This window comes from Pseudoalteromonas sp. SG43-4 (genome assembly GCF_014164325.1).
Classification (GTDB): domain Bacteria; phylum Pseudomonadota; class Gammaproteobacteria; order Enterobacterales; family Alteromonadaceae; genus Pseudoalteromonas; species Pseudoalteromonas distincta.
This window is the reverse complement of record NZ_JACJFB010000019.1, coordinates 1-57671: the sequence shown is the minus strand read 5'-3', so window position 1 is coordinate 57671 and position 57671 is coordinate 1. Positions and strand designations below refer to the sequence as shown.

48 protein-coding genes and 1 pseudogene (1 of these 49 running past the window's edge) are annotated in these 57671 nt (G+C 38.6%); 21 read left to right on the top strand and 28 right to left on the bottom strand.

Annotated features, from left to right (window positions below; genetic code table 11):
* From phrB to H5160_RS16430, 6 genes are all read right to left on the bottom strand, one after another.
* On the bottom strand, positions 1–210 hold the beginning of the coding sequence (gene phrB / locus H5160_RS16455; RefSeq protein WP_182738034.1) for a deoxyribodipyrimidine photo-lyase. It extends 1185 nt beyond the left edge of the window; 210 of the gene's 1395 nt are visible here — the first part of the coding sequence; the start codon lies at positions 208–210; its stop codon lies off the left edge, out of view.
* Entirely contained in the window at positions 210–1163 is a 954-nt protein-coding gene (locus H5160_RS16450) for a DUF523 and DUF1722 domain-containing protein (RefSeq protein ID WP_002962461.1), read from the bottom strand. The genes phrB and H5160_RS16450 overlap by 1 nt, the downstream gene beginning before the upstream one ends.
* 8 nt (positions 1164–1171) lie before the next feature.
* Positions 1172–1852, bottom strand: coding sequence for a ChrR family anti-sigma-E factor (locus H5160_RS16445; RefSeq protein ID WP_002962459.1), 681 nt, complete (start codon positions 1850–1852; stop codon positions 1172–1174).
* A complete protein-coding gene (locus tag H5160_RS16440) occupies positions 1845–2468 on the bottom strand; it encodes a sigma-70 family RNA polymerase sigma factor (RefSeq protein ID WP_002962457.1) in 624 nt (207 codons plus the stop codon). Before H5160_RS16440 ends, H5160_RS16445 begins: the two co-directional genes overlap by 8 nt.
* 68 nt (positions 2469–2536) lie before the next feature.
* On the bottom strand, positions 2537–3115 hold the full coding sequence (locus H5160_RS16435) for an LON peptidase substrate-binding domain-containing protein (protein WP_024596915.1): 579 nt from the start codon (positions 3113–3115) through the stop codon (positions 2537–2539).
* A gap of 235 nt (positions 3116–3350) precedes the next feature.
* Positions 3351–3623, bottom strand: a complete 273-nt coding sequence (locus tag H5160_RS16430; RefSeq protein WP_182738032.1) for a hypothetical protein — start codon at positions 3621–3623, stop codon at positions 3351–3353.
* 299 nt (positions 3624–3922) lie between these two features.
* On the opposite strand from H5160_RS16430, the gene H5160_RS16425 reads away from it, so the two are divergent.
* Complete coding sequence (locus tag H5160_RS16425; RefSeq protein WP_182738031.1) at positions 3923–5614, top strand: alkaline phosphatase; 1692 nt, start codon at positions 3923–3925, stop codon at positions 5612–5614.
* 66 nt (positions 5615–5680) lie between these two features.
* Here H5160_RS16425 and H5160_RS20595 read toward each other — a convergent pair.
* Together H5160_RS20595 and H5160_RS16415 are read right to left on the bottom strand one after the other, a co-directional pair.
* Positions 5681–7158, bottom strand: a pseudogene (locus H5160_RS20595) (cellulase family glycosylhydrolase).
* A 285-nt stretch (positions 7159–7443) separates the two neighbouring features.
* A complete protein-coding gene (locus H5160_RS16415; protein ID WP_182692446.1) occupies positions 7444–7794 on the bottom strand; it encodes a hypothetical protein in 351 nt (116 codons plus the stop codon).
* 185 nt (positions 7795–7979) lie between these two features.
* Here H5160_RS16415 and H5160_RS16410 point away from each other — a divergent pair, with 185 nt between their 5' ends.
* On the top strand, positions 7980–8609 hold the full coding sequence (locus tag H5160_RS16410; protein WP_182738029.1) for a hemolysin III family protein: 630 nt from the start codon (positions 7980–7982) through the stop codon (positions 8607–8609).
* A 142-nt stretch (positions 8610–8751) separates the two neighbouring features.
* On the opposite strand, the gene H5160_RS16405 is transcribed toward H5160_RS16410, so the two are convergent.
* From H5160_RS16405 to H5160_RS16395, 3 genes are all read right to left on the bottom strand, one after another.
* Positions 8752–9324: a hypothetical protein gene (locus tag H5160_RS16405; protein ID WP_182738024.1), complete on the bottom strand. Its 573-nt coding sequence runs from the start codon at positions 9322–9324 to the stop codon at positions 8752–8754.
* A gap of 108 nt (positions 9325–9432) precedes the next feature.
* A complete protein-coding gene (locus tag H5160_RS16400; RefSeq protein WP_220491174.1) occupies positions 9433–10221 on the bottom strand; it encodes a DUF5677 domain-containing protein in 789 nt (262 codons plus the stop codon).
* A gap of 349 nt (positions 10222–10570) precedes the next feature.
* Positions 10571–11950 (bottom strand): metallophosphoesterase, encoded by a 1380-nt coding sequence (locus H5160_RS16395; protein ID WP_182738023.1) that lies wholly within the window; start codon positions 11948–11950, stop codon positions 10571–10573.
* Positions 11951–12449: 499 nt separating this feature from the next.
* Between H5160_RS16395 and H5160_RS16390 the strand changes: the two genes are divergently transcribed.
* The 3 genes from H5160_RS16390 (at position 12450) to H5160_RS16380 (ending at position 17019) form a co-directional block, all read left to right on the top strand.
* Positions 12450–14015, top strand: coding sequence for an ATP-dependent endonuclease (locus H5160_RS16390; protein ID WP_182738022.1), 1566 nt, complete (start codon positions 12450–12452; stop codon positions 14013–14015).
* Positions 14000–15022: an AAA family ATPase gene (locus H5160_RS16385; protein ID WP_182738021.1), complete on the top strand. Its 1023-nt coding sequence runs from the start codon at positions 14000–14002 to the stop codon at positions 15020–15022. Before H5160_RS16390 ends, H5160_RS16385 begins: the two co-directional genes overlap by 16 nt.
* Positions 15023–16119: 1097 nt before the next feature.
* Complete coding sequence (locus tag H5160_RS16380; RefSeq protein ID WP_182738020.1) at positions 16120–17019, top strand: SDR family oxidoreductase; 900 nt, start codon at positions 16120–16122, stop codon at positions 17017–17019.
* Positions 17020–17289: 270 nt separating this feature from the next.
* On the opposite strand, the gene H5160_RS16375 is transcribed toward H5160_RS16380, so the two are convergent.
* The 3 genes from H5160_RS16375 to H5160_RS16365 form a co-directional block, all read right to left on the bottom strand.
* Positions 17290–17841 (bottom strand): hypothetical protein, encoded by a 552-nt coding sequence (locus tag H5160_RS16375; protein WP_029753163.1) that lies wholly within the window; start codon positions 17839–17841, stop codon positions 17290–17292.
* 552 nt (positions 17842–18393) lie between these two features.
* Positions 18394–18705: an MGMT family protein gene (locus tag H5160_RS16370; RefSeq protein ID WP_182694914.1), complete on the bottom strand. Its 312-nt coding sequence runs from the start codon at positions 18703–18705 to the stop codon at positions 18394–18396.
* Positions 18695–19591, bottom strand: coding sequence for a LysR family transcriptional regulator (locus H5160_RS16365; RefSeq protein WP_182738019.1), 897 nt, complete (start codon positions 19589–19591; stop codon positions 18695–18697). The genes H5160_RS16370 and H5160_RS16365 overlap by 11 nt, the downstream gene beginning before the upstream one ends.
* A 122-nt stretch (positions 19592–19713) precedes the next feature.
* Here H5160_RS16365 and H5160_RS16360 point away from each other — a divergent pair, with 122 nt between their 5' ends.
* Both H5160_RS16360 and H5160_RS16355 read left to right on the top strand, forming a co-directional pair.
* Positions 19714–20796, top strand: coding sequence for an efflux RND transporter periplasmic adaptor subunit (locus H5160_RS16360; protein ID WP_170071433.1), 1083 nt, complete (start codon positions 19714–19716; stop codon positions 20794–20796).
* 2 nt (positions 20797–20798) lie between these two features.
* Positions 20799–23867 (top strand): efflux RND transporter permease subunit, encoded by a 3069-nt coding sequence (locus H5160_RS16355; RefSeq protein WP_182738018.1) that lies wholly within the window; start codon positions 20799–20801, stop codon positions 23865–23867.
* 109 nt (positions 23868–23976) lie between these two features.
* Here the strand turns inward: H5160_RS16355 and H5160_RS16350 are convergent, their stop codons facing one another.
* The gene (locus tag H5160_RS16350; protein WP_182694918.1) at positions 23977–24309 is read right to left on the bottom strand and encodes a PBPRA1643 family SWIM/SEC-C metal-binding motif protein; all 333 of its coding nucleotides are present in this window, start codon (positions 24307–24309) and stop codon (positions 23977–23979) included.
* A gap of 242 nt (positions 24310–24551) precedes the next feature.
* Between H5160_RS16350 and H5160_RS16345 the strand changes: the two genes are divergently transcribed.
* Positions 24552–24806 carry a MetJ regulator of methionine regulon gene (locus H5160_RS16345; protein WP_182724759.1) on the top strand — a complete coding sequence of 85 codons (255 nt, stop codon included), beginning with the start codon at positions 24552–24554 and terminating at the stop codon, positions 24804–24806.
* Between the two features lie 62 nt (positions 24807–24868).
* Positions 24869–25453: a hypothetical protein gene (locus tag H5160_RS16340; protein ID WP_182694919.1), complete on the top strand. Its 585-nt coding sequence runs from the start codon at positions 24869–24871 to the stop codon at positions 25451–25453.
* A gap of 22 nt (positions 25454–25475) precedes the next feature.
* Here H5160_RS16340 and rluF read toward each other — a convergent pair whose 3' ends face one another.
* The 10 genes from rluF to H5160_RS16290 all read right to left on the bottom strand — a co-directional run bounded on the left by rluF (position 25476) and on the right by H5160_RS16290 (position 41025).
* A complete protein-coding gene (rluF, locus tag H5160_RS16335) occupies positions 25476–26501 on the bottom strand; it encodes a 23S rRNA pseudouridine(2604) synthase RluF (RefSeq protein WP_165742605.1) in 1026 nt (341 codons plus the stop codon).
* Between the two features lie 86 nt (positions 26502–26587).
* Entirely contained in the window at positions 26588–27658 is a 1071-nt protein-coding gene (locus H5160_RS16330; RefSeq protein ID WP_182692401.1) for a DUF418 domain-containing protein, read from the bottom strand.
* Between the two features lie 30 nt (positions 27659–27688).
* A complete protein-coding gene (locus tag H5160_RS16325) occupies positions 27689–28903 on the bottom strand; it encodes an EAL and HDOD domain-containing protein (protein ID WP_149603661.1) in 1215 nt (404 codons plus the stop codon).
* An 89-nt stretch (positions 28904–28992) separates the two neighbouring features.
* Positions 28993–30528 carry a glycogen synthase gene (locus tag H5160_RS16320; protein WP_182738016.1) on the bottom strand — a complete coding sequence of 512 codons (1536 nt, stop codon included), beginning with the start codon at positions 30526–30528 and terminating at the stop codon, positions 28993–28995.
* A gap of 80 nt (positions 30529–30608) precedes the next feature.
* Positions 30609–31910, bottom strand: a complete 1302-nt coding sequence (gene glgC, locus H5160_RS16315) for a glucose-1-phosphate adenylyltransferase (RefSeq protein ID WP_182694922.1) — start codon at positions 31908–31910, stop codon at positions 30609–30611.
* 14 nt (positions 31911–31924) lie between these two features.
* Positions 31925–34462, bottom strand: a complete 2538-nt coding sequence (locus tag H5160_RS16310) for a glycogen/starch/alpha-glucan phosphorylase (RefSeq protein WP_182738014.1) — start codon at positions 34460–34462, stop codon at positions 31925–31927.
* A complete protein-coding gene (gene glgX, locus H5160_RS16305) occupies positions 34455–36518 on the bottom strand; it encodes a glycogen debranching protein GlgX (RefSeq protein WP_182738012.1) in 2064 nt (687 codons plus the stop codon). The genes H5160_RS16310 and glgX overlap by 8 nt, the downstream gene beginning before the upstream one ends.
* Entirely contained in the window at positions 36511–38718 is a 2208-nt protein-coding gene (glgB, locus tag H5160_RS16300) for a 1,4-alpha-glucan branching protein GlgB (RefSeq protein ID WP_182738010.1), read from the bottom strand. The genes glgX and glgB overlap by 8 nt, the downstream gene beginning before the upstream one ends.
* Positions 38719–40713, bottom strand: a complete 1995-nt coding sequence (gene malQ / locus H5160_RS16295; protein WP_182738008.1) for a 4-alpha-glucanotransferase — start codon at positions 40711–40713, stop codon at positions 38719–38721.
* Positions 40714–40722: 9 nt separating this feature from the next.
* Entirely contained in the window at positions 40723–41025 is a 303-nt protein-coding gene (locus H5160_RS16290; protein WP_024595450.1) for an isoamylase early set domain-containing protein, read from the bottom strand.
* Between the two features lie 386 nt (positions 41026–41411).
* Between H5160_RS16290 and H5160_RS16285 the strand changes: the two genes are divergently transcribed.
* Positions 41412–42344 carry a hypothetical protein gene (locus tag H5160_RS16285; protein ID WP_024595451.1) on the top strand — a complete coding sequence of 311 codons (933 nt, stop codon included), beginning with the start codon at positions 41412–41414 and terminating at the stop codon, positions 42342–42344.
* 59 nt (positions 42345–42403) lie between these two features.
* Here H5160_RS16285 and H5160_RS16280 read toward each other — a convergent pair whose 3' ends face one another.
* Together H5160_RS16280 and H5160_RS16275 are read right to left on the bottom strand one after the other, a co-directional pair.
* Positions 42404–43570 (bottom strand): cellulose-binding family II protein, encoded by a 1167-nt coding sequence (locus tag H5160_RS16280; RefSeq protein ID WP_182738006.1) that lies wholly within the window; start codon positions 43568–43570, stop codon positions 42404–42406.
* Between the two features lie 518 nt (positions 43571–44088).
* A complete protein-coding gene (locus H5160_RS16275; RefSeq protein WP_002958609.1) occupies positions 44089–44517 on the bottom strand; it encodes an Lrp/AsnC family transcriptional regulator in 429 nt (142 codons plus the stop codon).
* A gap of 195 nt (positions 44518–44712) precedes the next feature.
* Between H5160_RS16275 and H5160_RS16270 the strand changes: the two genes are divergently transcribed.
* The 4 genes from H5160_RS16270 to H5160_RS16255 are packed head-to-tail and all read left to right on the top strand — an operon-like array spanning position 44713 to position 49316.
* Positions 44713–45918 (top strand): aspartate aminotransferase family protein, encoded by a 1206-nt coding sequence (locus H5160_RS16270; RefSeq protein WP_182738005.1) that lies wholly within the window; start codon positions 44713–44715, stop codon positions 45916–45918.
* 50 nt (positions 45919–45968) lie between these two features.
* Positions 45969–47003 (top strand): arginine N-succinyltransferase, encoded by a 1035-nt coding sequence (gene astA, locus H5160_RS16265; protein ID WP_024595454.1) that lies wholly within the window; start codon positions 45969–45971, stop codon positions 47001–47003.
* A gap of 7 nt (positions 47004–47010) precedes the next feature.
* Entirely contained in the window at positions 47011–48477 is a 1467-nt protein-coding gene (gene astD, locus H5160_RS16260; protein WP_182738003.1) for a succinylglutamate-semialdehyde dehydrogenase, read from the top strand.
* Positions 48478–48512: 35 nt separating this feature from the next.
* Positions 48513–49316: a DUF1338 domain-containing protein gene (locus H5160_RS16255; RefSeq protein ID WP_182738001.1), complete on the top strand. Its 804-nt coding sequence runs from the start codon at positions 48513–48515 to the stop codon at positions 49314–49316.
* A gap of 80 nt (positions 49317–49396) precedes the next feature.
* Here the strand turns inward: H5160_RS16255 and H5160_RS16250 are convergent, their stop codons facing one another.
* Positions 49397–50677, bottom strand: coding sequence for a flavohemoglobin expression-modulating QEGLA motif protein (locus H5160_RS16250; RefSeq protein ID WP_002958615.1), 1281 nt, complete (start codon positions 50675–50677; stop codon positions 49397–49399).
* Between the two features lie 146 nt (positions 50678–50823).
* Here H5160_RS16250 and H5160_RS16245 point away from each other — a divergent pair, with 146 nt between their 5' ends.
* The 7 genes from H5160_RS16245 to H5160_RS16215 all read left to right on the top strand — a co-directional run bounded on the left by H5160_RS16245 (position 50824) and on the right by H5160_RS16215 (position 57602).
* Positions 50824–51081, top strand: coding sequence for a DUF3081 domain-containing protein (locus tag H5160_RS16245; protein ID WP_008169639.1), 258 nt, complete (start codon positions 50824–50826; stop codon positions 51079–51081).
* Positions 51081–51386: a hypothetical protein gene (locus H5160_RS16240; protein ID WP_002958617.1), complete on the top strand. Its 306-nt coding sequence runs from the start codon at positions 51081–51083 to the stop codon at positions 51384–51386. The genes H5160_RS16245 and H5160_RS16240 overlap by 1 nt, the downstream gene beginning before the upstream one ends.
* A gap of 409 nt (positions 51387–51795) precedes the next feature.
* Positions 51796–52371: a transcriptional regulator BetI gene (gene betI / locus H5160_RS16235; RefSeq protein ID WP_182738055.1), complete on the top strand. Its 576-nt coding sequence runs from the start codon at positions 51796–51798 to the stop codon at positions 52369–52371.
* Between the two features lies 1 nt (position 52372).
* Positions 52373–53836 (top strand): betaine-aldehyde dehydrogenase, encoded by a 1464-nt coding sequence (gene betB / locus H5160_RS16230; RefSeq protein WP_182716608.1) that lies wholly within the window; start codon positions 52373–52375, stop codon positions 53834–53836.
* A gap of 11 nt (positions 53837–53847) precedes the next feature.
* On the top strand, positions 53848–55515 hold the full coding sequence (betA, locus tag H5160_RS16225; RefSeq protein ID WP_182716609.1) for a choline dehydrogenase: 1668 nt from the start codon (positions 53848–53850) through the stop codon (positions 55513–55515).
* 158 nt (positions 55516–55673) lie between these two features.
* The gene (locus tag H5160_RS16220) at positions 55674–56891 is read left to right on the top strand and encodes a BCCT family transporter (RefSeq protein WP_182737999.1); all 1218 of its coding nucleotides are present in this window, start codon (positions 55674–55676) and stop codon (positions 56889–56891) included.
* 9 nt (positions 56892–56900) lie between these two features.
* Complete coding sequence (locus H5160_RS16215) at positions 56901–57602, top strand: TorF family putative porin (RefSeq protein ID WP_024603578.1); 702 nt, start codon at positions 56901–56903, stop codon at positions 57600–57602.
* The last annotated feature ends 69 nt before the right edge of the window (positions 57603–57671 follow it).

Genomic DNA, 57671 nt, shown 5'->3' with positions numbered 1-57671 from the left:
TAAAGTAATACCGTAATCAGCAAGTTGTGATTGAAGATAAGTAACTCGGCGCTTGAGTAAGTCAATCTGAATAGGCGCAGCTTGGTGTTGTTGCCACTGCTTTTCAGACACAAAAAAAATGGCGTGTTTAGCGCCATTATTTAGCGCTTGAATTAACGCTTCATTAGATAAAAGGCGCAAATCGCGCCTAAACCAAAATAATGTATCCATTAAATACCAAATCGTAATTTTAAATCGTGAGGGTATGGGTTAAAAAACACCTGTTTTTCAAGGTACTCATTCGGATGAACTTTCAAATGATGTTTTAACAAGGTAAGTGGTACATACAATGGCACCAATCCTTCGCGGTATTCGTCTATGGCATCACGAAGTTCTTGTTTTTCAACCTTTGATAAATCATTTTTAAAGTAGCCTTGTAAGTGCATTAGGGTATTGCAATTATTTCTTCGAGAAGCAGGCTTTTTCAGACCCGTCATCAAACCTAAAATATATTCATCAGCAACTGCATTTATGTCGTCACCTACGAACGTTCCAAGCAGATTACCTAAATCACGATAAGCTTGGTAATTATGAGCCATCAACAAGTACTTATACTGAGAATGAAATTGAGTAAGCTTGTGAACCGTTAGTGGTTCTTGTACTAACTTTTGCCAATTTTTAAATACGTAAATTCTCATTACAAAGTTTTCACGTAAATGCATGTCATTTAAGCGACCGTTTTCTTCACATGGCAATAATGGGTTGTGCTTCATTATTTGCTCAGCAAAAAAACCAATGCCTTCAGAAGTATTACCCGTGCCTGCTTCGTTGTATATTTTAATGCGCTCCATGCCGCAGCTTGGACTTTTTGCGCAAAATACAAACCCGCTCAACTCTTTAGCTTGTTCTGTTGCAACTTTTTTACCATACTCGGTAAGTTGTTGACCTACATCTCCAGTGCCATCTGGGCGACATACTTTAATAGTATCTCCCACTTTAACTTGGCGAATAGTTGGTCGAGGTATTGGTAAACCTACCGCTACCTCCGGACAAAACCGTGTATATTCAACGTGTTTACCTAACTCATCCATACAGAAATTTGACTTTTTATGACCTGTGTCAAATCTAACTTTTTCGCCTGCTAAGCAGGCGCTTATACCTATTTTTATTATATCTGTGTGCATAAATTCTCTTAGTAAATCAAATTACCTATTGGATTTAGTAACTTGCTGAAGCCCTTATTAAAATGTAGCGCACTACTGACAACTGTAAAGCACAAACAACCATCTTTTGTTAAAGGAGTATGTTGGTGGCTACCATCTTGCCATATAAAGTCACCTGGTACATATTTTCCTTCTTCATCACTAAACTCGCCATCTAGGAGTAAAGTAACTTCAAAGCCAGTGTGCGTGTGTTCTGGTATTTCACCACCAGCATCAATATGTAACAAACTAGAGCGTAACGGGCCATCATCAAGTGCAATACGCGATCTCGCAAGCTTACCCACTTGGGTAAATTTACTGTGAGAAATACGCGTTAGCGCACGTGGAAGCTGATAGTTATGCTCATTAACTTTAATAGAAACAGGCTCTACTTCATAAACTTCGTCAATAGAATCATCAGACGTGATCATATCAAGCACATTCAATTCAAATTCTTCAAGTAACTCAGGTTGCTCAGCTTGAGGTTTCTCATACTGCGCTGGCTCTTCGCTAAATAATGCGTTTGCGTTACTTGCCTCAATTTTAGCTACTTTAGCTTGGCACACAGGGCACATATCTACATGTATAGAAACGGCTAAACTCAATGATGTAGCAAGTGATGCATCGCAATACTGTGTCAGTAAAGTTTCACTCGGGTGATGTTTAATCATGCTGATCTCCCATTTCATTACGTAATTTTTGCAAGGCCAAACGTAATCGTGATTTTACCGTGCCTACTGGAATATTAAGTTGATGTGCAAGTTGCTCTTGCGACATGTCTTGAAAATAAACGCCTCTTACCACTTCGCGTTGAGCAATAGGTAATTTGTCTAAATAACGTTTAATTTGTTTATCTTCTAAATGATCACTGTATTCGTGATGTGTATCTTGTGATTCGTTTAATAACGGCCAAATATCTTCGCTTATATTTTCTTCTTTATTACTTTTCATTTTACGAAGCATATCGAATGAAGCGTTACGCATAACGGTATAAACCCAAGTAGTAGCCGCACCTTTATCACTGTGATACAAATGTGCTTTACGCCAAACAGATGTTAACGTCTCTTGCACAAGCTCCATTGCTTGAGCTTCAACACCAAATTGCTTAATTCCAAAGCGTTTAATTTTTGGCGCAAAGTATTCAAATAAATAGGAAAATGCTTTTTTATCGCGTGACTGTGCAACATCTATAAGCGCTTGCATGAGTTCTTTACTCGGCGTTTCTGGCATGGCAGTGTACTTACCTGTATTAGGTTCACAACGTGGTGATTGTTGTTGACTTACCATAATAATTTATCCCGTTATTGCTTTTGTATTAAGTAATACGGGCAATAATTAATTTAGGATCATAAAATTTAGGCAAATTCGTTATTAATCACAGTATGGAGGAAATTCAGTAAGTTATCAAAGTTCGTTTCAAACGCAAGTTGCTGTTTTTTCTCAATAGAAATAGGTAGGAGCTCAAGCCAACGGGCTGCAATCCAAGGCAGTTTGTCAAAGTGAGTTTTTTTGTACAGTAAATTAAGTTCCGGATTACTTTTAAACACGTTTAAAAGCGCATCATGCAATAAGTCATGTTCGCCAACTGAGTTGTTAGAATCCTTATACCAATATGGCGTATTACAAGAAGACACCAAACCATGTCGCAGTTCGTCCTCGTCTTGATAAACGTCATTTATTTGAACGCTTTGAGAAGCAAACACATCGATTAATAATACATCGTTGTCGTCTTGGTCAAAATCAATAATATCAACAAGGCAACCTTGCGCGCTTATATTAAATGGCGTGTCGTGCTCAAATGTACAAAGCACAAACCCTGTATTGTTTTTTAATGCGGTTTTAACCATATTTAAATAGCGAGGCTCAAATATGCGTAATCGCGTATAGCCTTCAGGTAACATAAAAATGGGTAATGGAAAAATCGCACGTTTCATAAAGTCTACTTCTTTCAAACACTCTGCCTTTATTTACGTGCGCTTTTGCTAAGTCGATCAGCTTTGTATGAATCGAATTAATTACCAGCTATATAATTGGCTAAAGATTAAACCAACCTCCCATAGCTTTAAACACTTGAACCGAGTAATAAGCGCTAATCATACTGACTACGGGTGCTAACATTAATGCAAATAATCCAAGTTCACTGCTCATCGTTTTAATCCTTTAAATAATTTATTTTACGTTTTTTATACTAGTGTCAGTATTTTTAAGCGTTGTGCTATGTGTTAAAACGGGCTCATCTAATAAACCCTCTAAAACAGTTTTAGCATCAAAATAAAGCGTTTCCTTTAGTGATTTTTCAAGCTCGATTGTGGTTTGCTTTACGTAGCTTGCTACACTTTGAGTTAATATATCAGTTACATCTAGGTCCACTTCTGTTGCATGTACTTGCGCAGAACATAATACTAATAAACTTGCCATAGCGATTTTAATTGAATGTTTCATAATGGTATTCCTTGTTTGTGTATTGTTTAGACGTAGTTACATACTCAAGGGTTGTGCCAACATAAAAATAAATCGTAAGCAACTGTAATTAAACAATTTTACATGCATCTCTTTAATTTAAAAAATTCATACCTTGTTAATTTAACCATTTAATTTAATTTTTTTGACTACTTTTTAGTTAATAAATAAAAGGGTTTAAATGTATTAATACCGTCACACTAAATACATTTAGCGTTTATAAAAACGTCATATCTACCCGCTAAAGTGCACACCACTATAAATAATTCAAAAAGTGCAGTATGACCCTTTCATCACGTCGAAATTTCTTAAAAACCTCAGCAGCAAGCATATTTACCGTCGCAGTATCGAGTGCCATTACAGGTTGTGCTCAAACATTAACAAACAAACCACTATCGGCTATTGAATTTAAACACGGTGTAGCCAGTGGCGATCCGCTCAGTAATGCTTTAATAATTTGGACACGTGCAACTACTTCTCAATCAAATTTTGAAGTTACTGCTGCTTGGGAACTGGCAAGTGACTCTCAATTTAAAAACATCATCCGCAGCGGGCGCGAACAAACAGATAAAAGCAGAGACTTTACAATAAAAATAGATGTGCAAGAACTTGCTCCAAACACAGAGTACTTTTATCGGTTTATGGGTTTAAATACACAAAGCCCAATTGGCCGTGCTAAAACACTACCAATAAATAACATTGAACAAGTAAAAATGGCTGTTGTGTCGTGCTCAAACTATCCTGCTGGGTACTTTAATGCCTACACCGATGCCGCTAAACAAAAAGATTTAGATGTGGTACTGCATTTAGGAGATTACATTTACGAATACCCAATGGGCGGATACGCTACCGAAAATGCTGAAAAAATTGGCCGCCAATTAGCAGCCGATAACAGTGGTGAAATTATTACCCTTAGCGACTATCGTAAGCGCTATGCTATTTACAGAACAGACCAAGGCCTTCAAGCTCTTCACGCTGCAGCGCCTTTTATTGCAATATGGGATGATCACGAAGTTACCAACGATACCTATAAAAGTGGTGCTGAAAATCATACCCCTGATGAAGGTGACTTTTTTAAGCGCCGTGCAGCAGCTATTCAAGCCTATTACGAATGGCTGCCAATTAGACCGCCTATGGGCGAACAAAGCCCGCAAATATACCGCACCTTCGATTTTGGTAATTTAATAAGCTTGCACATGCTAGATACGCGCGTAATAGCACGCGATAAACAACTCGCTTACAGCGACTATAAAAACCTAGAGACCAAACAAATGGATGTTGCGCGCTTTGCCAGTGATTTAAATAATCCAAGTAGGCAGTTACTAGGTAACACACAACTAAACTGGCTCACGAGTGCAATAACTAAATCAAATGCAAAATGGCAAGTATTGGGCCAGCAAGTATTGATGACTAAAATGTGGCTACCTACTGAAATATTCTCGCAATCCGATCGCACTAAAATACCTCAGGTGTTAAAAGAGCTTGTTGCCATTAAAAAAGCCGTGTTAGCTAATAAAGCGGTAACACCTGAGCAACTCGCACGCGTAAATACTTTAAAGCCTTACAATTTAGATGCGTGGGATGGTTACCCAAGCGAGCGCGAAGCATTATACAAAAGCGTTACCGCATTAAATAAAAAGTTAGTCGTGGTTGCAGGTGATACGCACAATGCGTGGCATGGCACATTAAAAAATGCAAAAGGCGAAAGCATAGGAGTAGAATTTGCAACGCCTGGTGTTACATCCCCGGGTATGGAGCATTATTTAGCGCTTAATACAGCACAAGCAAAGCAAATGGCTGACTCGCTTTCATTGTTAATAAACGACTTAAACTATTGTGACTTATCACACCGTGGATATATGTTAGTGACTATTACTAAAGAGCAAATCACAACCGATTGGCGCTATATAGATAACATAAACTCCCCTAGCTACAACATCATTAATCAACACCAAAGTGTTTATAAAGGCTAATACTTTTAAAAAGAAGGTAAATGTATTTGTATTATTTACCTTCTTCGCATATTTTATTTAACGCGTTTAACTACAGCTATAGATAAGCGTCCACGAAGCATCACTTCCTGGAATGCTGTTTGTATACCAATTTGCGCTGTATGCATTACCTTGATATTGCATTTTATCGTCTGTGTTATTGTGAGTAAACGCACCGGCCGAATAATCTTCTTTTACCCAATTAGGATATGTATTAATACCATTACAATCTGTTGAACTTACAACACTGCATCCGTTTGTATCAACACTTGTACCAGCGGGTGTATCTGGGCACTGATCAATATCATCATTCACACCATCGTTATCCGCATCGCTGTGTGGTTCAACTACTTCAACAACGCAACCTACATTATTAACAGTTTCACCTACAGGTGTATTAGGGCATTGATCAACACTATCGCTAATACCATCGCCATCGCTGTCAGTTACTTCACAACCAATACTGTCAACCGTTGTACCTGCGGGAGTGTTATCGCACTGATCGTTACTATCACTTATACCATCGCCATCAGAGTCTAAAGCAACCGTACTACCACCCCAACCTTGAATGATCTCTTTAACTTTAGTGCCTGACGCGATTAATGAATTCCAACTACCACCTGGCGTAAATAACGATGCACCTTCGTTTTTATCGTTTAAAGCCCAGTTAGCGTGGCTAATATTGTTTGTTTTAAAAATGCCATCCATGCATCGGTTTCATTAATATTAACACCACCATTGCCATCAGCATTAACTGTTCCCCACTCTGTGGCGAATAGTGCAATACCGTTATCGAGTGCAGTTTGTGCTTTATTTCGATACGATTGGCCATGCGTGCCAGCATAAAAATGCAGAGTGTAAGCAATATTGGCGCGATCTATCGGGTTTTGTGATGCCACATCCACATCTTGTGACCACGTAGGCGTACCAACCACAATTAAGTTATCAGGGTCGATTGCTCTAATTTTATCAATAACTGTTTCTGCGTAAGGCTTAATATCGTTAACCCACGAGATTTGTAACGGCTCATTATAAATTTCATAAATAACATTGTCGTACTGCCCATATTTGGTAGCTACGTCTTCAAAAAAGCGAATTGCAGTTGCTTGATAGGTATGTGCTTCATGGCTATGAAAATCAATAATAACGTACATATCTTCGCTAATAGCTGCGTTTACAACAGTATCAAGACGGCTCATATTGCCCTCCCAATCAAAGTTCAAACTACCACCGGTACTCGTACCATGGCCAATAGCTGCACGAATTAATGTTGCATTAAATTCAGTTTTTGCCTTTGCTACTGTTTCTGCTGTGTAAAATTTTTCAGCGCCCCACCCCGTATTACTCCAAAATAGGCTAGGTCCTGCAAAGCTTGTGTTTTCTCCACCTGCAAGAATTTGATTCCCACTCACCGTTAACTTCTCAACAGCGGCATTGGCCATGGTTGAGCACCCTAATAATAAAGCTAACGATAAGCTCGCCACTTTAAAATCCTTTCTTTTATGATTATTTGAACTGTTATTCATCGTATTTCCTTAAATTGAAATTATCAGTCGTCATTGCTTGATGTAATAAATTGACACAAAACCAATACTTAACAGTTAAACAAAGTTAATTTGGCGAGGTTTGAGGATTTTACTGGGTATATACAGGTATTTACACGATGTTTACATGGTGCAGGCAAAAATCTCGGTTACAAAAAATATGTATAAAAATGGAAAAAGCGGTAATAATTATTACCGCCATCAATAATAGCTAAATATCAGAGTAAATATTAATAAGCCAACCAAACCGAGTTCTGATTAACTGGCTTATTTTTTAGTAGGCAGCGCTTTTCTGCCCAAACGATATGCATCCAGCATACTCAGCACCCAAATTATAATCATTAAAGGTACATACTTATATTCAGCGAGTTGAGCGCAGGCGTCAGAAGGTTGTTGCGCGGCTTTTAAAATGGCCGTAACCGACATGGGTATTTTTCCGTTTACAATTTCATTTGCAGTACACTGTGCAATCGCAAATATATCTTGAAAGGTTAAAATTAAAAGAACAGAGAATACACCCGCAAAAATAGCGCCTATAAGGTGTTTTTTTAAAGAAAAATGCCCCGCTCCAGGATAAACAATGGCGGTAAGTAAAGCAGCTTTTAGATCTTGTTTCATGGTTATTTCAGCTCGTAATATGTATTACACTAGACACCAACATAGTGAATTAATTCTCTTTAAAATCAAGTAAAAGCTAAAGTAGCGTATCAAATAAAGTTATTTAGAATTACTCACAGCTAAGATTGAAACTTTCAGCGTACAGTTGTACACTGAAATTAATTCCAATAGTGGTAGGAACAGTTATGTCGTTAGAAGCGCCTTATTCCCGTAAAGAAGAGAAATTAAACGTAATCAGCCATGCACTCGGTATTATATTTGCCGCGTGTGTTATGTGGGATTTATTTAGCCAAGCCACCAGCACTAAAGCGTATGTTAGTACTGCAATTTATGGCAGCAGCTTATTTGTGCTGTTTTTGTCATCCACTTTGTACCACGCGAGTATTCAACCGCGCTTAAGAGCCTTTTATAAAAAGTGCGATCACTGCGCCATATACTTATTAATTGCTGGCACCTACACTCCCTTTTTATTAATCTCATTAACCGGTGCTTGGTCATGGGCAACACTTACATTTATTTGGAGTGTTGCACTGGCGGGCGTTGCGTACAAAGTATTTGTAAAAAACGGTAATAAAAAAATATCACTCGCCACCTACTTACTCATGGGCTGGTTTGCACTGGCTATTGTATATCCGCTTTATTCAAGTGTTGATGTAAAAGCACTTTACTGGCTACTTGCCGGCGGCATTTTTTATAGTTTAGGTACATTATTTTACAGCGCTAAAAGCACCCAATTTAGCCACGCTATTTGGCACTTATTTGTTATTGCTGGGTGTGTTTGCCATTATATTTCAATTAGCCATTACGTTTATTGAGCTTGTATAGCCAATTAGAATGGTCTGGTTTGAGCGATAAGCGGACTGTCGGGTCAACTCGTTTTTGGACAAAAATGAGTTAAAGCCGCAGGACGGCTCTGTGCCATAAGCGGACGGTCGTAACCTTGGTTTCTTGTTAGTTTTAAATAAAATGCCAAACTATATATCCGCCTAAAATGAAGGCACCAAAAAATATACTTAACGCAAAACGCTTCGCCCATACAAAAGCAGGTTCTCCCTTTTTAACCCTATCCCATTGTTGTTTTAATAACTTCTGCGAGTCTTCGCGAACTAAATCTACTTTTTCATTAATATCACCCCATTTTGCACTTAGAGTGTATGATTTTATTTCATCTAAATGCTTAACTAATGCAATGATATTTATATTTTTATCATCAGGATTCAACTTTAAAAATATCTTAGTTAAAGAAGAGGATACTGCTGCTTGGCAATCTTTAATTTCACTAGCAGTAAATACTAAATTAGCATTGGCAACCCTAGCTGAATGATCTCTCTGCTTCATGTCAACCAAGACAACGATGTTTCCAAGAAAATCAGAAATATCATCTCTTAATGATTCAATCCATTTTTGACGAAACTCAGAAACTTTTTGCTCTTTAGACAAAATAAGAGATATAAACGAAAAAACTCCAGCTATTGCGGAAGCAATTATTACTCCTGCCGGAATTAAAGTATTCACGGGGATTTCAGGCATAATCATCCTTAAAACTAACGCCCATATTAACGGACAAAAATTAGTTTGCTAAAATGGTGATAACAGTGAACAAAAGCAGACTGTTTTTTGTCCCTATTAAATTGTTTATTAGACATTTTCGGCACACAAAGTTGATTGTTCACCAAATTTATTAGCTATTTTAATAAAAGTAACACCATAATTTTTATTACCATCATTGAGACAAAACCTTAGTTGCTCGATAAAATCCCACATGATATTCCTCCACTTGGGAGAGCTATAATTTAGTACATTTTGAATGATTAATGTTACTACCAAAATACTATCATGTAATAAAGTTATTTGATCAGGGAACTCTTCATTTGTAGGTATCCCTGTTATAGAGTGGAAATCTTGTGCCCCATCGTTAGACATAGGATGCGTGTGCATTGTTGCCATATCAAAACCATATTTATATAAGAAGTCCATTTCCATGCTTTTGGCTACATCTTCTGCTTTCGGACGTTTCCATGTGGGTTTGTTTTTTAATAGTTCTTTTACTCTAGCCTTCATTTTAGCGTTTAGTGGTGGACTAGAGTTTTGAAACCTAGTGTCACTTTTAACCAAATTCTGCTTTATAGCTTGTTGATAGATAGACCAATCATCAAATTCTTGAAATTGATTGTTCTGAGCTATGTGTTCTATATGAAAAAGCCTATCGAGTAAATTTCTGTACATAGCCCACCCATCTTGATAGTTTTTGATATCCCATTGAGCAAATATTCCCTTTAAACTCATTGATGCTTTTGCAATTGAGTTTCTCAAAATAATATCTTTAATTTCACATTCTTCTTTTGCAAATGACAGCAGGATAATTCCACAAAAACCATTTATAGATTCGTGCATCAATTTATATTCGTCATATTTTCGATATTGCAATGAAACCTCCTGAATGCCCAACAACTTTATCAGAGGACACTTTCCCTATCTTAGTGCGAAAACATCCTTATTTTGTGAACTTATATTAATAGCAAACACTATAAGTTATTGCCAACTATAAATATTACTCTTACTGCAACTTATATAAACATGTAAAAAAAGAAAGTTTCCTCTTATTCAGACTAAGTTAATGACAACTTGCCTGAGTGGCGGCTTTTCGCTCTCAGCTGAACTTCGCAAAAGTGCCATTTTGAGCCGTTCTGCTACTAGCTTATAAGTACAAAAACAGCCATTCGGTAACTTTGTCTCTAGCAGCAATTTGTTCGGCTAGTAGCTTGAGAAGCTGGAACTATTTGTATTCATTTTCTGCTGCAATATTGATCAAACATTTAACCCAGTATTCGCGTTGTTCTTCTTTTTTAGCTAGGTATGCATCAATATTTTTTCTGCTTTCTTTGGTATCGTATCCTTTTTTTCGATAGGCTTTTGTTAACCCTAATATCCTTTCTACTACTTCGGGAGCTTGATTGAAATTAACGTAGAGCTTATTTTTACATGCTGATAGTTCTTCAATTGTCATAGATTCAACTTTATCCATTAAAACGCTATCTGCACTAATATTAACGATTGCTGCATGAGGCTTATAATCAGTGGTGGAACCAACGTTTAAGTGCTGAACAGTCTTATAGCCCTCAGACGATGAACCGTAATTTATAGCTTCACCTCCTGAGTTGATAAGTGGTGTATGCGTATGTGCAGAAAGCCATAGGTTATAGCCACTTTTAGTCATTAAATCTCCCGGTCTACTTACATAAAGCCCTGTCCACCCCAAATTCGTAACAGGATAATGAGAAGAAATTATTCTTATTGAGTCTGAATTATTGAATTGCTTTTCGAACCAATAAGTTTGACCTTGGTTCCAAGATACTGATCCTCGAAGACCAAAGAATGCAAAGTACTCCGATAGTTCAGGCAAAACTTTGACGTCTGAGTAATCTGAGGAATCAACAAGCAAAAATTGTACATTTGATTCATTCGATGAAAGCACAACCAGACCTGCGTAGTAGCATCCATTTACTTGCTGTTCCTCTTCGCTAACGGATTCGCAGCTTTCTAAAACTCCTGAATCCTTGTCCGTCAACACATCAACAAATGACGATATTCTAAATTTACTTTTATTATTAATAATTTTACTAGACTCTAAATTGTAGTCGGAGAACAATTTTGCCAGAGTGCTTTTAGTAAAATATGGCTGATCTCCACATGCTTGGTTTCTAGCTGTAACGTCAGATTGATTGCCTGTAGCTAGATAGTCATGATTACCAACTGTCAGAAATACTGGAATCTTGTTCTGTTTCCTGAATGAGCTCATCACATTCATAAAACTAAGTATTTCGTCCTCACAACCACTATTAGCTGCATCCCCAAGATACAAAATAATATCAGGCGAATTTTTCGCTAATGATTTCAGCATATATTCAAGGTGTTCAGCCGCCAAATGCTCCTGAGCACTCGTCCTAATAGCTACATTTACTAAAGCGTCAGTACGCATATTTCTGAATAAATAACCATTTGATCTATTTTTCGTAGTTATTTGTGTGTCTGCAATTATTCCCACATGTAAGTTTATCTCCTGACCCGGCATGGGCATAGGTATCTGTGTACGGCTCACACAACCAGAAAAAAACAATACTGACAAAATGCTATATAAATATTTAAATCTGCCCATTTTACTTCCTTATATCTTGAACTATTTTATACCCTAATAATTTAATAGTGCTCAAATCGAGCATACTTCTGATTTGCACATCAGTTTAAAGCTTAGTAACTTATTTCTAGATAGGAAAATATTTATTGATTTTCGCAGTGGTCTCTGCGGGACATATATCCGTAAATTGCTCACTTTCCTTAATCTAAGGGAAGGATTGTGCTTTTTGTTAAAAACAAACTGAATACAAAAAAATTTTAATAACCGCGCCTCGGTCAAAGCCGACCTTAGAGTTTTTTAAGTTAAATCACTTTGAGGCAAAGGCGAGTTATGTTCATAACCCGTCGAAGGACAAAAACGTTTCAGAGCCGACAAGTAGCTCCGTGCTAAAAAATAAACATTATGATGTAATTCGTTTTTAGCTCTTCGTGCAATAGGTAATTCAGCGGAAGATCACTTATAACTTTGAGTAATGTATAGTATTCTGGTTAAAAAATATTCATGGCAGGTGATTATTACAATGACGTATATTTTGAAAACAAAAATAAAAAACTTTAAAAAATTCAGGGAGTATGAGGTTCAATTTGACCCCAAAAGAAATATTCTAATTGGGGATAATGAAGCAGGAAAGAGCACTATATTGACGGCTATTGAACTTGTATTGAGTGGCAGCAGAAGTAAGGTAGATAGCTTGGGTATCGAAGCTTTGCTTAATGTTAGTGTTGTTTCTGAATTTCTAGCGGGTGAGAAGAGTATAGACCGCCTTCCGAGTCTTCATATTGAATTATTTCTAAATGAAACAGATAGCCCAGATCTCAACGGTAGAAACAACAGTGATGGAATTTATGCTGACGGGCTTCAATTGATCTGTGAACCGAACGAAGAGTTAAGCGCGGAGATACGGCAAGTTTTGGATACTGAAGGTGATAACTTTCCTTTCGAATTTTACGTTGCCAAGTTTATTACGTTCAATGGGGATGCATACTCCAGTTATCGGAAGTTTTTGCGCTTTTTGTCTATTGATAGCACTCAAATTAACAACGAGTACGCAAACAGTCAGTATGTAAAAGCCATGTATGAAGCGACCGTAGAGCAACCTGTCCGTTATAGTCTAATGAATGAATATAGACAGCAAAAAAGTGCCTTCAGGGATACCCAGCTAAATGTGATTAATGATGACTTAGAAGGCTACGATTTTGCTATCCGCTCTGGCTCAAAGTTCAATTTGGAAACTGATCTAACACTAACAGAGGAAGGCATTCCTATTGAAAATCGTGGTAAAGGAAAGCAGTGCTTTATAAAAACAGCGTTTGCATTGAGAGAGCGTGATGAAGGCAAGAGAATCGATGTCTTGTTACTAGAAGAGCCTGAGAACCACCTTAGCCACACCAGCATGTATAAGCTAATTAGTCAGGTAGAGAAGGCTCATGATAATCAGGTGATAATTGCAACCCATAGTAGCTTAATTAGCTCTAGATTAGATTTAAGAAAGTCGATCTTACTGAATAGTGCAGCAATCAGACCTGCTTCCTTGACAGACCTCACGAGGGATACCGCTAAGTTTTTTGCGAAAGCCCCTAACCATAACATCTTAGAGCATGTCCTTTCTGAAAAAGTAATTCTTGTTGAGGGTGATGCGGAATATATTCTGATGGAGTGCTTATACGAGCGAACAAAAGGTCATGCACCAAGCGAGGATGGTGTTCATATAATCTCCGTTGGTGGTACTAGCTTTAAACGATATATGGAAGTTTCTAAGTTGTTGAATATTAGGACGGCGGTGATCCGTGATAATGACAGTGACTATCAAAAAAACTGTATAGATAATTATCATGATTATCAAGCAGATTGTATAACAGTATGCGCTGACCCAGATAACACAAGAACAACTTTTGAAATATGCATGTATCAGGATAATAAAGATATATGCGACGGCTTATTTTCAGGCGGAAGAATCCAATTAACACCTCAACAGTATATGTTGAATAACAAAACTACCGCAGCATTTAGGTTACTTGACGAGAAGGCGAATGAAATCACTGTACCTCCATACATTAGAGAGGCCATTGAATGGATAAGCGAGTAGTACTAGCAGTTGCAGGATCGGGGAAAACACAACATATAATTGATAAATTAGGTATAAATAGTCGTGCGCTGATTGTTACTTACACTGTAAATAATACTACTAATCTAAAAAAGCGTATTTTAAAAAAATTTGGAGTAATGCCTAAAGGTGTGCGTGTTTACACCTATTTTTCATTCCTAATGTCGTTCTGCGTGCGACCAATCGTTGGTAACGACGTTAAGATAAAGGGGATTAGCTATAGTGAACCGCCTAAATTTGCGAAACGCAACACTCACAGACATTACTTCAGCCAAGGATCCCGACTTTACCATAGCCGTATTGCGAAGATGATGATGGATTGTGATGGTGTGTCTGATATCTCTGAGCGTATAGAAAAGTATTTTGATTTCTTTTGCGTAGATGAAGTTCAAGATTTCGCAGCTAATGATTTCAATTTGCTTTGTCAGTTGTCGAAAATGGATGTGGAGGTATTATTCGTTGGTGACTTTTTCCAACATACTTTTGATACTAGCCGAGATGGTAATATTCAAAAAAACCTACATAACAACTATGAAGCATATCTTACCAAGCTCAAAGATTCAGGATACATAATCGACTTAGATACACTCGCTCACAGCTATAGATGTAGCCCTACAGTTTGCAGGTTTGTTACCGAGCAAATTGGCATCACAATAAACTCCCATCGACAAGATGAAGTCAATATTGCCATAATTGACGATACTGAACAAATTAAAAGATTATTCTCTGACGATTCCATCGTTAAATTGTTTTTTAAAGAAAGCTACAAGTACGTTGGAAGGTCTGACAATTGGGGAAATACAAAAGGCTTGGATGATTTTTCTGACATCTGCATAGTTCTAAATCCGACCACATTCACAGCCTATACAAAAGGACAATTGGCTACTTTGGCACCATCGACGTTGAACAAGCTATACGTAGCTTGTACAAGAGCTAAAGGTAATGTGTATTTTGTCTCACAACGATTACTAGACGGGCACAAGAAATAAGTTAGATTTTATGCCCGCTTTTAACTCAAAGCAGACCTTTAGAGCATTTACGTTAACTCCTTTTAGGACTGAAACGAGTTGATCATGAATGACTGTTCATGGCACTCTCCAGCCACTCGACACCATAAAATATTGATAATAATTGATAAGGTATTTTACTGTTTCGGATGGCGCTTCGCTTATCCGACCTACACTGGCACTGAGCCGAACTTTGGCACAGAGCCATGAGTAGCCACTCAAAACTGTAATGTAAGAAATCAAGATTCTTCCTTTTTTAATTGATTTATCTTCAACCTAGCGTCTGCGGTGTTCGTAAAACTTACCTGTAAAGTGCCCATCGCCTCATAAAAAAAGCACGCAGCACGCACAGTGATAAAAAGTAATAATATTTTGTATTAAACAAACTTACTTGACGTTTTATTGCAATTACCATGAAAACCCAGCTTATTTTTACACTAAAGAAAAGCTAACGTCGAAAAGTACAAAATTGAGTTCGAGTGCCACGCATACTTGCGATAGGTGAAAATTCTATATTTGGCTTCTATAATTTTTCGGGGGGATTAGCATATCACTTAACGACACACTTTAACGTGCTGCTATTTTCTGGCTTAATTATAAGCCCATCAGTGCAGCCATAAACGCACCTTCCCAACTTGATTGGCTTAATGAACGGTGTGTAATATTTTCGGTACTAATATCCACTTTTTACCCGTCATCCGCTCTTATATTTTCTCCAGTTTAAATATAAACACTTTAAAATAAGTAACATAGCTTAATATTTAAAAAGCACCTCTGTGGCATATCTATTGCTTTTTATAAAGAAGGCGGTGTACGTAAACGGCTAAAAATGTCAATTTTAAAGGAGAGACAGAGTGGGAGCATTACAAGCTAACTATAATATTGCTATTCGTGCTAAATCAGTTAGTCGCTCTTTAGCTTCGACATTTTACAAGCACACACGCCTCTTATATTTTTTACATCACCCAATTCACGCTAAGCAAAGAGAAGTAACAGCATTGCTGTGCTGTCTGAGATTACGCTCTTTGTAATTACATGCAATTAATCGAACTTAAACTTTACGTTGAGGAGACTTTGATATGCCAACTAATCAATTTACTATGCAAGATCCTAGAAGCCAATATCAGATGGGACTTACCGAAAAAGACAGTAATCAACCGGACCCAGGGCTAGATGAAATTTTAAAACCTAAAGCAGATCATGGCGAAGATTCCTATGAGGGCCACGAAAGGTTAAAAGGCCGTAAAGCTTTGATCACAGGCGGCGACTCTGGGATTGGAAAAGCCGTAGCCATCGCATTTGCAAGAGAAGGTGCGGAAGTTGTTATTAATTACTTACCCAGCGAAGAAACCGATGCGAAAGAAACACTCGATATACTAAAAGCCAGTGGTAACAAGGCTTGGGGTATTGCAGGTGACATATCTGATGAAGATTTCTGTAACAGCCTTGTCGCTCAAAGCGTTGAATACTTGGGGTCAATTGACATACTAGTTAATAATGCTGGTAAGCAACAATTTGTCGCCGAGTTAGAAGATTTATCTACCGAGCAATTTTGCCAAACATATGCAACAAACGTATTTGCTATGTTTTGGATAACAAAGGCCGCAGTAAAGCATATGCCACCCGGGGCAAGTATTATTAACACAACCTCTATCCAATGTTACCAGCCTTCTGCTGGACTTCTTGATTACGCATCAACTAAAGGCGCAATTACTAGCTTTACTAAAAGTTTAGCAAAAATGGTAATAGATAAAGGCATTCGGGTTAATGGTGTTGCTCCAGGGCCAATTTGGACTCCGCTACAACAAAGTGGCGGCCAACCGGCGAAAAAACTTCCCGAATTTGGTGATAACGTGCCACTAGGTAGACCAGGCCAACCTGCCGAGCTAGCCCCAACATATGTATACTTAGCTTCGCAAGAGTCAAGTTACATTACCGCTGAAATAATGGGCGTGACAGGTGGGCAACATCTACCTTAATCATCAACAGATGATTGTTAAACAACATAATAGCGGCGAGTATACGCCGCTGTTATTACCTACTCTTTTTGCATCACATCTAAACAAAATCCACTAAGTATTCGTGAAACCGTGGTTATAAACACCCTAAAAGCCTGAGTTACCCACTGCACTATTTGACTTAGTACGAGGTTGAGTGAGCCTATTTAAGCACGCATAAACAAACTGCTTAAACAACTAGAGCTGCTTAAGCAGTCAACTTAGGCTTTATGCCTATCTATCAAACTGGTTTTATGCGTTGTCTTTTTTAGCACGTATACCGCGAATGAACTCTTCTAAATAAGGCATAAACTCTAGCACGAGTGATATGAATAGCACTGTTATCAAGTAAGTTATTGGTATAGGTGACTCTTTTAATTGGAGCGTAAATTCAGGAGGAAAGCCCCCTGGAGTAAATAATGCTGTAAATTGTTCCCAGTGCCGCGCAATAATTAATACTAAAGCCAACAGCGGTATCATTTCTAAAAAGCTATGTATATGCTGCTCTATTGGCCCCACTCTACGTTTACTTACCGCGTAAGTTACATCCCACATTGCTGTAAGTTCATGAATAAAAAACAACAAGATACTAATAGCAATAATCAAACTATTAACTTCAAAAATTAAAACAAGAATTAACGGTATACCCACTTCGGCAAACATTAATAGATGAATAAACGACTCTTTTGCACCACTTGTTGTAGAAATATTACTACGTCGATGACAAAACCAATCCGCAATGCCAGCTACAAGCCAAATAGGGATCACAAAGTACATTAAAATAACTAAAGTAGGGTCAGTCATATTTGGTTAGTCCTTAAAATCAAGTTTTTAAAAATTGTCACACTCAAAACTAAATATATACGCTTGGTCATTTCGATAATTAATAACGTACCGATGAGCATAAATCGTGTTCTTCAAACACGTTCTTAGCCACCTTTATTATAGCTTTAAGAATTTTTACTTAGCTGTATATGAGATACCTATTAAAGCGAACTCTTGAACCACCACGGGTATGCTCATTATTTTCTACGACAGATTGTTACTTCAAGTGGTATGCCAAACTTTTATTTTTAGTGGATTGCATGAAAACGCAGGTATAAGTAGGTGTGGAAGAGTTTTAGACTCACCTCTTTGTATTTTTGATGGCTAGAAAGTAGAAAATATGCCCCTTTTTTGTAACTTTTTCATTTATCGATAATCTAGGTTAGTAAGGAGCTTGTATTGAAGATAAAACTAAATGCTCAAATATCAGGTTATTTATATGTATTGCTAAACTTCATAAATAAAAAAGTGGTCAACATGCTTGGTTTGGTAACAGTGCTTAAATACTATTATTAAGCCATTCCTTGTCTTCTACTGCCATCGGCACTCGCGCATATTCACTTTGTCGTTTTTAAACAATACGCCTTCTGATAATAGCTTTTCACGCTGTTCTTGGTATTTTTCGCTACCTTCAGGGAATGATATTTTACCTTGGCTATTCACCACCCTGTGCCAAGGTATAACTGAGTCGTTTGGCATCACTTTTAATAAGCGCCCCACCAAGCGTGAGTTTTGCGGATAGCCTGCAAGAGCAGCAACTTGCCCATAGCTTGCTACTTTTCCTATTGGTATGCCTGCGATAACAGTATAAATAAGTGTTTCTTTATCAATATCAGCGTTCATTTAAATACGCCTCACTAAGTACTTTAAATTGCTCCCAAATAGTACGCGCTACAGGGCCGTGGTGCATTGCATGCTGCCTAAAGGCTCTAATTTGCGCGCTAAACTTATGCTCTCGGTCAGTTATGTGTATTTCTTGAAGTAAGCCTGCTTTTATTTCAGTGTAGCAGTGCTCTAGGCTCATCATTGCCCAACCAGCACCTGAGAGTAAAAACGATTTTAAGGTCGATACATCATCAATTTTCATCATGGCGGAGCCTTTTGAGTACGATAGCCTGTCGCTGTCGATACTCAAGTCACTTTCAAACATGGCTAAACACGGATACGTTTGCAGTTCGTTATAGGTGAGCCTTTGAGGGAGTACGCCTTTAGCGCTCACAATGCCAATAGCAAGCTTGCCAATTGGTACGCTTTCTAAATCGCCTGTTGCATGAAATAAGTCAAACCACGGGCCAATGCCTAATTCGGCTTGCCCACTGTTTACTTGCTCTAATGAGATAAAGCGTTTTCCGCTTGTTAAGCTAAATTCGGTGCTAGTAAACAACCTAAAAGTATTACTTATGATCTCGTTGTAACTTTGCATATGGCACAGTTGTTCGTAACAAATTCTAAATTGAGGCTCATTGCCTAATGCTAATTCTTCAGCAAGTTGTGCCAGCTCGTCGTTGGCATGCAGGAGTTGCTTCGCTTCGCGGTGAAAAATTCGCCCTTTTTCAGTAAGCTGTAATCGGTACTTACTTCTGTCTAGTAACTCAAATCCTATTTTGGCTTCTAAGTTTTTAATGGCGAGTGTAAGCGCTGGCTGCGTTTTATGTAGCTTTAGTGCTGCCCCGCTTAAGCTTGCGCTTTGCACTATGGCATCTAAAATTATTAATTGATTCAGCTTCATATAGCACTCTGCAACATTATAAGTAAAACTTATTGAGTTTCTAAAATTTAATGATTTTTATTTTATATGTTTGCAGCGTATGCTGCACTTAATTATTTTGCCATCATTGCAACGGAGAAGACATGAAACTCTTTCGTCTATGTTTATTAACAACGACCTTACTTAGCTTAATAGCCTGTTCTGAGCCAGAACAACAAGTTAAAGAAGAGCCTATTCGCCCTGTTAAATTATTCAACATAGGTCATGATACGCAAACTAACATTCGCAGCTTTCCTGCTGAGGTTGTTGCAAACCAAGGCTCTTACCTAGCTTTTAGGGTAAACGGCGAACTTGTTAAGTTCCCTGTGCTTGCTGGTGAACACGTTGAAAAAGGTGATTTATTAGCAAAACTAGACCCAGAAGATTTTCAGTTACAGTTTGACGAACGTAAAGCACGCTTTGAGCTGGCAAAGTCACAACTTGGCCGTATTGAGCAATTGTTTGAGAAAAAAATCACCAGCCAATCAGAATTAGATGAAGCCACTGCTAATATGCAAATTGCCGAATCTGCATTTAAAATTGCACAAACAAACCTTGAGTACAGCGAGCTGCGCGCGCCATTTTCAGGCACGGTCGCAAAAGTATTTGTTAAAAACTTTGAAAATATTCAAGCAAAACAAAATATATTACGCTTAGAAACACGCGATTTAATGGACGTAGAAATTCAGGTTCCTGAAAAAATAGTCGCTCGCTTTAAAAAAGGCACTGATTACCACCCTACTGTAAAGTTTGATGGCTTTGACGATAAAGAGTACATACTTGATATTAAAGAGTGGGATACCCAAGCAGATCCTGCAACACTTACTTATAAGGTTGTATTTTCGCTACCAGTACCTGAGGACTTTAATTTACTCGCAGGTATGACAGGTAGCGTGCTTATTGATTTAAGTAAAGTAACGCGCTCGCAAGTTGCTTACACAATACTACCTATCGAGTCGGTGTTTTCTGAGCCGCAAGAATCAATTGAAGATAACGCCTACGTATGGCTTTTTGATTCAAAAACTAGCCAAGTGCATAAACAAGCTGTAAAGGTTGGCCAGTTGCACCGCGATGGTATTGAAGTATTAAGCGGTATTAAAGAAGGCCAAATTGTAGTTTCGGCCGGTGTGCATTCACTAAAAGAAGGCATGAAAGTAAGAGCATGGAATAAAGAGCGAGGCTTATAATTATGAGCTTTGCACAACTCTCCATAGAGAAAAAAGTAATCAGTTGGATGTTTACGCTGCTTCTATTAATTGGCGGTAGTGTATCGTATTTTGATTTAGGGCAACTAGAAGACCCTGAGTTTACGCTTAAAAAAGCCATGGTTATTACCATGTACCCTGGCGCTTCGCCGCAGCAAGTTGAAGAAGAAGTTACTTTTCCGATTGAAAACGCGATTCAGCAATTACCTTATGTTGATTACGTTACTTCTATTTCATCTAACGGCAAGTCGCAAATTTCGGTAGAGATGAAAAGCACTTATCGAAAAGAGCAACTTCGCCAAATTTGGGATGAAATGCGTCGTAAAATTAACGACCTCTCCCCTTCGCTTCCCAGCGGCGTTTACCCAAGTACTATTTTAGATGACTTTGCCGATGTTTACGGTGTTATGTATTCGGTAACCGGTGATGGCTACTCATATGACGAGCTTAAAGACTACGTAGACTTTTTAAAACGTGAGCTAGTCTTGGTTAAAGGCGTAAGTAAAGTAACCGTTGCGGGGCAACAACAAGCGCAAGTAATGGTTGAAGTTTCTACGCGTAAACTTGCTCAATTAGGTATTGCGCCAAGCCATATATTCCAGTTATTGCAATCGCAAAACACGGTATCTAACGCGGGTAAAATTCGTGTGGGCGATGAGTCAATTCGCTTGCACCCTACTGGCGAATTTAAAGATGTAAAAGAGCTCGAAACCTTATTAATTTCAAAATCAGGTGCCAATGAGCTTATTTACTTAGGCGATGTAGCAAAGGTTTACAGAGAGTACGCAGAAGTACCAAATAACATTATTCGTTATAACTCTCAGCAAGCTTTACTTATTGGCGTATCGTTTATGTCGGGTGTTAACGTGGTTGATGTGGGTAAAAACATAGACGAGCATTTGGCATCACTTGAATACCAACGCCCTCATGGTATTCACATAAATTCTGTATACAACCAACCACAAGAGGTTCAAAAATCGGTTGATGGTTTTATTATCAGCTTACTTGAAGCCATTGCGATTGTTATTGTTGTACTGCTGTTATTTATGGGTCTAAAAAGCGGCATTTTAATTGGTGGTATTTTGCTGCTTACCGTGCTGGGTACGTTTATATTTATGAAGTTGTTTGCTATCGACTTGCAACGTATATCGCTTGGAGCACTTATTATTGCTCTTGGTATGCTAGTTGATAACGCAATAGTCGTCACCGAAGGCATATTGATAAATCTTAAACGTGGCCAAACAAAACTAAAAGCGGCTGTTAATATTGTTGAACAAACAAAATGGCCATTACTTGGAGCTACAGTAATTGCAGTAACTGCGTTTGCGCCAATTGGTTTAAGCTCTGATGCCAGCGGTGAATTTGCCGGTAGCTTGTTTTGGGTGTTGTTTATTTCGCTTTTATTAAGCTGGATAACGGCCATAACATTAACGCCATTTTTTGCCAATTTAATGTTTAAAGAAAACGAATTTAAAAACGAAGAAGGCCAAGAAGATGAAGACCCGTATAAAGGTTTTATTTTTAATGGTTATAAAGCGACTTTAGATTTAGCGCTGCACTTTAGAAAAACCACGCTTATATTAATGGTTGTTTTGCTGTGTACTGCGGTTGTTGGTTTTGGCTCTGTAAAACAGTCGTTTTTTCCTGCCTCTAATACACCTATGTTTTATGTAGATTATTGGCAAGAGCAAGGCTCTGATATTCGCTCAACCCTTGAGGGCGTTAAAAAGCTTGAAGAGTTTTTGCAAAAAGAAGACCTTGTTGAAGAAGTAACAAGTACTACAGGCCAAGGTGCACCGCGCTTTATGCTTACCTACGCGCCTGAAAAATCATATCCCGCGTACGGGCAATTAATTATTCGTGTTGCCGACAGAGAAGCTGTAGCAACTGTAATGCAAACAGTCCGTGATTACTCAAGCAATCATGCACTCTCTGCACAGCTTAAAATTAAACCGATGGAAATTGGCCCTTCTACTGATGCAAAAATAGAAGCGCGTTTTTCGGGCCCTGATCCTGTTGTTTTAAGACAACTAGCCGCTAAAGCCGAAGAGCTGATTGGTGAAGACGAAGGTGCATATAATATTCGTGATGACTGGCGCGCACGTACCAAAATGATTCGCCCGCAGTTTAACGAGCAAAAAGCACGTCGATTAGGTATTAGTAAATCAGACTTAGATAATGTGTTGCTAACGAGCTTATCGGGTAAACAAGTGGGCGTATATCGCGATGGCACGCAGTTGCTGCCTATTATTGCTCGCTCTCCTGCTAACGAGCGCTTAAACGTAGAAAGCGTACACGACCTTCAAATATACAGCCCAGTCCTTGGTGTATTTATACCAGTGACTCAAGTTGTAGACGAATTTGATGTGCAGTGGGAAGACAGCCTAATAATGCGCCGCGATCGCAAACGAACTATTACAGTAATGGCCGATCACAATGTATTAGGGGACGAAACACCCGCTAAATTATTTGCACGTATTCGCGGCCCAATAGAGAACATGGAACTACCACGTGGTTACCAACTAGAATGGGGCGGTGAGTTTGAGTCATCAAGCAAAGCGCAAAAAGCAATATTTGGCTCATTACCACTGGGCTATTTAGCTATGTTTGCAGTAACCGTACTACTTTTCAACTCGCTCAAACAGCCACTTGTTATTTGGGCAACTGTGCCTTTGGCTATTATTGGTGTAAGTGCGGGATTGTTAGCGATGAATGCTCCGTTTAGCTTTATGGGGCTACTTGGTTTGTTAAGCTTAAGCGGTATGCTAATTAAAAACGGTATTGTATTAGTTGATCAAATAAACCTTGAATTAAGGGAAGGTAAATCGCCCTATGAAGCCGTGTTTGACTCTGGTGTGAGCCGTGTACGACCAGTTGCAATGGCAGCTATAACTACTATTTTGGGTATGATCCCGCTGTTATTTGACGTGTTTTTTCAATCAATGGCGGTAACAATTATGTTTGGTTTGGGCTTTGCTACAATTTTGACTCTAATTGTAGTGCCGGTACTGTACACCGTGATATTTAGAATTGATTACGAGCCACGTAAGTAGTTAAACATATAATTGGTTAACATTAAAAAATGCCACAGGCTCAAAATCCTGTGGCATTTTTATTTAATACCGATAAAAAAGAAAGGCTACATATTTAGTTGTTAAGAAACTAACCGCAACACTTTTTATATTTTTTGCCACTACCACATACACAAGGTGCGTTACGCTCTGGTACTTTATCAAATACTTGTGGTGTTGATTTACTAAGCGCAAAGTCTAGTTCGCGAATATCTTCTGGTACGTCTGCTTTAACTTCAATTGAAGCAAACAGCGAATGCTCTTCTAATATGGCTTCTATTTCTGATTGTCGTTCAGCTGAGTTTACAATTAGCGTTAACGGGTGTAACTCTGTGCCTGGCTTTGCGGTACGATTTGGCGCAAATCCATTACTGTTATTTTTACCCATTATGTCGGGCTTACCCATAAAGAAAAATTTTGACATGTTACTTCTATAACCTTTCTACATTATTAAGACGGCGCATCTTAACAGCTTACCCAACATATAACTAAGGTGTACTTGCTAATGCACAATATAAATCAAGCTTTAGCGTATATACGCCTAATATAGCGACATAATGAGGACATTTAATGGATTTAGGCAAAATTTGAATTCGAAATATAGTAAAATTATACTAGCTAGACTCAGTGGCGTTTTAATATCTAACTCAATATTATGGAAAAGCCTTGGAAAACTTTAAAATTGCAGTACTAATAGCGGGCAGCCTTTTTATACTTTTTGGTTATCTACGCTTTATAACTGACGATAATGGTAACGTGAACTTAAACAACTACCGTTTTACAGGGGGCATACTACTGGTTATTTCCGGTATGTTTGATGGCACACGCGACCTTGTTAAGCGCCTGCGCTCTAAAAACTCGTTATCGGCGATTGCTGTTTATTTAGGTATACTCTTATTTTATATTGGCTTTAGCATTTAATAGCGAAATATTAAGCGCTAATTTGGGCTTTATACAAGCAACATTTTATAAGTGAATACCCTTTGACCTTTAAGCAACTCTTCAACAGCGCCATATTACTCTTAGTAACAGCACCTCCGCTGGTTTTACTTGCATGGGATGAACAAGCCGACCCCGCTTTTATCCCCAACAGTATATATAACACCTTAACATTTACGTTATTTCCAATAACGGCGATAGTGTTGTCGGTTGTTTTATTAAGGCATCTATATAAAAAATACAATAATAACTTTGAATTTAAACATACAGTTAAAAATTATATTGCTGAGCATGGGAAGTTCCGCAGCGCATTTATACCACTGTTTTTGCCTATTTTAATTTACTTATGGTTATGGACGTCAGTTTGTATTTCTGTGAAATTATGGGCCAATAAATACAGCAATAATATATGGCAGCAAGAGCATCAATTACTCGAGGTAGGTAGTTGCCCAAATGATTATGAGTACAGTTGTGCAACGCTAACTGTGCTTAGTTTACAGAACTACAGAAAATACACTTTTAGATGGTATTTAGATAAGAATAAATTGGTGACTTTACAAAATAACAATATAAATTTAGTGGGCGTTACAAGCCCACTTGGTAATATAGTACAAGAAATACAGTGGTAGTAGAATACCACTTAGGTGCAGATTATTTTTTTAAGCTAAGGGTACGCCCCGAGCTAGGTTTTGACTGTGACGACTTGTTCTCTTTAATACTTTTTGGCTTACCAACATACGTGGTAGAACGCTTTTGATAAGGTGCTTTACTGCGCTCATTTTTGCGCTCGCCATTAGCATTACTGCGATCAGAGTTGCGACTTGAATTTCGCTCAGTACTACGCTCGCCACTTTGTTCGCCTTTATTAAAACGGCGAGGATTTTCACCCTGAAAATCACGCTTTTTAGGAGCCGACAGCATATTATTTTCTGATTGTTTATTAGCATCAAGCGAATGTTCTTGAGTTTTACCTGAGTCAGAAATCGAGTCGTTTATTTGCGCCATTTCAGTATCAGATAAATGACGCCACTGCCCTACCTTTAAACCTTTTAGTGTTACGTTCATTATACGAGTGCGCTTTAACGTCACCACTTCGTAACCTAAATATTCACACATACGGCGTATTTGGCGGTTTAAACCTTGTGTAAGTACTATTTTAAATTCTTTAGGGGCAGTTTGTGTCACTTTACACTTTTTAGTCACGGTATCTAAAATAGGCACGCCATTGGCCATTTTTGTAACAAACTGACGATTAAGCGGTTTATCAACCGTAACAACATATTCTTTTTCGTGGTTATTACCCGCACGCAAAATTTTATTAACGATATCGCCTTCGTTAGTTAAAAATATAAGCCCTTCAGAAGGTCTATCTAAACGCCCTATTGGAAATATACGTGTTGGATAGTTAACTGCGCGAATAATATTACTTTGAATTTTACTTTCGGTAGTACACGTAATACCAACGGGTTTATTGTAAGCGATATAAACGCGCTTTGGTGTGGCTTTAAGTGGCTTGCCATCAACTAATACAACATCGGTAGCAGCTACTTTTACGCCCATTTCAGGCGAGTAGCCATTAACGCTGACACGACCTTGCTCAATATATTTATCGGCTTCGCGGCGTGAACAAAACCCTGTTTCACTAATAAATTTATTTAAACGTTTTAATTCGGTCATGGCACTTATAGCGTAGTAATTTTTAAGGCGAGTAGTGTAAACCACCCACACTATTTTTTCGCCCCTAATTTAAAATTTATAGGTGTTTAAGCATTAATTTTTGCTTTCGTTAATTTACGCCATACAAATTCAAGCGGGCCTTGGTTAAAATAGCGGCTGTATATAAAGGTAAATATGAGCTGCAGTGCAACTAATGCCGTTGCAACTAACCAGTAGTCAATACGATCAAAATTGAGCACCCAGTGCGTAAATAGCACTTTATATAACAACAGTTGTATGAGTGTTTGGCTAATATATAAAGTAAATGCTAAGCGCCCCGCTTGTTGAATAAGCGTGCCAACGTGTGCGCTGTTATTGCAAAATTTAACAATTAAATGAATATACAGCGTAGCCATACCTAGCGCCGCAAAAATATTTACAAATTCTTGCACCCCATATCCTAAGCTGCCATTAAGCTGTGATGCATAAAGCCTGATTCCACAAAAAACAAGGGTCATTGCACCGCAAACTATTAATTGCTGAGTCGTTAAGCCTTTACTAAAAACGTCTTGTTTATATAAATAAATGCCAATGAGCATAAGGCCCACGCACATCCACATTGTCATTATTGGCACCATAACAAGCATTAACGTGTTCATAGCAAGGTTACTAATAAAGTAATCAATATAGTGTGGGTTATATAATTCAATAAACTGTGCTGTATCGCGGTAAATTATTTCATCGGGTACGCTAGATATAACAAGTAAGGTAATCACAGCCGACAACAAGGTAAATGCAAACCCTCTTTTTAAAAGTACGTTGCTATCACTTTCTAAATATTTAATAACAAACCAGCCAGATACACCGTAAACAAATAAAATATCACCGGCCCAAAGTAAAAAACCATGCGCTAAACCAAAGAGGATTAACCAATAGAGCCTGCTTTTTATCTGCACTTCAGACTTGTAACGTTGCCACTGAATATAAAGCCCAGCACCAAAAAGCAAACTAAACAGCGTTCTAAAACGCCCGTCTACAAACACGCTGCTAAGGGTGTGAATAATTGAGTCGCTAACAGGAGGATTAGTTAAGGAGGAATACCCATATTCAAAAATGCCGAAGGCGTAAGCATTCATGTAAACGAGGCCAAGCACGGCAACGCCGCGAATAAAGTCCATATTATAATTGCGCATTAAAGCTATTATCCGTTAAATATTATTCTTATAACTGTCAGCCCAATCGACTGACTGCTGGTAAAGTGGAGGTAGTATAGCACTGTCAATATTCAACAAAAGTACAGCTTGTTCAAGTGCCCACCAGCTTCCTGTTTCATATGCTTTAACAACGTTTAAAATATAATAAAGTGTGTTTTTGTCCCCTAATAATGCCGTTTTTATTTCATCAGGGAAAGGTAGCTTTTCAACAAGCAAGCTCATTGGTTGATCAAGGATTGCATCTAGCAGTGAAAATAATCCTGTTAAAAATGCTTCGCCTGACTGACTTTTATTAACCTTTTTTGCCACAAGCTCACAAAAACGAGCACGTACAACACACACTTGCATTAGCTCTGCAGGTTTTTTACCCGCTGTATGAGCAGTAACAATAAGGCTCACAAACTTTTTAAGGCGTTCGTGTCCTAAATACACGAGCGCTTGCTTTAATGACGATATTTGGCTTTGTATAGGAAACACACCGCTGTTTATTAATCTTAGTAACTTATATGCGAGTGCAGCATCTAGCTCAAACAGGCTTGCGATTGTTTTAATGTCAGGGCTTTGCTTCATTATTTCTGCGTAAATAGCGACGACTAAACCATAATTATAATCAATGTCGTTTTGCTTGATCATGGTAGGCTTTGCAAAAAAATAGCCTTGAAAATAATCAAACCCCATATCAAAGGCAAGCTCATAGTCTTCTTGTGTTTCTATTTTTTCGGCTAGTATTTTTATTTGTTTATGCGCTTGTAACTTAGTAACTATGGGCTGTATTTCGCTAAGAGGTGTAATTGCAATATCAAATTTAATGAGCTTCACAAGCTTTAGAAAACGATCCCATTGTGGTTTATATACAAAATCATCGAGCGCGAGTTTGTAGTTACTATGAAATAAACCTCGGCATAGCTCATAGTTGTCGTCGGTAGGTTCTATGGTTTCGAGCAACTCAATCACAACGTCTTGGCATGGTAAGAAAGCACATAAATCGAGTTTTAATGATTCAGGTCCTATATTTATAAGCGCTTTTTTGCCTGATGTAATATGGCGTGTACCTAAATTTAATTGATTTTCCATAATAAGCCTTGCTGTTGCTTGGCCTTCTGCAATATCTGGAAAATAATTTTTTGGACTATCACGAAAAAGTAGCTCATAGGCTACTACTTTTTTACTTCGATTGAATATTGCTTGCCTTGCAACAAATACAGACACATTACCTACTTCTTAGCTTTTATATAATACTAAGTAATTAAACCCTAAGCAGGTAGATTTGTCACTAAACTTTAAAGTACAGAAACGATTTACCGGTATAAGGTTGTTATATAATCAGTTGCCACTTGTGGCCACGAAAAACGCATTTGCTCTGCGCTGTGCTTAATTTTATGCCACTTTTTAGGATTTTGCTTTTTAATTAAGAGAGTTTCGTCTAAACAGCTAATTAAATTACGCGTTTGCGTTGCCAACGTGTCTCCATTAAAGCTAAAACCATTTTCGTGGTGTTTAACTGTATCTTTTAATCCGCCAACACTGTGTACTAAACACGGTTGCCCCGCTCGCATTGCTAGCATTTGGCTAATACCACACGGTTCAAACGAGCTTGGCATTAAAAATAAGTCACCTACTTGATACATTAAATCGCCAACACCTTGCCCATAGCCCTTTAAAAATAAAAGATTGGAATTACGCGCCATTGCTTTGGTAAATATGCTTTCGAGCTCTTTGTCACCCGAGCCGAGAATAATAAGTCTGCCGCTATGTTCACTAATTAATTGGCACACTTTATCAATAGCTAAAATCCCATTAACCTGCTGGCACAATAACAACACTTTTTGCTCAGTAAGACGGCCAACGCTTGTAACTAATGGACCGTTATTAACCGTTGCTTTAAATTGCTGTAGTCGTTGGTGGGCAATATAGTAGCCACTTTGTAACTGCTCGTAATTGGCCACCCAACCAAACAAAGTACTCTCAGCTTGGCTATAAAAGTCTGCGAGAGTTGCTCCTTCAAGTGCATTGCTTGGATATTCACAGCCATTTAAAATACCAACAAGCTTGCCTTGGCTTGCTGCATTTTGCAGATCTTGCTCAAGCCCTTCGCCACCAAAAAAACCATGTTCGTAATTGCTAGGTTCAAGAACCTCTTGGCTGTAGGTTGGTGATACAACATGTATTTTATCGCACAGATTTATTGCACTGCGCATAGGATTAAAACAATGAGGGTAACGCGGGTCGCATAATTGCTGGCCATTATAACTAAGTGATGGAAACCACGCCTCTAAGCTTGAATCATCATGTTTGAAAGGCCTTATCCCTTGCAGTGCAATATTATGCACTGTGAAGGCAATAGGTAAGGTATTAAGTGAGCTATAACGTGGCTCAAACTTAAGTAAAACTGCAACGCAGGCACTGTGCCAATCATGTAAATGCAGCGCTGTAGGGCGCTTTAATACACCTTGTAATAACGCTTCGCAGACGGCTGCGTTAAATAGAGCAAATTTAGTCGCATCAGTTGCAAAAGGCCTCCCCGGTGCATCATTACAATATACACTGCCTGATTCACTAAATAACGGGTGGCTAATAACAATTTGGCTTACATTATTTTCGGCTTGTTGTACTTTAAAAATGGTTAATACATGGGGTTGAGCATTAAATGCAACAGTTACTTCACCTATATAAATACGCTCAAGCGGCTCAAACCCGTAGTCAGGAATAACAATATCAACCGTTATACCTTGCTTTGCGAGAGCCTTAGGTGCATCGCGTACTACATCTGCCACACCGCCTACTTTTGCGCTTGGTAACGCGTCATTTTCTGCTGCAACCATTAATACATGCATTAATTTATTATTTCCTTTAAACCTGTGTGAGCTTGCTCACAAATGAGCAAGCTATGTTGTCGTGCTTATCTAACTTGTTGTTACGCTAGCTTTTTATTTTCTCGCGCTTGGCGTTCTAACTTTTTTGCAAGCTCAGTGAGCATATCACGTGTAACAAGAACGATACCTTTTTTAGATACCCTAAAGCCGTTTTCTTCATCTGTTTTTTTGTCAAAACCGATTTCAAGACCTGCAGGTATTTCACAGCTTCTATCTATTATTGCGCGTTTAATTTTACAACCTCGGTTTATAACTGCACCGGGTAAAATTACCGACTGCTCAATGGTACAAAATGAGCGAACGTGGACATTAGAAAACAATAGGGATTTTCTAACCGCAGAGCCCGAAATAATACACCCACCCGAGACTGTTGAGTCTAAAGCCATACCACGTCTATCTTCATCATCAAAAATAAACTTAGCAGGTGGTAGTTGCTCTTGATAAGTCCATATTGGCCACGTTGGATCGTATAAATCAAGTTGTGGTTCTGGCATTACCAGTTCCATATTAGCTTCCCAGAACGAATCAAGCGTACCTACATCTCGCCAATAAGGTTGCCCTTCTTGGTTTGGATCTCTAAATGGGAAGGCAAACACATTATGCTCTTCTATAATCGCTGGAATAATATCGTGACCAAAATCGCGTCCAGAGCCTTCATTTTCAGAATCTTTTTTAAGTTGCTCAAACAAAAATTCAGTATTAAAAATGTAGTTCCCCATTGATGCTAAACATGTACCTGGCTTGCCGGGTACGGAGCTCGGCATTGCTGGTTTTTCATCAAAACGACACACTCTACTTTCTTCATCAACGGTCATTACACCAAACGTGTCTGCGGCTTCCTCTACTGGGACTTCAATACAACACACAGTCATATCTGCGCCTTTTTGCACATGTTCAGCCAATAAAGCACCATAGTCCATACGGTACACATGATCTCCAGACAAAATCATCACATATTTAGGAAGCTCGTGACGAATAATATCTATGTTTTGAAAAACAGCATCTGCGGTTCCACAATACCAATCATCACCTTGGCGCTGAGATGCAGGTAGTATTTCAACCGACTCTCCTAGCTCTTTTTTAAAGTGCCCCCATGCGCGGTTTACATGGCGTATTAATGAATGTGATTTATATTGTGTAGCAATACCAACACGTCTCACACCCGAGTTAATGCAGTTTGATAGTGGAAAATCGATAATTCGATGTTTACCACCAAAGTAAACTGCTGGCTTTGCTCGCCAATCGGTTAACTCATGCAGGCGAGAACCGCGACCGCCTGCCAGTATTAACGCGTAAGTTTCTCTGGTTAGGCTACTTATGTAGCGATTTGCATAATTAGGCATAATACTCTCTCCATTTAGTCTAGGCTGTTAGTGGCATGGCTTTTAGTTGTCGTTAAGTCTGTTTCACTAATATTGAGGGGTTCTAAATGCCAAATATCTTCACTGTATTGGCTTATGGTTCTGTCACTTGAAAACATACCACTGGCTGCTGTATTTAAAATACTCATTTGTGTCCAGTAGGTCTGATCTGCGTAAGCTTTATCAACTTCTTTTTGAGCTACTACATAACTTTCAAAATCGTGAGCAACAAGCCATGGATCGTGCGGGCTCTTAATTGCATTTGTTATGTCGTCAAATAAGCATGGTTCAAATAAATTAAAATGCCCGCTCTCGAGTAATTGCATCACATTCTTTAAATCGCCATTTTGCGATATTAAATGCTCTGGATTATAACGTGATTTAATATCGTCAATTTCGTGCGCTTGTGCGCCAAACAAAAAGAAGTTATCAGCACCAACAGCATCTCTAATTTCAATGTTTGCGCCATCCAGCGTGCCTATTGTCAATGCACCATTCATCATAAATTTCATGTTGCCAGTACCAGACGCTTCTTTGCCTGCGGTAGATACTTGCTCTGAGAGATCAGTTGCAGGACAAATAACTTCCATTGCAGTTACGTTGTAATTAGGCAAAAAGGCGACGCGTAAATATGGCGCAGCTTGAGGGTCTTTATTTATAACCTCTGCCACGTTATTAATAAGCTTAATAATTTTTTTAGCCATGTAATAACCCGGCGCTGCTTTACCACCTAATAGAACACAACGAGGAACAAGCCCTTGGGTATCCCCACGGCGAATACGGTCATATAAATGAATCACATGAAGTATGTTTAATAGCTGACGTTTGTATTCGTGGATACGTTTTACTTGTACGTCAAACATCATTGATACATCAAAATCGATATCGCAGCGCGCCTTAACTAAATCAACTAAACGTTGTTTGTTTTCACGTTTAGCATTTTGCCACTGCTCATGAAATGCCTTGTCGTCATAAAAACGACGTAGGTCACTAATTTTTGAAAAGTTTTTAACCCAATCATGGCCAATTTTTTCACCAATTAATTCACTTAATACTGGATTACAATGCGCAAGCCATCGACGAGGCGTTACACCATTTGTTTTGTTATTAAACTTATCTGGCCACAGTGCATAAAATTCTTTAAATAATCCCGCTTTTAACAGTTCAGTATGAAGTGCTGCTACGCCATTTACAGAGTAACTACCTACAATAGCTAAATAAGCCATACGAATTTGCGGCTCATCACCCTCTTCAATCAGTGACAATGCACGTTGCTTTTCAACATCTCCCGGCCATTGCTGTGCAACTTGTGCTAAAAAGCGTGCATTTATCTCGTAAACTATTTCTAAAATGCGTGGCAATAATTTTGAAAACAACGAAACAGACCATTTTTCAAGCGCTTCAGGAAGTAGCGTATGATTTGTATAAGCCATTGTTTTAGTTGTTATTTTCCAAGCGTCGTTCCAATTTAATTCGTAATCATCAATTAAAATACGCATTAGCTCTGCAACAGCAATACTTGGATGCGTGTCATTTAACTGAAAAACATGAAAATCAGCAAAGTCACTAAAGCTCTCGCCATGTTGGGAAACCCATTGGTCTACTACGTCTTGAATACTCGCCGATGATAAAAAGTATTGTTGGCGTAACCTAAGTTCCTTACCATTTTCGCTGCTGTCATTTGGATACAGCACCATGGTGATCTGTTCGGCTAGATTTTTTTGTGCGACGGCTTCTGAATAACTGCCCGCATTAAATTCGGTTAAATTAAATTCATCTGTTGCCTCTGATTTCCACAGACGTAGTGTATTTACGATATTGTTTTTATACCCAGGAACAGGAACATCGTACGGTACAGCTAATACATCTTGTGAGCCCATCCATTGACGGTGCTCTCTGCCAAATTTATCTGTGTAACTTTGCACATAGCCACCAAACTTCACACGTTTTGCATGCTCTGGTGCGCTTAGCTCCCATGGATGTCCTTCACGTAGCCAGTTATCTGGTTGCTCAATTTGGTTACCATCTTTAATCGATTGATTAAACATGCCGTATTCGTATCGTAGGCCATAGCCAATAACAGGCAACGCTAAACTAGCACAGCTATCTAAAAAGCAGGCTGCAAGGCGTCCTAGCCCGCCATTTCCTAAGCCAGCGTCGTGCTCGGCGTCTTCAATTGTTTCTATTGTTGTGCAGTACTCTTGTAGTGCTGAGCTTACTTGTTCATCTAAATCTAGATTTAAAACAGCATTACCTAGCGCACGCCCCATCAAAAACTCAAGAGAAAGGTAAGCCGTTTTGCGGCGTTTCTCTTGCTTAATTTGTTGATTCGTTTCTCTGCAGCGGGCCACAAGTCTGTCGCGAATAGTAAGCGCTAATGCGTGATACAAATAATGCTGCGATTCACCCACCTTATCTCGGCCGAGGGTATAATAAAAATGCCGTGTTAAGTCATCTTTAAGCGTACTTTCATCAATAACGGGCCCTTCTTGCCAGCTCTTTACTACACACACTTGATCACTTTGTTTAACCATGACTAACATCCTCTAAATTGGCACTAAAAACCCAACTACTTTGTGCTAAAATTTCAACCATCGCATCTTCATTATTGCTCACAGATGCATTATGTACACTTGATAGAATCATTTGCCACGGCGCATTAATTGGCGATGGGGGCATTTGACAAAAAATTGTTTTTTCACTGGCATTAAATACAATCAGCAATGCATGATTGTTTTGCTTATCAAGTAAGCTATACATTAAAAACTGTCTGGTATCTTCATGCCAGTGAGCATCAGTCATGGTTTTACCTTGTTCGGTAAACCACTTAACGGTAAAACGCTCGTCTATATCATCTAAAAATACACTGTGTTTAAACGCACTGTGCGCACGTCTAATTTTTAATGCATCATCAATAAATCGTGTTAACGAATGATTAAGTTGAGAATCTTTCCAGGCAAGCCAACTAGTGCGATTATTTTGGCAATAAGCATTGTTATTCCCCCCTTGCGAGTGCGCCATTTCGCTACCAGCAGCAATCATGGGAACACCTTTTGAGAGAATTAAAGTAAGTAAAAAGTTCTTTTGTTGCTGTAAGCGCAGTGCGTTTATTTTAGAGTCGCTGGTAAAACCTTCTACCCCACAGTTAAACGAATGATTTGCACTGTGCCCATCTCGATTTTGCTCGCCATTAGCTTCGTTATGTTTATGCTCATAACTCACTAAATCAGCAAGGGTAAAACCATCATGACTCGTTATAAAATTAATACTATTGAGCGGCCCACGTTGGCTGTGCTCAAAAATATCAAACGATCCATGCAAACGTTTTGCAACGCTTGCAATAATACCCTTTTCACTTTGCCAAAAACGTCTAATTACATCGCGGTATTGATCGTTCCATTCTCGCCATGGCGGCGGGAATGCACCAAGCTGATAACCACCTGGGCCTATATCCCAAGGCTCACTTATTAACTTAACTTTGTTAAGCACAGGGTCTTGGGCAACTACTTGTAAAAAAGTATGTGCGGAGCTAAAGCCTGCTTTTGAGCGGCCTAAAATGGTCGCTAAATCAAACCTAAAACCATCAACTCCCATTACTTCAACCCAATAACGAAGGCTATCAAGTACAAGTTGCAGTGTTTTAGGGTGGTCAATATTTATGGTATTACCACAGCCGGTATCGTTTATATATACGTCAGGCTGCCCCTCTACTGTGCGGTAATAGGCTAAGTTATCAAAGCCTCTAAGCGATAGTATAGGGCCATCCGCCCCTGCTTCAGCTGTATGGTTGTAAACAACATCTAATATGACTTCTATGTCTGCAGCATGGAACTCTTGCACCATTTGCTTAAACTCGTTTATATCGTCGTTTACCAAATAGTCTTTATGGGGCGTAAAAAAGTTAAGCGTGTTGTAACCCCAGTAGTTTTGCAAACCTTTCCCTGTTAAAAATTGCTCACTAATAAAAGAATGAACAGGCAAAAGCTCAACGGCTGTAACACCAAAGCTTTGTAAGTGTTCAATAAAGCTTGGGTGGCTTAACCCTAAAAACTTCCCTTGTAGAGGTTTAGGTATTTTAGGATGACGACACGTTGTACCTTTCACATGGCACTCATAAATAACCGTGTTTGACCAACGGTGGTTAGGCTTTTTATGCGTATACAACGTAGGAGCCGCTACTTTTGATTTAGGTATATCAATCGCATTATTTACAGTGCTTTTAGTACCGATTGGCATTTGCCCGTAATGGCGTTCACTCCAAGTAAACTCACCAAACAAGTCTTTTGCATATGGGTCTATCAGCAGCTTATTTTCGTTAAACAGTTGACCATTTTTAGGGTTATATTCACCCTCAACTCTAAAACCATAAAGCGCACCGGCGTTTAATGGCGAAATATGAATACTCCAAATACCCCCTTCGTTGATATTCATCGCCATTTTTAGTATTTCTGAATGGCCACTTTTATCAAACAGGCATACATAAGCTTGGCTCGCCCCAGGCGCATAAAGCGCGAAGTTGACCCCATTATCAATAACACTAGAGCCAAGTGGTTCTACATTACCGGGTGCTACATCAAATCGGTTACTCATCATCAACCTTTTGTAAATAAATAGTAGTTAAGCCACCAATGGCAATTGAAATACTGTGTTTAAAACCATGATTTGATTCGTTTATTGCCTGAACTATCAGCGAAGAATCTTTAGTTACCTCAACGCCAGAGCCAAAAAACTGAGTATCGTCTGTATTTACAATGACCTTGTAACGCCCTTTACTCGGTACGCCAATAACGTAGTTTTCATAGGACGCGGGGGTAAAATTAGCAATAACAACCACAAAGTTTTTTGCGTTTTTAGCATAGCGAACAAAGCTTAAAATGCTCTGCTGATTATTATTGTTATCTATCCAGGTAAAACCAGCCGCGCTCGAATCTAGCTCATACAACGCAGGTTGGTTTTTATAAACGGTATTGAGCGCTTTTACGGTGTGCTTTATACCGCTGTGGCTTTGGTGCTCAAGTAAATGCCAATCGATAGAATGATCGTGCCCCCACTCTTTTCGCTGTGCAATTTCACCGCCCATAAATAAGAGTTTTTTACCCGGGTGTGCCCACATAAATGCGTAATAAGCGCGTAAATTTGCAAATTTTTGCCAATCATCGCCTGGCATTTTTTCAATTAACGAGCCTTTACCATGTACTACCTCATCGTGGCTTAATGGCAATATATAGTTTTCGCTAAACGCGTATACCATCGAAAAAGTCATTTCATGATGATGATGCTGACGATATAAAGGGTCGTGCTGCATGTAATGCAAACTATCGTTCATCCAACCCATGTTCCACTTATAACCAAAGCCTAAACCGTTGTGCTCAACACTTTGGGTGACACCCGGCCATGCTGTCGACTCCTCAGCCACCATCATAATGCCTGGGTTGTTTTTATAGCTGCGCATATTGACTTGCTTTAGGCACTCAATTGCACCTAAGTTTTCACGCCCGCCGTAACAATTAGCAACCCACTCGCCTTCTTTTCGGCTGTAATCTAAATACAACATAGAAGCTACGGCATCTACACGCAGGCCATCTAAACCAAATTGATGTAGCCAATACATAGCATTTGATATTAAAAAGCTGTTAACTTCAGGACGGTCGTAGTTATAAATGTAGGTATTCCAATCAGGATGAAACCCTTGGCGCTTATCAGCATGCTCATATAAATGGGTGCCATCAAATCGATGTAAGCCATGCGGATCGCTTGGAAAATGCCCTGGTACCCAATCAAGCAAAATACCTAAATTAGCTTTGTGGCACTGCTCTACAAAGTATTTAAAGCTGTTGTAGTCGCCAAAGCGGCTGGTAGGTGCAAATAATCCAACAGGCTGATACCCCCACGAACCATCAAACGGGTATTCACTTATTGGCATAAGTTGCAGGTGAGTAAAATTCATTTCAAGGGCATAGCTAACGAGTTTGTCGGCAAGCTCTGTGTAACTTAAATAGCGGTTGTTTTCAGCCCGTTGCCATGAGCCTAAATGCACTTCATAAATACTAATTGGTGCATCTATATGGTTACGCTTTTGTCTGTTTTGAAGAGCCTGCTCGCCAAGCTTTATAGGTTCTGGTTTATACTGCAGTACACTTGCAGTGCCAGGTGCTTGTTGCATTTTAAATGCATAAGGGTCGGCTTTTTCGAGCACCTCTCCACTTTGCGCGGTAATTGCAAATTTGTAGCACATGTCAGCTTTAAGGCCTGGTACAAATAACTCCCATACACCACTTGCAGGATGAAAGCGCATAAAGTGGCGATTCGCTTGCCAAAAGTTAAACTCACCAATAATAGAGACACTTGCCGCATTAGGCGCCCATACACAAAAACGTACACCGTCTACGTTTTGTTGAGTACTAAAATGTGCACCAAAATGCGAGTAAGCATGTTCAAGACTGCCTTCGTTAAATAAATACATTGCCTCTGCATCAAGTGTGCTTTGGAAACTGTATTCATCATAAAAGGTAACGCTGCTATCTGTGTACTGAGCAATGCATTCATATGGCGCAGTGGGCAAAGCATCAACTTTGGCTATAAATAAATCACTTTTCTGGTAGCGTTTCGCCTTAATACTTTTATTATTTAATGTAACACTTACGCTTATTGCACAAGGTAGATAAAAACGAACTTCAACCTCAGCATCCGTTTTATGTGCCCCTAAGAAGCTAAATGGGTCTTTAAATCGCCCTGTATTTAATGCGTGTACTTGTGCATCGTAACTATTTTCATTAGTTGTACTGCTCATTTAACCTTTCCTTATTGAATCGATAGCAGCTAAAAGTGAGGCATTTTTGGTAAAAATTTCTTCACTGGTATGCGTTAATACACGTCGCCAATTAGGATATTCTTTATCTGTCCCGGGGATATTAACCGGATACTTTTGCTCATCTAAGTCATCTATTTGTATTGCAAATAAACGCGATTGAGAGCCTGCTAAACACAATGCAAGTGCGCTATAAACAGTCACAGCTTCACTATGTAATAAAAGCTCAGTTGTATTGCCATGGTGATTAATAAAACGTAGTAACCTTTGTTGCTCTTCTATTCGCTGTTGCTTTAGTTGCTCGTATTCATTGCAAGTTATAAGCTTATATTGTTGCTTAATATCTAAATCATCATGTTGCCACCAGCCTGTAAATGGAGGAACATCGTGATTGGCTATCATTAACAAACAATGTGTTGCTAGCTCATCTACCGATAAAAACTCTCCACTGTGTTGTTTCTCAAAATAAAATAAGCTGTTGGAAAAAATACCGCTAGATGCCAAAGCTTCCCTAACCTCTGGCGGTACGATGCCTAAATCTTCACCAATAACAATACTCTGATTAATATGCGATTCAATTTTTAAAATGGCAAGTAAATGCTCAAACGGATAATAAACATAACAGCCGTCTTGTTCGCCATTGCTTTCAAAGCACCACCATAGGCGCCTAATAGCCATTACGTGGTCAATTCGAAGTCCACCTACGTTTTGCATGTTTGCGCGAATGAGCGAGCGGTAAAATTGGTAGTGATTATTACTAAGGCTTTGGGGATTGAGGGCTGGGAGGCCCCAATTTTGACCTGCTTCAGCCCATGGATCGGGTGGAGCGCCTACACTTGCACCTTGGCTAAACAACGATTGCTGATTTTTAAATTCAGCCCCATCGCCAGCACAACCAACAGCTAAGTCGTTTATTAAGCCAATAGCCATGCCTCTCTCTGCGCAACTGTTTTGACACAGTGCCAGTTGCACATGCGCTTGCCATTGTAGGTAATAAGCAAATGTTAGGTTATCTGATTCGAGGGTATTTAACGTAGTAGAGTGAGCATTACAAAAATCAGTAAACGCTTGGCGACGCTCATCACTTGCCGTTAATTCAAACTGATTATAAAGCGCTTCAAATAACGTATACTTTATACGGCTTACATTTTCATAATCTATAAACTGATCATTACTTTTAATAAGTGCAGCGACATCATCTTGCTGCATAATGGCGTCAAGGTTTTCGTTATTTATTGCGTCTTCGCTTAGTACGATAGAAATATAAAGAGGATTTAATAAAGCGCGACTATTAGGGCTATAAGGACTGGCTCGCTCTGGCATATCAGCAAATAACAAATGCAGTGGATTAAGTAATATATAATCCATGTTTTGGGAGCTGCATAGTTTTGTAAGCGCTAATAAATCGTCAAAGTCGCCAATACCAAAATTCGCTCTATTTTTTAATGTGTAAAGCTGAATAGATAATCCAGTGCGCTTTGTGTCTCCCACTTGATAGACTTGCTCAGGCACGCACCAAATTTGTGTAATAGCGTGTTGCTCACCTACCTGAACATTAGCGTCATGATAGCCAATTGGCATATTACCAATGGGTAGTGCCAGCTCAATATAGCGAACGCCATGCAAGTAATATTCACCAGTGACAGCCAAGTTATAAAGGTTATCAAATGCTAAATGCATTCCAAGTGAAGGGACATCGATATTAGCGGCTAAATATTGCTGACGTTCATCTATACGAAGCTTTAACAAACATGTACTTTGCTCAACTAAACTCACACTAGGTACTAAAGCAAGCCAAAGCGATGCATCTAAATCATAAGTTAGTTGAGCTATTCCTGCTTCATTATTTGTATCAACACCACAACATTGCAAAGCACGTTTACGCGTTTCTTCGCTAAAAAATACCTGTTCACCTGTATACTTAGTGAATTCAAAGCCAATACCATGCAGGTAAAACAACTGCGAAAGAGCATCCATTGAATCGCCTTAATTAGTGCGTTGAGTATTTACTATGCTGTTTTCTGTGCCAAATGTATTGCCGATATAACCGTCAGCTTGATGGTCATTATCCCAAATGTCTCCATTAATCAGATAACGAAAGTGAAATTGTTGATCGATAGGTAAGCGTTGCTTAAATTTAAACACACCTTGTTTTTTATAAAGCTTCATTGGCACTGGTTTCCAATCATTAAATTCACCTAATAAGCAAACTTCTTCTGCCTCTGGATGAGAAAATTCAAAAGTAACTTCAGCTTCATCTTTTGTTTTAAAAAAACGTTTATTCAACATAGCAGGCTCCAACTAAACCAAAAAGGGTACTTAATCTTTGCCACAGGCCATACAACTAAACAAAAAGGCGATGTGGTAACCATCTAAAAATCATTAAACGTGTTATTAGTTAAACAAAACTTTATTTACGCTTTATTACAGTGCAAATAATATTTCAATTGCACCAAAAAGGTGCATTTACCTTATATACAATACGCTTTAAATGATACTTAACATACAGAGCAATATTCAAACCAACAAACTATTAAAAACCTCATTAGTTCAATATATAAATATTTATAGCTGCAAATATCCGAAGAAAATTTAAAATCCTAAATTACTTTTTTTATATTACTTCATCATGGATAATACACATCATTCTAATACTCTGAAATATCATTAATTTCATGTTGAAAAAAACCATTTTAATAACTACCACCATCATTTTTTTAGTTGTAGCTGCATTTATTGGTACCTCAATTTATACCCTATACAGTAAAAAAGAAATTTCAGTTGACCCTAAATTAAAAGAAATATCAGGAATAGAATTTGATAAACAGCAACGTTTATGGGCTATTAACGACGGAGGCAATGAACCAAAGCTATACAGACTCAATAAAGACGGTTCTATTGCTAAAGAAATTTTAGTTGAAAACGCTAAAAACATTGATTGGGAAGACATGACCCAAAACAAATTTGGGCACTTCTTTTTAGGCGATTTTGGTAACAACAAAAACGATCGTAGATGGCTCACTATTTATAAAATAGAAAACCCGATAGATATAAAAACAGATACGACTCAAGCAGAAATAATTAAGTTTACCTACCCCGAAATGGATGGCAGTCCTATAAAGCCCAATAACCGTAATTTTGATTTAGAGGCATTTGTAGCTCTAGGACGTCACTTATATTTATTTACTAAAAACCGCACAGAGCCATTTGATGGTATTACTAAGGTTTATAAAGTGGGCGATCATGCTGCTAATTTTAAAGCCGAGTTAATAGATTCATTTAAAACATGTACCACTTTAGAAAAGCTATGCTGGATAACATCGGCTGCTTTAAGCCCTGATCGTAAAAAGCTGATATTACTTGATTCAACCAGTATTTGGTTATTCGAAAATTTTGAGGGTGATAAGTTTTTTTCTGGCGATGTATCAAAAATTGACTTAGGAATAGTAACTCAAAAAGAAGCTGTCACTTTTTTTGATGACAATACTATTGTATTTACAGATGAAGAGTTTAAAGGTATTGGCGGTAATGCTTATTTTATAAAGCTTGATGAAGCCAAAAAAGAAATTATAAGAAAAAAGCCGACCTCAGAAAAAATACATCCATAATATAATGTTAGCTAAGCAAAAGTTCCAAAGCTTAGCTAACTTATGTAAAAGGTATCGAGTTAGTTACTCTTTTCGTTTGACGAATGGAGTGCTTTTTCTACATCAACACCTAAAATCAACACTCCAATATGGCTATTATTATCTAAAACAGGAAAACTTAGCTGTACTTGAAAATGATGTGTTGATGCATCATATGTAACGCTATCAAAGTTATAGTCCTTTGACTGTTTAAATATTTTAGTAAACTTATTCTCATCTCCTTGCCAGTAATCACTGGTTAACTTACTTATTGCTATATTTTTTCCTTGGCTATCAGTCAATATAAGCTCAGTAACAACACCTTTAAACTGCGATTGCCATTTTTTAAATACCTTAGATAACGGTAAATCAAGCATAGTTAACGCATCAGCATGCCCAACGTGTTTACTTTCTTTTATCCATAGCTGGTCTCGTTTCATAATTTCAGGCTCACTCAAAGGAGACTCATTACTTATTTGAACTTCTTCGACTAAACTAGGTAAGTTTAATAAGGTTTTAGCGCTACTGTAGAGCCTATCAAGTATTTGCGTTTCTTCACTTTTTGATAGTAAAAATGGAGCTTGCGCACAAGTATTTATATTTTCATCGAACTGCTGCATAAATTCAGGAAGGCGTTTGATAAGTGAATGCGAAGCAAATAATCCCAAAGGTACATATCTAAAAAATTCTTTTTGGTACTCGTCTTTATTGATCCCTAGCTTAGAGGCTGCTAATTCAAAATCGTCTAAATCAAGTAGGATTCTATCAATCCGTTTATGGTGCATTACATTTACTATTTCTTCTAATGAATTTACTTCTACCTCAGCAATAATATTTTGAGTTTTAAACCAATTTGCTTGATAACTTCCTCTTACTGCACCATAAAGCATTTTATTTTTTGGTTTATTAATGCTCTCTGGGTGAGTAAACCAGTACCAGCTTTCTAAAAAAATGGGGGATGATATACGTCCATAAGCTTTCATTTCAGGCATTAAATGGGTTGTGAAATATCCATCTAAGCGCTCTAACTTTACTTCTCGACGTGCACGTAACCATGGCAAGGTTTGTAGCTGAAAAGGCGCTCCCATTTCAAATAAAATACACTCGACTTGGTTGACTGCATTATTAGGAGCTGTGGTGGGTAAGTTTGTCCCAAACTGGAGAGGCCCAGTTAAACCTAACAAAAGAGTGAAAAGATATGCGGGCATAATCCATTGCTAAATAATGTACAAATTAAAACAAGTATAGTCATGCATATAAAAAAGTATTAATTTTCTTTACAAAATTTTGTACCTTATCAATAGCTTCAATATTTAAATCTATGATTTATTGCTATTAACTTATAAAAAGCACGCTTAAATATTTAAATTAATGCATTTATATCTAGGGTCTGTTTATCTTTGTGGATAAAAATTTGTTCAAACTAGGTGCTATTTAATTGCGGCGCAAGATTTATAAGCTAGTGTGCTCGATAACTGCTCCTGCGTTATTCTAATTGCTTACATCCATGTAAGAATAAATAAAAACCGAGCAAAGCTTCCGCGCCCTGCTCACGCCCCCTACCCTGCATCTATGTAGGCAACCAAGAGAAAATAGCGCCTAGGAAGAATCTTTTGGGGGCTGTTAATTTAACCTTGAAGGTTCAACAGACCCTAGCCTTTTTATTATTGACCTAAAGTATACCGAGTGTTCACTTAACGACTAAAAACAAAGGAACTCCCCAACCCTAGCGCTTAAATTTAGTTTCTAAAATTACAGAAGATGTTGTTCGCTCCACCCCATCAAGATTTCCTATATCGTCCAACAAATGACTAAGCTGTTCTAAATTTTGAGCTTGGACCACCGCAATTAAATCAAACTCACCACTTATGGCATAGAGCTGTGAAATAGCATCAATTTGCTTAAGCTCAATGTTTGTTTTAGTTGTTAATTTTTGTCTTACTTTTATAGACACATGAGCTGATACCATTTTACTGAGGTAGTCGTCACCGTAATCAACGCTATAGCCTTTAATTACACCGGTTTCTTCTAATTTGAGCATTCGGCTCTGTACTGTTGAACGAGACAAGTCAAGCATTCGCGCAAGATCAGAAATACTCGCTCTTGCATTTGTTTTTAGTACAGATAGTAGCTTTTCATCTTGTGGAGTTATCATAATGGTTATTTATTTCGTTATTTTGACTTTTATTTTAATCATTTTTCACAAAATAGCACTGCAATTTTAACAGCTAACCTTCGATAATGACGCCCTACAAGAAATAATAACGTGTTTGCTGAAGAATAAAGGCTATATTCTTCTTTGATTTAGCAACTAATCTTTTATCTAAGCCCTTCAATTTAGGTGTACAAAATGCAAGTAACAAGAGACTTATTTAACGACGTAATGGTACCAAACTATAACCCTTCTGCTGTTATCCCAGTTCGCGGTGAAGGCTCACGCGTGTGGGATCAAGACAATAATGAGTTTATTGATTTTGCCGGTGGTATTGCCGTTAACTGTTTGGGTCACTGTCATCCTGCATTAGTTAAAGCATTAAAAGAGCAAGGCGAAAAAATTTGGCATTTATCAAATGTTATGACCAATGAGCCAGCACTTCGTTTAGCTCAAAAAATGGTTGAAGCAACATTTGCTGATAAAGTTTACTTTGCAAACTCAGGCGCAGAAGCAAACGAAGCCGCTCTTAAATTAGCTCGTCGTTATGCATTGGACGTATATGGCGCTGAAAAAACGCAAATAATTGCATTTAATAAAGGTTTCCACGGTCGTACTTTTTTCACCGTAACCGTTGGCGGGCAAGCTGCATATTCTGACGGCTTTGGTCCAAAACCTGCTGACATAGTACATTGTGATTTTAACGATATAACGGCATTTGAAGCACTGATCAGCGATAAAACATGTGCAGTTATGATGGAACCATTACAAGGTGAAGGCGGTATTATTTCACCAACAGATGAATTTGCTAAAAAAGTACGCGAACTTTGTACTAAACATAACGCGTTACTTATTTTTGATGAAGTACAAACGGGTGTTGGTCGCACAGGCGATTTATACGCCTATGAAGGTTTAGGGGTTGTTCCTGACATTTTAACAACGGCAAAAGCATTGGGTGGTGGTTTTCCTATTGGCGCTATGATCACTCGTACACCTATTGCTGAGCATTTAAAAATTGGTACTCACGGTTCTACTTATGGCGGAAACGCACTTGCTTGTGCTGTGGCCGAAGCGGCATTTGATACAGTAAATACACCAGACGTACTAAACGGTGTTAAAGAGCGCGAGCAATTATTCCGTGACGGATTAAACGCAATTAACGAAAAATACAACGTATTTAGCGAAGTACGTGGTAAAGGCTTATTAATTGGCGCAGTACTAAATGACAAATTTGAAGGCCGCGCACGCGACTTTTTAGTAGCCAGTGCTAATAATGGTTTGATGAATCTTGTAGCGGGTATGAATGTAATTCGTTTTACACCGTCTTTAATTATTCCGTTTGAAGATATTAAAGAAGGCTTAGCGCGCTTTGAAAAAGCCGTTAGCGACGTAGTAAACGGTTAATATAGTTTAAATTAGCACGCCTACAGGCGTGCTATTGGAGCAAGCAATAAATGCAAGTATTACGTCCTATTACTGCCAATGATTTTGACGCGCTTAAACAAATAGCGATTGAATCCGGTCATGGGTTTACCTCTTTACCTGTGGACGATACACAGCTTAAAGAAAAAATTGAACGTGCTGAAAAAAGCTTTGCCAAAAACATTAACCAGCCACTTGATGAAAGCTATTTATTTGTTTTAGAAGACAGTGAAACAGGTGACGTTATTGGCACAACCGCTATAGAAGCCGCGGTAGGTTTATCGGTGCCTTTATATCATTATCATTTGGGTAAAACAGTACACCACTCGCCTACTTTAAATGTATATAACACCGTTGATATTTTAAGCATGTGTAACGACTACACTGGTTGCTCAGAAATATGTACATTATTTTTGCGCGAAAATAGCCGTAAAGGTTTAACAGGTCGATTTTTATCTCGTTCACGCTTTTTGTTTATGGCTCAGCACAGCGAGCGTTTTGCCGATACTGTTATCGCAGAAATGCGCGGTGTTAGCGACGAAGACGGTCATTCTCCTTTTTGGCAATGGCTACAAGAGCACTTTTTTAGTATCGAATTTCCACAAGCGGATCACTTAGTTGGCTTAGGCGATAAGGTGTTTATTAGCGAGTTAATGCCTAAGTACCCTATTTATGTGAACTTGCTTAGTAAAAAAGCCCAAGCAGTGATTGGGCATGTGCATGAAAAAACAAAACCTGCGCTAAAACTATTAGAAAAGGAAGGTTTTGAGCACAGAGGCTACGTTGACTTATTTGATGCAGGCCCAACAGTTGAAGCAAAGCTTGGAAATATTCGCAGCATTCGCGACTCTCAAGTTTGCCCTGTTACGATTGGCGAGCTTGATCACATATCACAAAATAGCTCTGATACGCTGGCCGTATGTAATCAAGGCGTAAGTGGCTTTAGAGCGACATTTACCAAAGACGCACACTACAATCATGCAAAACATACCCTCGTCATTAGCCAAGATGTGGCTAAGGCGCTTAATTTAAGCCAAGGAGATGCAGCGCGATTTTTCCGCCTGTAAATAATTTATGAATACACACCTAATTAATAATCAGTGGCATGTGGGACTTGGTCCAGCATTTGAGTCAATCAATCCAAGTAATGGCGATGTGGTATGGCAAGGTAATGGCGCAAACACTGATCAAGTAAATTCAGCTATAAAAGCAGCTAGAGCCGCGCAATTACAATGGGCAGACAAACCACTTAAAGAGCGTATCTCCATTTTAGAAAACTTCGCAGCACAATTAAAAGAACACAGCGAAGAATTTGCTACTATTATTGCACGCGAAACGGGTAAGCCATTATGGGAAACCCGCACCGAAGTGGGCGCAATGACAGGTAAAGTAGCTATATCTGTAAAAGCGTACCATGAGCGTACAGGTACAACCGAAAACCCAATGCCCGGTGCTAAAGCGTTTATTAGACACAAACCGCATGGCGTTGTGGCTATTTTTGGCCCATATAACTTTCCGGGGCATTTACCAAACGGGCATATTGTTCCTGCAATTTTAGCCGGTAATACTGTTGTATTTAAGCCATCAGAATTGACTCCACACGTTGCAGAATTTACCCTCTCACTTTGGTTAAAAGCAGGTTTGCCAGCGGGTGTTATTAACCTTGTGCAAGGTGAAATTGAAACTGGTAAAGCGCTTGCTTCTCATAAAGATATAGATGGCTTGTTTTTTACCGGTAGCTCAAACACAGGTCACTTATTACATAAACAGTTTGCAGGACACCCTGGCAAAATTTTAGCACTTGAAATGGGCGGCAATAATCCTCTTATTGTAAAAGATGTGAGCGATATAAGCGCCGCTGTACACGATATTATTCAATCAGGCTTTATTACCTCAGGTCAGCGCTGTACGTGTGCACGTCGCTTATTTATTGAAAAGTCGCTCAATGGCGATGCTATTTTAGAAAAGCTAATAAGCGCAACTAAAAACATAGTTGTAGACGACAGCTTTGCTACAGAGCAGCCTTTTATGGGTGCAATGATAAGCGAAAAAGCAGCACTGGGTATGGTCGCCGCGCAAAGTGAATTAGTCTCAAAAGGTGCACAAATCCTTGTTGAACTTAAGCAATTAAAACCAGGCACAGGTTTTGTAAGCCCGGGCATTATTGATGTAACAAGCATTACCGATATGCCAGATGAAGAGCATTTTGGACCGCTAATTAAAGTGTATCGTTATACCGACTTTGACAGCGCAATTATTGAAGCCAACAACACAAGCTTTGGTTTATCTGCAGGTTTACTTAGCGACAGTGAAGATGATTACACTCACTTCTTAAAGCGCATTCGTGCCGGTATTGTTAACTGGAACCGCCCCATTACAGGTGCCTCTAGTGCAGCTCCATTTGGCGGTATTGGCGCCAGTGGTAATCACAGAGCAAGTGCATACTATGCCGCCGATTATTGCGCATACCCTGTCGCATCTGTGGAGTCAGACAAAGTGAGCTTACCGCAAACCCTAGCGCCGGGCTTAGTAATTGAATAAGCAATAAAACCAAATTTTAGATTTAAGGACTTAACATGCATACTGATGTAAACACATTATTTGAGAACCTTTGGGAAAACTATTTAAACGTAACTCCATCGGCAGATAAAATTCATGACCTTTTAGGGTCAACGCAAAAAGATGACATCATTAACGATCATATTGCGCTGCGTACATTTAATATAGAAAAAGTGGGTCTTGAAAAGCTCGCCGCTCACTTTTTAGCAATTGGTTACAAAGAATGTGGTGAGTACCACTTTGAAGCTAAAAAACTTTACGCAAAACACTATGAGCATAGCGATCCTAATCAGCCAAAAGTATTTATCTCTGAACTATTAGTAGAAAAATGCTCGCCAGAGTTACAAGCCATCGTGACAGATATGGTAAGTCAAATTGACGAAAGTGCAGTTACAGCAGACAACTTTTTATATTCAGGCACGCATTGGCAAGTAAGCACCGATACTTACAAACAACTGCTAGCTGAAAGCGAATATGCAGCGTGGATGTCGGCGTGGGGTTACCGTGCCAATCACTTTACCGTAAATATTAATACGCTTGCTAAGTTTGATAACATTCATGATGTTAACCAAGCTCTAAAAAATGCAGGTTTTTCACTTAATACGTCAGGCGGTGAAGTTAAAGGCTCACCAGAGGTGTTACTAGAGCAATCGTCAACACTTGCTGATGAATACTCTGTTACCTTTAGTGACGGTGATATGAGCATTCCTAGCTGCTTTTATGAGTTTGCTATTCGTTACCCTAAAGCAGACGGCGAGCTTTATACTGGTTTTGTTGCAGCCTCAGCTGACAAAATATTTGAAAGCACGAACGCTCGATAGCAAAACCTAAAGTACCTTATTTTAAAAAGCCCGTTATGGGCTTTTTTTATGTCGATGTGTCGATAAGTTATATTGATTAATTATAAAAATAGCGGTTTATAATCGTTTTCTAACTTTTCAAACGACAAGTCGCCAATAAAACGACCGAAGCTCAACCAAGTTGCCAAACCGCGTAAATCTTTAAAGTGTGGTGGTACAAATTGTGGACTCTCTATTACACCTAAATCATGAAGCTGCGATATTAATCTAAAATCATCTATCGATATTTTACCTACCAGTAATAAAGGAAGTCTATCTATTCGACCAAGCTGTATTGCAACGCGTATTAAGTTATAAACCAGTACAAAGCCTTTAATGTAAGCAATATCTTTTGTAAAAGGCAAACCTGTTGGCGTACTGCCTCTAAATACACGCTGCGCAAGTGTGTAGCTGTCATCTTTTGATAAACCTTGCGCTACGTAATCACGGTAAATGTCTACAAACTCGGCGCCATCTATTACCTTTGTAACGGCTTGAATACGATTCACTAATTTAGATAAACGCCTTGGAGTTGATTTTAAAGTAATAATTTCGGTAAGGACCGCTAAGCCTTCTTGGGTAATAGTGGAGCTTGGCGTGCCTTTACTCAAACACGTTAAATAAGGCTGAGCTAAACCATTTTGAGTGGTACCGACGTGTATCCACCCTTCGTGAACTTCTAAAATATCAAGTTCGCGCTGAGAAAACTTAACATCTTGATTAAGCTTTATATTATTAGCACCTGCGGCTGCATCACTAACAATACCATCGCTAAGCATTACCTCAACGTTTATGCCTGCCATACTAGCAGTTACTTGCTCAGACAGAATACGCACTGCATCAACAGCATCAATATTTTTAGGGTCGTCAGGCAGTATGTCGGCTATAAGTAAATTTTGCAGCGGTTTATCTAGCATATTAGCTAGCTCAGAAAGTGAGGGCTCACCGGCATGAAATAAATCTTTAGGGTGACCAAATAACTCCACCGATAAGTCATGAAACTCTGGTGTGCCACGATACTCAAGCATACTTAATACTGTTTTATACTCTGTGCACATTTTTCCCATGTATTGAGCTATGGGATTTAACTGCCCCAATTGGTTAATAATGTTACGGTGCAAAGTAGAAAACGCTTGGCGTAACTCGCTAGGTACAAAACCAAGATCGCGCTGTTGATAGTATGCACGATCGATCAGTGGATTTTTTTGACATTTTTGTCTAAAAAACTCCTCTTTAGTTTGTTTATCCCAATTAATAGCATCGAGTATCCTAATAGGCGTTTGCAATGCAATTAATTGATCCGATAACTCACGAGTTTTTAGTAGTAACGCCTTGTCTATCATGGTGTAAGCTCAACAATAAATGAATTTTGAGCATAATTTAAAAAGGCCAAATTACAAAGCAATATCACATTTTTTTAGCTATTGTTTTTAAGATGATCGACCCTCATATCTATATCGTATTAGCTTTTTAATAAAAGGTATAAAACATGAAAAACGAACTCGACAATAAACAGATTTTAGCAGTATATGAACGCATAATTCAAAAAGGTGAAATGACTGATGAAGGCAAACATTATCAGGGAGTTACTGCATATTCAGACGTAGACGGTTACACCGTATATCTACAAGGTAGCGGCGTAGAACTGCGCTTTGGTTTTCATAATACTTACCACCTTGACTACGAGCATGAAAAGCATAAAGACGACTTTTTGAAAAAATTATATAACATTGCAAACGAGAGCTAATGCACCCACGAAAACTAAGACACCGCCCGACCAGTAAGCTCAATACTACTTTTATTAATCAAGTAGTAGAAGAGCTTAAAGCTAATCCAAGTAAAGTCTCTATTATTCAAGACAACCTAGAACAGTACCGTTCTCAAACTCATTTAAAGCGTGGTTTTTTACTGGCTATAGAGCGCTTTGATTGGGTATTTGAAGCAAGCAAAGATATTGATTTCATTTGCCAGCAAATTTTAGCTGATGACTACATTGGCAATAGACTAAGACGTTACCCCCTACTTTTTAAAGGCGTTATTAATAATGCCTAACCTTTCAATACCAAGCGCTTTAAAGCGATAAAACCACAAAGTTTACTCTCCATATAAATTTATTAGAGCACTAAGCAATTGCAGGTTTAGTGTTCTTTTGTATCAAAATAATACTATTAGTACTCTAACTATTATTGTTCTAATGGTTTTTTGACATTTTATTCATTTATTGCTGTAAACAAATCATTACTATTATTAAATTTAAAAATTAGATTCTCAAGCTACTGTTTTAAATGAAATTAAACAAATAAAAACCACATCTTCTTTGTCCTATTAATTGCTCTTTTATTAATGATTAATCTACATTTTGGCATCTAGGTATTTACTTCAGCCTTGAATTGTTAGAGCTATTACCTTAAGCTTATGTTTATTGAACGTTCAATTAATAAAAATTATGCCTAAAGTTGGAATGGAACCTGTCAGGCGTCAGCAGCTAATTGACGCAACTATAGAGTCAGTTGCTACTAAGGGACTACAAGGCACAACTATAAACAGCATTAGTAAAAATGCAGGTTTATCGTCGGGTATTATTAGTCATTATTTTGGTGGTAAGCAGGGGTTAATTGAAGCCACGGTTAGATACTTACTAACAAGCTTAAAACAAGACTTGATAGGCAAAGTAAATCATCAAACAAATGCGACTGAACGTTTAATGTTTATTATCGAAGCCAACTTTGCGCTTGTACAACAGCGTAATGATACAACCCGAACGTGGTTAAGTTTTTGGGCGCAATCGATGCATGATGAAGAATTACACCGACTACAAAATGTAAACAGTAAACGCTTGCAAAGTAATTTAGCATTTTCTTTTAAGCAATTAATGCCTATTGAGCAAGCAAATCAAGCTGCAGAACTTAGCGCCGCAATGATCGATGGCCTATGGTTAAGAGCAGTACTGAGTAAATCAGACAATAATCAGTTTAAACACAGTGAAAAGTTAGCAAAGAGCTATGTACTTTCACTTATCAAGCAATATGGAGCCTAGCGTGACTACACCTGTCTATCAAAATTTTATTAACGGCCATTTTCTTGCAAACCAGAGCGGCAAAACATTTGATGTAACAAACCCAGCAACGGGTGAGGTTATTTACGCAGTAGAAATTGCCGACGAATTTATTCAAAACGCAGCCATTGCCAGTGCAAAGCAAGGTTTTGCACAGTGGTCAGCAATGACACCTATTGAACGTAGTCGTATTTTATTAAAAGCAGTGGCTATTTTACGCGAGCGCAATGATGAGCTAGCACTTGTAGAAGTACTCGACACCGGCAAACCAATGCAAGAAGCTAATTGTGTTGATATTGAAACCGGCGCTGATGTAATTGAATACTTTGCAGGCCTTGCGCCAGCACAAGTAGGCCAACAACAAATAGTTGGTGATGACTTTTACTACACACGTAAAGAGCCATTAGGTATCTGTGCGGGTATAGGTGCATGGAACTACCCACTACAAATTGCATGTTGGAAGTCGGGCCCTGCCCTTGCTGCTGGTAATGCATTTATATTTAAACCATCTGAAGAAACACCACTTGGCGCTATTAAACTTGCAGAAGTGTTTGTTGAAGCTGGTGTACCTGCAGGTGTGTTTAATGTTGTTCAAGGCGCAGGCGATGTAGGCCAGTGGCTAACGCAGCATAGCGATATTGATAAAGTATCGTTTACGGGTGAAGTAGGCACAGGTAAAAAAGTAGTAGCGAGTGCTGCCGGTACGTTAAAAGATGTCACGATGGAACTTGGTGGTAAATCTCCACTATTAGTATTTGATGATGCCAACATAGAGCAAGCGGTTAGCGCTGCTATGTTAGGTAACTTTTATACGCAAGGCGAAATTTGTACTAACTGTACACGTATTTACGTTCATAAAAATGTATATCAGCAGTTTATTGATGAACTTAAAGCGCGCACTGAGAAAAACATTATTGCTGGCGACCCACAAGATTTAAATACAAACTTTGGCGCACTTATCTCTAAAAAGCACCAAGAACTAGTAATGAGCTACGTTAATAAAGGCATCGAAGAAGGTGCAACGCTATTAACTGGTGGTACAACGCTTTCACCTGAATCTGCACCTAATGGCTATTTTGTAGCACCAACTGTGTTCATTGATTGCAACGACGATATGACAATCGTTAAAGAAGAAATATTTGGCCCTGTAATGAGCGTGCTTGTTTTTGACGACGAAGACGATGTTATTGCACGCGCTAACGCAACCCACCTAGGCTTGGCCGCAGGCGTATTTACTAGCGATATTAAACGTGCGCACCGCGTTATCCATAAGTTACAAGCCGGTATTTGTTGGATTAATGCATACGGTAACTCACCTGCTGAAATGCCTGTTGGCGGTTATAAGCAATCGGGTATTGGCCGTGAAAATGGTATACAAACTCTTGATCAATACACGCAAACTAAGTCTATTTATGTTGGTATGGCCGACATAGAAAGCCCATTTTAAGGCGCCCTACTATGAGTAATCATTACGACTATATTATTGTTGGCGCGGGTTCGGCGGGTTGTGTTTTAGCAAACCGTTTATCTGAAGATTCAAGTAACCGCGTGTTACTACTTGAAACTGGCGGTAGTGATAAAAGTATTTTTATAAAAATGCCAACCGCGTTATCTATTCCTATGAATAGTGACAAATATGCATGGCAGTTTCATACGCAGCCTGAGCCTCATTTAGATAACCGTGAGATGCATTGTCCTCGAGGCAAAGTATTAGGCGGCTCGTCATCTATCAACGGCATGGTATACGTACGTGGCCATGCAAAAGATTTTGACGAATGGCAGCAACACGGTGCAAACGGCTGGGATTACCAATCGTGTTTACCGTATTTTCAAAAAGCAGAAAGCTTTTATCTTGGTGAAAATACTTACCGTGGTGGCAAAGGCCCGCTTGGCGTTAATAACGGCAACGAAATGAAAAACCCGCTTTACCGCACCTTTATCAAAGCAGGTGTACAAGCCGGTTACGCGTCTACAGATGATTATAATGCATCGCAGCAAGAGGGTTTTGGCCCAATGCACATGACTGTAAAAGACGGCGTGCGCAGCTCTGCTTCGCGTGAGTATTTAGACCCTGTTAAATCGCGTAGTAATTTAACAATTATTACAGGTGCACTAGCACAGCGCGTGATTTTAGATGGTAAAAAAGCCACAGGCATTGAATACAAAGTAAATGGCGACGTTAAAACAGCACATGCTGCAAAAGACGTAATATTAAGTGCAGGCCCAATCGGCTCTCCACATATTTTACAACTCTCTGGTATTGGTGATACTCAATCGCTTGAAAAAGCAGGCGTTGAAGTACAGCATCATCTACCAGGTGTAGGTCAAAACTTACAAGATCATCTTGAGTTTTACTTTCAATACAAGTGTAAGCAACCTATCACGCTTAACGGCAAACTAGGCATTGTTTCAAAAGGGTTGATTGGTGCGCGCTGGTTATTAACGCGTTCGGGTTTAGGTGCAACGAATCATTTTGAATCGTGTGCGTTTATTCGCTCAAAACCAGGTGTTGAATGGCCAGATATTCAATATCACTTTTTACCAGCGGCTATGCGTTACGATGGTAGAAGTGCATTTGCAGGTCATGGTTTTCAGGTACATGTGGGTCATAACAAACCAAAAAGTCGCGGTAGTGTCACTATTGCTTCTGCGAACCCTGAGCAACCACCAACCATTTTATTTAATTACCTTGAACACCAAGACGATATTGAAGGCTTTAGAGCGTGCGTTCGCTTAACACGCGACATAATCGAACAAAGTGCCTTTGATGAATACCGCGATGAAGAAATTCAACCAGGTAAACATATTCAAACAGATGAAGAAATAGATGCCTTTGTACGCCAAGCCGTAGAAAGTGCCTACCACCCTTCTTGCTCATGCAAAATGGGTGAAGATGATATGGCCGTTGTTAATTCAAATACGCAAGTACATGGTATTGAAGGACTACGTGTTGTTGACTCATCTATATTCCCAACAGTTCCTAACGGAAACTTGAATGCGCCTACTATTATGGTTGCCGAAAAAGCAGCTGACATAATTTTAGGTAAAGAACCATTACAGAAATCGGATGTGAATGTTGCCATAACAACAAACTGGCAAGAAACACAACGTAGTACGGAGATCTAACTTTAGCCACATGCTTAGGTTTAGTCTCGTCGGGCTAAACCAATGCGTGCCTTGCAGTGGCACACGATGTAAATAGGTTACGTTGTGTTAATGCGAGAATAAAACAATAAAATACGGAGTGCTTATGAATTATTTTTATTCATTACTGGAGGGTAACAATGACTATTTGGCTTAATGCAGGCATCATTTTTACCTTACTTGCTATTATCACTATTTTAATTAAATGGGGTAATGTTCGCGTAGTAGGTGTAACACCAGTTCGAACCTTTACCTTTATAGCAATACTATTTACTTCTGGCCTAGATGTTGGCCTTATTATGTTTCCTTTAACTGAGTTTGCAGGTTATGCAGACATAAAAGCAAGCCCAGAATACGCGTTTGCAAATCCACTGGCTATTGAGTTTGGCTACTGGGGATTTTTGATCTGGGGATTTTACTTTCTTACGTGCTTTTATTTCTGTGTAATAGAACCTAAAGTGAAATTTTTCGAAATTCCTTGGGTTAAATTTATCAATAACGTTGTAATTATTGGTACATGTGCATTTACCGCTTATTTACTGCTTTCAAACCTACCATGGTATTTACCCGAATTAGGCGATGGAACAAGTATAGTTTCTGAGTTTTACTTAATTGTGTTTGCTGCTATCTGTTTTGCTGTGTACTCAAGTACTGATATTAAATATGTACGTATTTTAAGTATTTCTACTACGTGGTTATTCTTAGCTTTAATCGCCTTTATGTGGACTGGCGCATTTGTGATAGGTGATGGTCAAATGTCAGCATTTACAGATAACTTAGGTTCTATTGGTACTTACTTTGCAAACATTAATGAATTTGTTTTACCGCTTAATGATTACCATGAGTTTTACTTATTCTGGTGGTTTGCGTGGAGCATAATGATTGGTCAATTTACATCACGCTTTGTTGGTGGACTTAAAACATATCAAGTATTAGCTGCAATGTTGATTTTCCCTTCTATTCCTATTGCGATTTGGTTTAGCGTACTTTATCACTACCATGAAGCGGGCATCCCAACTCAAGGTATTAAAAACTTCGCTATGGTATTTGTAGGTATTGTATTTGTAATTAACTCACTTGATTCGTTAGTGCGTTTATATACAGATAACCTAAACTTTACCGTAAAGCGTTTTGGCAAAATGAAATACATAATCGGAAATGTTGTTGCTCTATCATTACTTACACTATTGTTTAAATTAGAATTTTTACAAATTCAGTGGGTAGGCGCATTAGTTATCGGCTTGTTCTTTATCTGTGCAGCCTTTATTGGTTACAGTAAATTTAAAACAGTAACGAATATAGATAGCTCACCAAAAGCAAACGCAATTGATTACACAAAAATAGACACAGTACACTAGGGATTAATAATGAATAACAAACTAAAACAACTTGTAGTAGCACTACCATTTGCACTTTTATCAACAACTGCAGCAGCTGATTGGTCAACAACAATCACTGCAGCGTCTGACTACACTTTTAATGGTGTAACACAGACCGATAGCGACCCTGCAATTCAAGGCAGCTTAGATTATGCCTTTGATAGTGGTGTTTACGCTGGTGTTTGGGCCTCAAACGTAGATTTTGGTGACGACACTGATTTTGAGCTTGATGCTTACTTAGGTAAATATGTACAACTTGATGAGCAATTTAGCGTTGATTACGGTATCGCTTATTACACTTATCAAGGTAATAACAGTGACGGTAACTACGCTGAAGCTTACACTAAGTTTGGTTATGCAAGTGAATACGGCCAAACTGAGCTTAACTTTTGGTATAGCTGGGATTACTTTGGAACAGGTGCGGGTCATGTAATTTCAATGGTTGCTCACACTTATGAACTAGCTCCAAATCACGCACTACGTGCAAGTTTTGATATTTCAAACTCACTTGATGGTGAAAAGTGGGCTTGGGATACAAACCAGAAAAAATCGTACAAGCACTACCGCCTAGCTTATCAAACAAGCTACGAAGGTTTTGGTATTGAAGTGGCTGCTGAAAACACTAGCTTAGATTACGATTATGCTGATGAGCGTATTGTACTTGCTGTTTCACGCACATTTGATCTTTAATACATTAATTACTGATTAAACAAAAAATGCCACTCTATTTAGAGTGGCATTTTTATTTGTAAAATAACT

Bases quoted from the DNA above. Each gene is read 5' to 3' on its own strand.
- H5160_RS16450 (WP_002962461.1), bottom strand. From the start codon at position 1,163: ATGCACACAGATATAATAAAAATAGGTATAAGCGCCTGCTTAGCAGGC.
- H5160_RS16445 (WP_002962459.1), bottom strand. From the start codon at position 1,852: ATGATTAAACATCACCCGAGTGAAACTTTACTGACACAGTATTGCGAT.
- H5160_RS16440 (WP_002962457.1), bottom strand. From the start codon at position 2,468: ATGGTAAGTCAACAACAATCACCACGTTGTGAACCTAATACAGGTAAG.
- H5160_RS16435 (WP_024596915.1), bottom strand. From the start codon at position 3,115: ATGAAACGTGCGATTTTTCCATTACCCATTTTTATGTTACCTGAAGGC.
- H5160_RS16430 (WP_182738032.1), bottom strand. From the start codon at position 3,623: ATGAAACATTCAATTAAAATCGCTATGGCAAGTTTATTAGTATTATGT.
- H5160_RS16425 (WP_182738031.1), top strand. From the start codon at position 3,923: ATGACCCTTTCATCACGTCGAAATTTCTTAAAAACCTCAGCAGCAAGC.
- H5160_RS16415 (WP_182692446.1), bottom strand. From the start codon at position 7,794: ATGAAACAAGATCTAAAAGCTGCTTTACTTACCGCCATTGTTTATCCT.
- H5160_RS16410 (WP_182738029.1), top strand. From the start codon at position 7,980: ATGTCGTTAGAAGCGCCTTATTCCCGTAAAGAAGAGAAATTAAACGTA.
- H5160_RS16405 (WP_182738024.1), bottom strand. From the start codon at position 9,324: ATGCCTGAAATCCCCGTGAATACTTTAATTCCGGCAGGAGTAATAATT.
- H5160_RS16395 (WP_182738023.1), bottom strand. From the start codon at position 11,950: ATGGGCAGATTTAAATATTTATATAGCATTTTGTCAGTATTGTTTTTT.
- H5160_RS16390 (WP_182738022.1), top strand. From the start codon at position 12,450: ATGACGTATATTTTGAAAACAAAAATAAAAAACTTTAAAAAATTCAGG.
- H5160_RS16385 (WP_182738021.1), top strand. From the start codon at position 14,000: ATGGATAAGCGAGTAGTACTAGCAGTTGCAGGATCGGGGAAAACACAA.
- H5160_RS16380 (WP_182738020.1), top strand. From the start codon at position 16,120: ATGCCAACTAATCAATTTACTATGCAAGATCCTAGAAGCCAATATCAG.
- H5160_RS16375 (WP_029753163.1), bottom strand. From the start codon at position 17,841: ATGACTGACCCTACTTTAGTTATTTTAATGTACTTTGTGATCCCTATT.
- H5160_RS16370 (WP_182694914.1), bottom strand. From the start codon at position 18,705: ATGAACGCTGATATTGATAAAGAAACACTTATTTATACTGTTATCGCA.
- H5160_RS16365 (WP_182738019.1), bottom strand. From the start codon at position 19,591: ATGAAGCTGAATCAATTAATAATTTTAGATGCCATAGTGCAAAGCGCA.
- H5160_RS16360 (WP_170071433.1), top strand. From the start codon at position 19,714: ATGAAACTCTTTCGTCTATGTTTATTAACAACGACCTTACTTAGCTTA.
- H5160_RS16355 (WP_182738018.1), top strand. From the start codon at position 20,799: ATGAGCTTTGCACAACTCTCCATAGAGAAAAAAGTAATCAGTTGGATG.
- H5160_RS16350 (WP_182694918.1), bottom strand. From the start codon at position 24,309: ATGTCAAAATTTTTCTTTATGGGTAAGCCCGACATAATGGGTAAAAAT.
- rluF (WP_165742605.1), bottom strand. From the start codon at position 26,501: ATGACCGAATTAAAACGTTTAAATAAATTTATTAGTGAAACAGGGTTT.
- H5160_RS16330 (WP_182692401.1), bottom strand. From the start codon at position 27,658: ATGGACTTTATTCGCGGCGTTGCCGTGCTTGGCCTCGTTTACATGAAT.
- H5160_RS16320 (WP_182738016.1), bottom strand. From the start codon at position 30,528: ATGCATGTATTAATGGTTGCAGCAGAAAATGACGCGTTACCAAGCGCA.
- glgC (WP_182694922.1), bottom strand. From the start codon at position 31,910: ATGCCTAATTATGCAAATCGCTACATAAGTAGCCTAACCAGAGAAACT.
- H5160_RS16310 (WP_182738014.1), bottom strand. From the start codon at position 34,462: ATGGTTAAACAAAGTGATCAAGTGTGTGTAGTAAAGAGCTGGCAAGAA.
- glgX (WP_182738012.1), bottom strand. From the start codon at position 36,518: ATGAGTAACCGATTTGATGTAGCACCCGGTAATGTAGAACCACTTGGC.
- glgB (WP_182738010.1), bottom strand. From the start codon at position 38,718: ATGAGCAGTACAACTAATGAAAATAGTTACGATGCACAAGTACACGCA.
- malQ (WP_182738008.1), bottom strand. From the start codon at position 40,713: ATGGATGCTCTTTCGCAGTTGTTTTACCTGCATGGTATTGGCTTTGAA.
- H5160_RS16290 (WP_024595450.1), bottom strand. From the start codon at position 41,025: ATGTTGAATAAACGTTTTTTTAAAACAAAAGATGAAGCTGAAGTTACT.
- H5160_RS16285 (WP_024595451.1), top strand. From the start codon at position 41,412: ATGTTGAAAAAAACCATTTTAATAACTACCACCATCATTTTTTTAGTT.
- H5160_RS16280 (WP_182738006.1), bottom strand. From the start codon at position 43,570: ATGCCCGCATATCTTTTCACTCTTTTGTTAGGTTTAACTGGGCCTCTC.
- H5160_RS16275 (WP_002958609.1), bottom strand. From the start codon at position 44,517: ATGATAACTCCACAAGATGAAAAGCTACTATCTGTACTAAAAACAAAT.
- H5160_RS16270 (WP_182738005.1), top strand. From the start codon at position 44,713: ATGCAAGTAACAAGAGACTTATTTAACGACGTAATGGTACCAAACTAT.
- astA (WP_024595454.1), top strand. From the start codon at position 45,969: ATGCAAGTATTACGTCCTATTACTGCCAATGATTTTGACGCGCTTAAA.
- astD (WP_182738003.1), top strand. From the start codon at position 47,011: ATGAATACACACCTAATTAATAATCAGTGGCATGTGGGACTTGGTCCA.
- H5160_RS16255 (WP_182738001.1), top strand. From the start codon at position 48,513: ATGCATACTGATGTAAACACATTATTTGAGAACCTTTGGGAAAACTAT.
- H5160_RS16250 (WP_002958615.1), bottom strand. From the start codon at position 50,677: ATGATAGACAAGGCGTTACTACTAAAAACTCGTGAGTTATCGGATCAA.
- H5160_RS16245 (WP_008169639.1), top strand. From the start codon at position 50,824: ATGAAAAACGAACTCGACAATAAACAGATTTTAGCAGTATATGAACGC.
- H5160_RS16240 (WP_002958617.1), top strand. From the start codon at position 51,081: ATGCACCCACGAAAACTAAGACACCGCCCGACCAGTAAGCTCAATACT.
- betI (WP_182738055.1), top strand. From the start codon at position 51,796: ATGGAACCTGTCAGGCGTCAGCAGCTAATTGACGCAACTATAGAGTCA.
- betA (WP_182716609.1), top strand. From the start codon at position 53,848: ATGAGTAATCATTACGACTATATTATTGTTGGCGCGGGTTCGGCGGGT.
- H5160_RS16220 (WP_182737999.1), top strand. From the start codon at position 55,674: ATGACTATTTGGCTTAATGCAGGCATCATTTTTACCTTACTTGCTATT.
- H5160_RS16215 (WP_024603578.1), top strand. From the start codon at position 56,901: ATGAATAACAAACTAAAACAACTTGTAGTAGCACTACCATTTGCACTT.